The sequence below is a fragment of the Moraxella nasibovis genome (assembly GCF_029581575.1).
Taxonomy (GTDB): Bacteria; Pseudomonadota; Gammaproteobacteria; order Pseudomonadales; family Moraxellaceae; genus Moraxella; species Moraxella nasibovis.
Map to the genome: position 1 here is coordinate 2,130,139 of NZ_CP089975.1, position 56,150 is coordinate 2,186,288.

The window sequence follows — 56,150 nt, forward strand, 5'->3', positions numbered from 1 at the left end:
AAATCAGCAGTTAAAATATCGGCTTTGATTTTTTGTAAAGTTTGGTTAATAACAGGAGCGATGGCTCTTTTGTCAGGCGTTAAATAGCCATTTCTTGATGACAAGGCAAGCCCATCATCGGCTCGGACAATCTCCGCCCCGATAATCTTAATACCAAAATTTAATTCATCATTTAACTGGCGGATAATGGCTAATTGCTGATAATCTTTTTTACCAAAAATAGCAACATCGGGGCGGACAATATTAAACAATTTACCCACCACCAATCCCACGCCGTCAAAATGCGTGGGGCGAGATTTTCCGCATAAAATTTGAGCCATTCCACCACTTAATACCTGCACATTGGGCGGATAAGTCGGATACATTTCATTGACGCTCGGGGCGAACACAATATCGGCACCCGCAGTTTTTAATTGTGCCAAATCATCGTCCAGCGTGCGTGGATAACTGTCAAAATCTTCGCCCACGCCAAATTGAGTAGGATTGACAAAAATACTCACCACCACAATATCGGCGTGCTGTCTGGCGATATTAACAAGGCTAATATGCCCCTTGTGTAAATTACCCATTGTGGGGACTAAACCAACTTTGAGGGCGATTTTTTCATCACGATGTGAGTTTAATTCGGATTGGAGTTCGGCTATGGTGTTAAAAATTTTCATTATTTTTCTCGTTGTAAGTCATAAATAGCTATTTAAAAACTATGCTCCACACTTGGAAAACTTTTATTTTTTACCGCATTGTGATAATTAACAAATGCCCCCAAAATATCGCCTGTTTCATTACCACTGTCTTTTAAAAAGTCTTTGACAAATTTGGCTACCTTTTTGGTATAAACGCCCAGCATATCGTGCATTACCAAGACTTGTCCGTCCGTATCCACGCCCGCCCCAATGCCAATCACAGGCACGGCAAATTTTTCGGTTACTTTTTTGGCAAGCTCGGCAGGCACGCATTCAAGTAGGATAATGCTCGCCCCTGCATTTACCAAAGTTTCGCAATCGTTTAATAATTGCTCGGCTTGGGCATCGGTTTTGCCTTGCACTTTATATCCGCCAAACACATTCACCGATTGCGGGGTTAAGCCCAAATGCACGCAAGTTGGCACACCATTTTTGGCAAGTGTGCTGACAATCTCAGCAAGTTCGCCACCGCCCTCAATTTTCACCACATTCGCCCCTGCCTGCATTACCGCACGGGCGTTAGCAACCGCATCCGCCAAAGTCGCATAACTCATAAACGGCAAATCGGTCATAATTAGGGCGTGGCTATTGGCACGCACGACATTTTGGGTGTGATAGACCATATCGGCAACACTAACAGGCAAAGTAGAAGTCTGCCCCTGCACCACCATTCCAAGACTGTCGCCAATTAAAATGACATCAATCTCGGCAATTGCCATCAAATGGGCAAAACTTGAATCATAACAAGTCAAACAACTAAACTTTTCGCCAGTTTTTTTATATTTGACAAGGGTGGATAGGGTGATGGGATTGTTGGATTTTTCGGATAGGTAGGTCATTAAACTTTTGTCCAAAAACTACATTGTTTTTTTAATTGCAAAGGCGCATATCACGCACCACTCAACAATTTCAATTCAAAACAACACATAATACACCTTGCTTAAAAATAACTGTTAGCCAAATAACTAAATTAGACTTATAAAAGCTCAAGCCCACCCCAATCACTCGCCGCTACCAGTTCTTTTAACGGCTGCCCATTGACGGCTAGGTCATGATCAAGCTCCAACATTGGAATGACGACAAAGTTTCGCAAGGTTAATTCTTTATGCGGGACGGTTAAACGCTCATTTTCAATGTTTTTATCGCCATACAATAGCACATCGACATCAAGACAGCGCTCGCCCCAATGGCGCAGGCGCACTCGCCCTGCATGATTTTCCAGACTTTGGCAAAAATCCAACAATTCAATGGGCGCCAAATCAGTATCGGCTTTTAGCACGGCATTGATGAAGTCTGGCTGATCCGTTACGCCATAAGCCTTTGATGAATAAAAAGAGGACACCGCCACATTCTTAAAATGGGCGCTTTCTTGAAATGCACTCACCGCATTTTGCAAGTGCGCCTTGGGCGTACCATGTTCATTGGCGATGTTGCCGCCCAAGCCGATATAGACCGTCTTCATCTTAGTCCCCTGCTCTTGGCTTGGCGTTGGATTTTTTGCGCCGTCTTGGTTTGGCAGGTGCGCTGCTCTTTTCTTGGCTTGGCGTGGCTGTGTCTTTGACCGCTTTGGTCTTACGGGGCTTGGTGGGCTTTGGCTTGGTGGGCGCATCTGTCACCCCATCATTCTCCGTCAAGCCCTGCTCACGCTCTTTGATGGAGAGCGTCGATGAAGGGCGGCGCTTACGGTAGCGAGACGCTGGAATGTACGGCTCATCATTACCAAGCAGCTTTAAAAAGTCCTCATCGGTGTAATCCACCTGCGCAAAGGTCGGTACGCTCACCGCTCGGGTGCGAGGCACAGGCTTTGATGATTCTTTGGGTGCATGATCGCTTGTCGCTAAAAATTCATCCGCACCTTCAACCACAAACAAAGGCTTAGGCGATGAGCGCACAGGCTCATCATCACGGCTGGACAGCTGTTTTAGCTGCATCAGCTCATCGCTTGCTCTGCTACGGCGACGGCGAGAGGCAAGCCCTGTGGCACTGCCGCCATTGGCAAAACGCTCCACCATCTGCGCCCGAGTGCCTGCGTCTGCATCTTGATACGCCTGCCACCACGCCCCCATGCCATGGGTCGGCTCGGACAGGGCAGAATCATCATGCTGCTCTCGCATGATGAGAAAGTCAAATGCCGCACGGAATCTGGCGTGGCGTTCTAGGTTGGCGATGTCACGCACGCGTGGGCTGGAAAGCTTTGGCTGCATGAGCCAAATACTTGTGATGAACTCTTCGGCAAATTTCGGAATGGCGGTCTTGACACGCTGCATGTCGATGGCTTTGGCAGCGGCTTTGATTTGCGCTTCGTGGAATGGTAAGCCTTTTTTCTTAAATTTGGCAAGCTGATGCAGATAATTTTCCCACAAAAGTGCCGCATAGAAAAACGCAGGATTCACACCTTTATCCAAGCTCACTCGGTGGTCGGTGTTCTTGGCGATGGCGTTCATGAGTGCGGACGGTTCATTGGGCGCATATGCCATCAGATGATCCATCGCCCCATATTTAAACAAAATCGGCAGCAGTGGCGTCAGATAACCACCAGAGAACATTTTTTGGGTTTCGTCATACAGGCGGTGCGCAGAGACCTGTTCAAGCAGCGCCCAGTTGTCCGCATGAAACTGCTTGGCAAGCGCATCATCAAATTCAAAGCCCAATTTCGCCTTAAAGCGTAAGGCACGGAGCAGGCGAACAGGGTCTTCCTCCACACGCACTTTGGCATCGCCTAGGAGTCTGAGCGTGCGATTTTGAATGTCGTCAATCGCCCCACAAAAGTCGAGCACCTCACCTGCAATCGGCTGATAATACAAGGCATTGATGGAAAAATCTCGGCGTGCAAAGTCCTGATTGATGTCGCCCCAGACATTATCACGAGTAATCATGCCCTCATCGGTGGTGTGCGTGTCGTCCTTGGGCGGCGCTCGAAAAGTCGCCACTTCAATCAACTCACGCCCAGAATAGACATGCGCCAGCTGAAAACGCTTGCCAATGATGCGGCAGCGCCCCCCAAAAATCGCCTTAATCTCGTGCGGGCGTGCGCTCGTCACCGCATCAAAATCCTTCGGTGCAAGCCCAAGCAGCCCATCACGCACACCGCCCCCCACGATGTACGCCTCAAAGCCTGCCCGTGACAGCGTGCCGACCACCTCGATGATGCTGTGCGGCAAGTCTGCTCGGCTAAGCCCAAGCGCCTGATCTTGATACACGACAAGCGATTGATTTTTCTTAGATTTTTTTGATCTGTTTGGTTTGTTTGATTTACCAGAGTTCGCAGGCCTATTCGCCATGGCGAAATTCTCCTTGACAGCGATATTAAAATAAAAAGGTTAAATGCTCTATTTTAACCGTTCTTGGCAAAAAAAGCGAACATAACCGCTGTTTTTTACGATTTTTTCAATCCGCCACGCTCAATCGGTGGCGGTTTTTGTTCAAGGTCACCTCGCCTATGCCTTTGACTTGCAACAATTCATCAACACTGGCAAATCGTCCTACCTGCGTGCGATGGCGGACGATACGCTCAGCGGTATTCACACCCACGCCCGACAGACTGGCAAAGTCGCTGGCGGTGGCGGTGTTGATGTTGAGTTTTAGGGCGTGTTTTTTCGCAAGCGTTTGAGCATGGCTCATCGCCCGATAAGCACTCACCGCATCCATGTAGCACTGCTTGGGCGGATCTGCCATCGCCACATTTGACAGAACGCCAAGCCCCAAAACACCTGCCAATACGCCTAATCGGTACAGCTTATTTGCCCAGCTCATCTTTTGCCTGATTCCAGTATTCATCCATCTCTTCTAAGCTACTGTCTGCAAAACTTTTGCCGTCTTTGATGAGCGACTCCTCCACAAAGGCAAAACGGCGTTTGAATTTGGCGTTCGTCCCTTGTAGCACCATCTCGCCATCAAGACCCAAATGCCGTGCCAAATTCGCCAGCACAAACAGCACATCGCCAAGCTCGCCTGCGATTTTGCTTTTTTGGTCATCGCTCAAAGCATCTGTGCGATAGGCAAAGTCATCGCTTGGCAATTCTGCCTTTAATTCGCCCAACTCTTCGGTCAATTTGTCCAAAACACCGCCTAGATTTTGCCAATCAAATCCCACTTTGGCGGCGGCAGATTGCAGATTTTGGGCGGTGTCAAGTGCCGTGCCTGCCTTGACATCGGATAATAAGCGTCTGGGTTTGCCTTGATTTTCAAGGGCTTTGATTTCTTGCCAACGCTGTTTCACCGCCTCGTCCGTGGTGAGCGTTTCTTTTTCAAAAACATGGGGGTGACGGCGAATGAGCTTTTCCATCAGATGATGAATCACCTCACCCATGTCAAATTCACCCTGCTCATCGTACAGCACGGCATGAAAGACCACTTGCAACAGCACATCGCCAAGCTCGCCCTTAATCTCGGTCAAGTCGCCCTCATGAGTCGCCTCAATAAGCTCATGACTTTCTTCAAGCAAATAAGGGAGCAGGCTTAGGTTGGTTTGCTTTTTATCCCACGGACACTCGGTGCGAAGCGTACGCATGAGCGTCATCAAATCATCAAAATTACGGCTGGGGGTCATGATTTTTTCCAAAAAAATAAACCCCATTATACAGGATAACGGGGTTTGTGTTGCTAAAATTTAGCACTGACGGCACGCCTTACTGAGCCAAATCCGCAAACAGTGCCGTTGAAAGATACCGCTCGCCTGATGATGGAATGATGACGACAATGTTTTTGCCAGCATTTTCTGGGCGGTTTGCCACTTGTAGGGCTGACCACACTGCCGCTCCTGCTGAAATGCCCACCAAAATCCCTTCCTCTGACGCCATCAAACGCGCAGTATCAAAGGCGTTTTCAGTGGTAACCGTGATGACCTCATCATAAATGGCAGTGTTTAGAATGCTTGGTACAAACCCAGGGGCAAGACCTTGTAATTTGTGTGGACCTTTCTCGCCACCACTAAACACAGGCGAATCAGCAGGCTCTACCGCCACGATTTTGACATTTGGGTTTTTAGCTTTTAGTACTTCGCCCACGCCAGTAATTGTACCGCCTGTGCCAATGCCTGCCACCACAATATCCACTTGACCGTCCGTATCACGCCAGATTTCCTCTGCGGTGGTTTCACGGTGGATTTTTGGGTTGGCAAGGTTGTCAAATTGGCGTGGCATAAAATAGCCATGTTGCTCGGCAAGCTCTTTTGCCTTGGCAATCGCACCGCCCATGCCCTCACTTGCTGGGGTCAGCACCAATTTTGCCCCATAAGCACGCAGCAAGGCACGGCGTTCTAGACTCATGCTCTCAGGCATGGTGATGATGAGCTGATAGCCACGAGCAGCGGCAACCATCGCAAGACCAATGCCTGTATTGCCCGAAGTTGCCTCAATCAGCGTGTCGCCCGCTTTAAGCTCGCCCGACTTTTCTGCTTCCTGAATCATAGATAAAGCAATGCGGTCTTTGACGGAGCTTGCTGGGTTGAAATATTCCAATTTGGCAAAAAGATTGGCACTGCTGGTGTTTAGGGCGTTGATTTTGACCAGTGGCGTGTTGCCAATGAGATCGGTGATGTTATTTGCAATGTTCATAAAAGCATTTCCATAAAAAAGATAGACATAGCATAACAAAGTTGAGGGCGTTTTTATAGCGATTTCTTATTCGTTTTTGGCATAAAGATGCTAGGATGCGTTATTACACCTACCAAATGTTAAGATTATTGCCAAATGATGTGATGTCGTAGGTTGGGTTGAGTGCAACGAAACCAAACAAAATCAATAAGTTACACTAAAAATGTTGGGTTACGCTCAGCCCCCAACCTACAAAAGTTGTATTACTTTATCAGTTCAGCAGGTATAAGCTGGTAAGCGCCATTTGACAAAAAACAACGACACGAAATGTTCGCAATTTTGGCAATTTTGTATTAAGATAGTCTTTTATGTATTTTTATTAATTAAAAACTATTAGTTATGATTTGAATGACCAGATTTGATGATTAAAATCACCAACGCAACAGTAAATCGAGAACGCCATGAGCCAGATTGCCAATGTAGCCAACACGCCAAACCCTGATGACGAACGCCGTGCCAAAAAAGCCGCCCTAAGCAGTTTTGTGGGGGCGGTCGTGGACTGGTATGATTTTTTATTGTATGGACTGGTGGCGGCACTGGTGTTTAAAAGCCAATTTTTCCCCAATGTCTCGCCACAAATGGGCACGCTTGCCGCCTTTGCCACTTTTGGGGTGGGGTTTTTGTTTCGTCCGCTTGGGGGCTTGGTATTTGGGCATTTTGGCGACAAACTTGGACGCAAAAAAATGCTGTTTTTGACCGTCTTTTTGATGGGTGGTGCGACTGTTTTGATTGGACTTTTGCCAAACTTTGAACAAATCGGCTGGCTTGCCCCTGTCTTGTTGGTGATTTTGCGAGCCATACAAGGCTTTGCGGTCGGTGGCGAATGGGGCGGTGCGACTTTGATGGCGGTAGAAAACGCCCCCAAACACAAAAAAGCCTTTTATAGCAGTGGCGTGCAAGTCGGCTATGGCGTGGGTCTGATGTTGGCGGCAGGGTCGGTGTCGCTGGTAACGCTTATTTTTGGCAAAGACGCATTCACCGAATGGGCATGGCGAATCCCTTTCATCGCAAGCGTCCTGCTGGTGGGCTTGGCAATGTACATTCGCAAAGACCAAGATGAGTCGGTGGAATTTACCGAGAAAGTACAAAAACAAGCCAAAGCCCTAAAAATACCACCCATCATTCATGCCGTCAAAGAAAACCCCAAAGGCTTTTTTTATATCATCGCCCTACGACTTGCCGAACTTTTGACCATGTATTTGGTAACGACTTTTGCACTCAACTATTCTACCGAACATTTGGGCATGGATTCGCAAATCTTTTTAAACATCGCTTTGATGGTTGGGGCGATTAGCTGTATCTCCATTCCGTTTTTTGCGTACATGGCGGATAAATTTGGACGCAAAAGAATGTGCGTCATCGGCGGTATCATCGGTGCGGTGTGTGCGTTTCCATTTTTTATTGCCCTAGAAAACGGCTCGCTGTTTTGGATTGTTGTGTTTTCCATTTTACTTGCCAATTTGGCTCACGACATGGTAGTGAGCGTTCATCAGCCGATATTCACCGAGCTGTTCGGTGCGGAGCATCGCTACAGTGGGGCAGGCGTGGGATATCAGCTGGCGAGCATTGTCGGCGGGGGTTTTACACCATTCATCGCAGCATTTTTGACCACTTTAAATGGCGGTTCTTGGACTTATGTGGCGATTTATCTGACGGTGGGTTGTATTTTGACGGCAGTGGTGGCAAGTGTGATGAAAGGCGGTCAAAATTCACATTAAGTTTTGTAAAATTGGCGGTAAAAGCGGTCTGATTTGCCCAAAACTGTGTTAAAATTTCCCATCATTTTACAAAAAACAGGACATTCGATGAGCGAATTTTCCCCCATCACCATCAGTTGTTTTAAGGCGTACGATGTGCGTGGCGAGCTTGGTGTCAATCTGGACGAGCAAATCGCTTACCGCATTGGGCGTGGCTTTGCCGAATATCTAAACCCAAACAAGGATGCAGGCAAAGCCATCGTCATCGGCTCAGACATTCGCCCCAGTAGCGAAAGTCTAAAAAAATCCGCCATTGACGGAATTTTGGACGCAGGCGTTGATGTCATTGATTTGGGCATGAGCGGCACCGAAGAAGTGTATTTTGCCACAAGCCACTATGGGGCAATCGGTGGCATTGAAGTAACTGCCAGCCACAACCCTATCAACTACAACGGTCTAAAGATGGTGCGTGAAAATTCTCGCCCCATCAGTGCCGATACAGGGCTTGGCGAGATTCGCACCATTGCCGAACAGGGCAATTTTGGCGCGCCAAACGCTCGTGGCAATTACCAATTAAACAGCGATAAAACCGCCTACATTGACAAGCTGATGAGCTTTACCGACACCGCCAAATTTAGCCCCAAAAAAATCGTGGTAAATTCAGGTAACGGTTCGGCAGGCCCTGTGGTTGATGAATTAGAACCACGCTTGGGCGGTGGCATTGAACTCATCAAAGTTCATCACACCCCAGACGGAACATTTCCAAACGGCATTCCCAACCCCATGATCATCGCCAACCAAAAAGCCACTTCGGACGCGGTCATCGCACACAAAGCGGATTTTGGCGTGGCGTTCGATGGCGACTTTGACCGCTGTTTTTTGTTTGATGAAAAAGGCAATTTCATTGAAGGCAGTTATGTGGTCGGTATGCTTGCCGAAGCCTTTTTAAATAAGCACCAAGGCGAATCCATCGTCTATGACCCACGAGTGGTTTATAACACCGAAAATGTCATCGCCCAAAATGGTGGTGTCGCCCAAATCAGCAAATCAGGGCATTCGTTCATCAAGCAAGTCATGCGTGAAACTGGGGCGATTTATGGCGGAGAAATGTCGGCTCATCACTATTTTCGTGATTTTGCCTACTGCGACAGTGGCATGATTCCGTGGCTACTTGTGATTGAGCTTTTGTCGGTAACGGGCAAAACCCTATCCGAACTGGTTGATGGCTACATCAGTGATTTTCCAAGTTCAGGTGAGCTAAATTTTCGCTTGGGCGACTTGACGGCAAGCGAGATTGTCGCCAAACTCGAACAGCGATACAGCGACCTCAACCCAACCAAAAACACGCTTGATGGACTCAGTCTTGATTTTGATGCATGGCGGTTTAATCTGCGTTCAAGCAACACCGAGCCACTCATTCGCCTAAACATTGAAACTCGTGGCGATAAGGCATTGTTACAAGCCAAAACCGATGAAATCTTGGCAATCTTGCGTGAGTGTGGGGCAGTGAGTGCCGATCACTAAACAGCAAAGCCACTCAAAAACAGGGGTGAAAAATCTTTCGCCTCTGTTTTTTCCTATCCGTTTTATAGGGTGTGGGGCGGGCTATACCTACCATTATAAAAAGCGTAACCCCCTAAAATGACAGCTCATAGACTGGGTTAGCGATAGCGTAACCCAGCGTTATGGCGTAACTCATTGATTTTGTTGGGTTTCGTACCTCAACCCAACCTGCGAAGGCTATGCCCACCATTACAAAAAGTATAAATCCCTAAAATGGTAGGCTAAGCCCAAACCACCGAAACCCATTTTTCAACTTCTCGTTTGGCATATCCCCCCAAACGCCCTATACCGCCAAATCCCCTTTGGTTTCTAACCAAATTTTTCGGTCGCCACTGCGTTTTTTGGCAAGAAGCATATCCATGACACCCGTGGGTTGGCGGTTACTGGGTTTTTAGTTTGTCTCCCACCAGACCTTTGACAGTATTTAAAATGTCGGCAGGCAACACCACAGTCTTGGCGTTATTTGACTGCGCCATGTCGTTCATCGCCTTAATGTATTGTTCGCCAAGCAAATAAACCACAGGCATCTCTTTGCCATCCATCGCTGATGAAATCAAGCGAATAGACTCCTCAGAGCCTTTTGCCAAGACGACTTGCGCCTCAGCATCACGGCGAGACGCCTCCAAACGACCATCAGCCTCTAAGATGGCGGCTTGTTTTTGACCATCGGCACGAGTAACCATCGCACGACGCTGACGCTCCGCAGCAGCCTGCTCCTCCATCGCCAGTTGCATGGTCGGCGATGGCTTGATGTCTTGAATTTCTACAGTTTTTAGGGTGATGCCCCAGTCTGAGATATCGTCAGAAATGGCGTGTTTTAACTGTGCCTTAATCTGATCACGACTAGACAGCGCCGCATCCAGATCCATCTCACCGATGATGGAACGCAGCGAAGTCTGTACCAAGTTACGGATGCCGTGCTCATAGTCCTCAATGCCATAGACGGCGTGGGCAGGCTGTACGATATTGATGTACGCCACCGCATTGGCGATGATCACGACATTATCACGAGTGATGACCTCTTGACTGGGGATGTCAAGTACGATGTCCTTGGTGGTCACTTTATAAGCGACTGTATCAACATAGGGGATGATGAAATTAAGCCCCGGCTCAAGCGTCTGATGATACTTACCCAAGCGCTGAACAATCCATTTTTCGCCCTGAGAGACCATGCGAACGCCCTTTAATACGGTCAGCACCACAAAGGCAATCAATATCAGCCCCAGCACTCCCCCATTCAATAAATCAAACGGCATGTCATACTCCTTTTTTTATGTGTTCTTGATATCAATGGCATGACTTTCAACAAACATCTCATTGCCCATGATGCGGCGCACCACCGCACGCTCGCCCACAGCAAGCGGTGCGTCATCATGGGTGCGACAAACCCACTCACTTGCGCCCAACATCGGCACATTAAAGCGGATTTTGCCACGCTTGCCATCGGTGCGCTCAATAATCATGCCCACCTCGCCAATCACCGTCGCACCACCCAAGCCCGCCTTGGTGCGAGTTTTGATTTTGGGTTGAATGAATCGAAACCACAACACGCACAGCAACACCGACAACAACAGCCAGCTAATGACAAGCGCAATCAAACTCATCGGTACAAGCCAAGCCATCAACGCCACCATCAACGCCGCCGCACCAAACCAAAGTAAGAAAAATGACGGCACAAACATCTCAAGCGTCATCAGTACCACGCCCAGCATCATCCAGTGCCAAGGTTGAATTGGCATCATTCCACCCCCTCATTGTCATCAAATTTTGATTGTAGCGGATTTTGTATTTAGTGCTGTATGAATATTGTAAATCACACTCATACCACCAAATCCGCCAAATCCCCTTTGGTTTCTAGCCAAATTTTGCGGTCGCCACTTCGTTTTTTGGCAAGAAGCATATCCATCACACTGCTGGTACTCACAAAATCATCAATGTCAAGCTGTACCAAACGGCGAGTATCAGGATTCATGGTCGTCTCACGCAGATGGTCAGGATTCATCTCACCCAAGCCCTTAAAGCGAGTGATTTGCGGCTTGCCTTTGGTTTTGGTCTTTTTCAAAATGCCTTGCAATTCCTCATCATCAAGGGCATAATGCACTTCTTTGCCAATATCAACACGATACAATGGCGGCATTGCCACGAACAAATGCCCCGCCTCCACCAACGCACGAAAATGCTTAACAAACAACGCACAAATCAAAGTTGCAATGTGCAAACCGTCCGAGTCTGCGTCCGCCAAGATACAAATCTTATCATAGCGAAGTTCGGACAAATCATCGCTGGCAGGATCCACCCCGATGGCAATGGCGATGTCGTGAATCTCTTGGCTGGCAAGCACCGTATCGTGCGAGACTTCCCATGTGTTTAAAATCTTACCACGAAGCGGCAAAATCGCCTGAAAATGCCTATCTCGTGCTTGCTTGGCAGAACCGCCCGCACTGTCGCCTTCCACCAAAAACAGCTCCGCCCCATCTTTAAAATCGCCCTTACAATCCGCCAATTTACCTGGTAGGGCTGGACCCTGCACGATTTTTTTGCGAGCGACTTTTTGAGCAGATTTTAGGCGTTTGCCAGCTTTGGTGATGGCAAGTTCGGCGATGGCTTTGGCGGTGTCTGGATTGGCATTAAGCCACAAGCTAAACGCATCTTTGGCAAGGGTTTGCACGAGTGGGGCAGCTTCTCGGCTTGATAGGCGTTCTTTGGTTTGACCGCTAAACTGTGGCTCGGCAAATTTGAGCGACAAAATAAAATTCACCCCGTCCCACACGTCATCGGCAGTTAGGCGGACATTTCTGGGGAGCAGACTATGAATTTCACAAAACTCACGCAGTGCGTCCGTAATGCCTGTGCGTAGCCCATTGACGTGCGTACCGCCTTGTGCGGTGGGGATTAGGTTTACATAGCTTTCCGTGATGGGCGTGCCTGATTCAGGTAGCCACGCTATGGCAAAAGTCGCCCCACCACGTTCGCCCCCTGTCGGCTCTTGACTAAAATAAAATGGCACCTCAGGGATAATGGCAAGCTCGCCAAGCTGTTCGGTGAGATACTGCACCACGCCGTCTGTGTATTGCCAGCTTTCGCTGTCGGACGGTTCGGGCTCACTCACAAAGTCAATTTTTAGCCCTGCCGATAGCACGGCTTTGGCTTTTAGGTTGTGTTCTAGGGCTTTGATGGCAAATTTGGGGTTGTCAAAATATTTTTCGTCCACCCAAAATCGCACCTGCGTGCCTCGTTTTTTCTTATTTGGCGCAGGCTTGCTATTCAATGCACTCACAGGCGTGCCATATTCAAACGCCATGTCATATTCCACCCCATCACGCCAAACGATGACCTCCACACGCTTGGATAAGGCATTGACCACGCTGATGCCCACGCCATGCAGACCGCCACTAATGGCATAATTGTCCGTGCTAAATTTGCCCCCTGCGTGCAGGCGTGTCAAGATGAGCTCCACGCCCGACTGATTAAATTCAGGGTGAATGTCGGTCGGCATACCTCGCCCATCATCAAGCACCGACAGCGAGCCGTCTGCGTGTAGGGTAACGGTAATGTGCTTGGCGTGTCCTGCCAGTGCTTCGTCCACCGAGTTGTCAATGACTTCTTGGGCAAGATGGTTTGGACGAGCGGTGTCGGTGTACATCCCCGGACGACGGCGGACGGGTTCTAGCCCTTCTAGGACTTCTAGGTTTTGGGTGGTGTAGTTGGTCATTGTGCTTTTATGAATGGTAAAAAGGGGTATTGTAACCGATTTTGGCAGATATTTAAATTTGATGATTAAAATTCTTACCAGTCAGCCAGCCCCAAAACTCTTCCTAAAACTTTGCGGACTGACACCAAAACGCGCCTTAAACTGCATTCGTAAATTGCTTGCCGTGCCAAAACCTGTCTTATCTGCGATGATTTCAATCGGCAAATCCGTGCTTTCCAAATAGTCTTGCACTTTTGCCAAACGCTTGGCGGTCAGCCACTGGCTCAAAGTCATATTGGTGGCGGTTTTAAAATAGCGGTTAAAACTTCTTTTGGACAAATGCACCCTGTTTGCCAAATCGTCCAATTTATGATTATCCGCCAAATTATCGCTTAAAAATTGCAATAACTCATTGATTTTTTCGTCTTTGGCGTGGCTAATCGGGCTGATGGCATTAAACTGGGCTTGACCGCCTTCTCGGTGCGGAGCGGAAACCAAATGTCTGGCAAGCTCATTGGCAACCTTCGCCCCATACAGCGTACGAATAAAATACAAGCAACAATCTAAGCCTGCAAACGCCCCTGCCGATGTCAAAATATTGCCGTCATCAATATAAAGCCGATTGCTATCTAGTTGAATATGCGGGAATTTTTCTTTAAATGCCCGCTCGCCTGCCCAATGCGTAACCACCGTTTTGCCCTGCAAAATATCAGCAAAAGCGAGCACAAAAGTGCCATAACACAGCCCAATGATTTTTTTGCCCTGTGCGTGGGCGGTTTGTAATTTTTGGCAGAGTTTGGCACTTGGTACATCGCCCACAAAGCCACTAATGACAATGATGTCCGCCGTGTCGAGTAGCGACAAATCGCCATTTACCAAAATTTTTGCCCCAAATTCGCTAAAAATCGCCTTGCCATTGTCGCTACATACCGCAAAATCAAACAGCTTTTGCCCTTGATAAGTAGCTTGAAACAGCGAAAAGGGAATGTTAAAAACAAAATCGTTACAGCCATTTTGGGCGTAAAGGGTGAGTTTGGGCGGTTGATTGGTGAAAGTCATTGTTTTTTATTTAAAATTTCAAGAATTTTTTGATGGCGAATGCCTTTATCAAAATTTTGCAATTCTGTATTGTCTTTGATAATATTGCCTTGTTTGTCAATTTTAATCCATTCGCCATTTAATTTGGCGTCCGTTGTTTCACTGTCTTTAAAATCGCTAATAAAATCATAAATCATCGGAATAACCAGTTCGCCTTTGGCATTGATTGCTCCCCATTGATTGCCAATTCTTACACTGGCAATGCCATTAAAAAACTTGGTTGTTTCATCATACTTAAATGGAATCACCAATTTTCCTGTTTTATCAATAAATCCGCTTTTATTATCCATCACAACAACCGCCAAACCTTCTCTAAAATCTGACGCATTATCATATTGAAAATCAATGGCAATTTGACCTGCTTTATCCATAAAGCCAATTTTAGAATTTTTCTTAACAACCACAAATCCTTCTTTGAATTCGCTCATCACTTCTATATTATTAGGAATTTGAATGACAATACCGCCTTGATAATTGATGAAAAAAATTTTTCCATCTTTTTCAACTTTTGCCAAACCATCGCTAAATAAATTCACATCATCATAAATCAACGCAATGACAAGATTGCCAGACAAATCCACAAATCCTGATTTTTCGCCCTTTTCAGCACGCGAAAACCCCTCATAAGGACAAGAAATATAATCAAACTTGTGTTTATTCGGTGGTCGTTTGCAAGTATCAGCGTGGCTATTTTGTGAGAACAACAAAGGCGATACCATTGCCAAAAAATAGGGGATTTTTTTAAGAGATAGAAATTTCATTTTGTTCCTTTGCGAAAAAAAATATGGATTTATTATACCATTTTCACATCAAAATAAAATTGGCAAAATCCTTGCGTTGATTGGCAATATTGCCCATTTTAGCATAACCAAAAAATCATTAAAATACGCCCATTATTTAGCCAAATTAGGAAAACCCTATGAAAACCGCCCTACTCATCATTGATGTGCAAAACGAATATTTTGCGTCCGCAGGCGGCAAATTTGACCAATTTAATGTAGACACCATCGCCCAAAACATCGCCGATTACGCCAAAACTGCCGAGCAAAACGGAGAACTTGTCATTGGTGTGCAGCATTTAATGGCAAAAGATTATCCATTGTTTGCCGAAGGGTCGCACGGTGCAAAACTGCATTCATCGGTTGCGGGCATTTTGGCGGATAAGCCTTTGGTTCAAAAGAGACACGCCGACAGTTTTTTAAACACCACGCTAAACGATATTTTGCAAAAACACAACATAGAGCAAGTGGACATTTGTGGGATTATGACCCAAAACTGCGTCACCCATACCGCACTTTCGCCCCTTGCCAAAGCGTATAAAATCCGTGTGTTATCAAGCCTTTGCACCGCACCGACTGAGCTCATTCATCAAATTGCCTTAGGTGCATTGGTGGATAGAGCGTGGATTGAAGTGGTTTAAATGGATAAAAAAGCACCGTTTAAATTTGATTTTAAACGGTGTTTTTATATTCAGGCTGCCTGAATTTTCCCCAAAACAAACTCCACAAACACCCGCACAATCGCAGACGGATAACGCTGGGACGCATAGAGCATAAACAATTCATAATTGGGCTTGGCAAGTTCTGGCAAAATCTCCACCACACGCTTATCCCGTATCCACTCATTTGCTGTACAATCAGAAATTTGCCCAATCGCCCGCCCCTCTAAAACCATATATTCCACCGCATAGGCATCATTGCTGGCAAACAAAAACGGTAAGGCGATTTTTTCTTTATTCATTTGAATGATAACTTCGTTTTCGCCATTTTTCGCCCAAGTGGCAATGGGGAAATTTTTCAGCTCTTTCAAGGTGCTTGGCGTACCAAAACGAGCCAATAACTCGGGGTGGGCAACCCATTTTGTGCCAAGCGTGGCGACTTTTTTGGCGATAAAATGCTCACCGTGAAGCTCGCCAATGCGAAATGCCACATCAATGCCATCAAGACTCAAATCCAAAATGCGTTCGGTCATCGTGGCGTGAATTTGTACATTGGGGAATTTTTGCCCAAATTCGCTTATCCACGCCAAAACAGGTTCGCATTTTGGCGGAGCGGAAATCCGCAAAATGCCTTTTAAATTTTGTTCATCATCAAACAAAACTTGCTTGGCATTCAACAAATTATCAATGGATAAATGCACTTCGTCATAAAGTTTTTGCCCTGCCATTGTCGGTTTAACGCCTGATTTTTGGCGGTCAAAAAGCTGAATTTGTAAGGATTTTTCCAGCTCGGCAATTTGACGGCTGATGGTGGCAATCGGCACGCCCAATTTTTCAGCCGTTTTGGAGAGACTGCCGTGTTTGATGACGGCAACGAATAGGGATAAGGCGTTTAGGTTCATTGTGGTTTTCTCTATAAACTATAACAAAGCTGTCATTATTTTAGCAGATTTGCATTTAAATTTCCAAAAACGAAAATCAACTTCCCACAAATCGCCATTCCATTCCCAATTCTAAAATTTTATAATACACTCATTCCATTTAACAAAAGAGAAAAATTTATGAAAACCCTTTTAAAATCAACCGCCATTGCGTTGGCATTGTCTTTGTCTTTTGGTTCTGTGGCAACCGCCAAAACACCCGAACAGCCTGTAAAAGTAAGCATTACAAAATCAACCGCACAAAAAATCAAAACCCTTGACGGCTTAAATTTGCACCTACAAAAAGACATTCCAAATGCCCGCCCAAAAGCCGTTGTCGTGATTTCGCACGGTTTGGCGAGCCATTCTGGGGTGTTTGGCGATTTTACCAAAACAATGAACCAAAATGACATTGCCGTGTATCGTTTTGACCATCGTGGACATGGCAAATCGGACGGACGAGACAGCATTCATATAGGCAGCTATTTTGAAATGGTGGAAGATTTACGCCTTGTCGTGGCAAAAGCCAAGCAAGAAAACCCAAACACACCTGTTTTTGTACTCGGGCATTCTATGGGCGGACACATTTCGGCACTTTATGGCACCAAATATCCGCACGATGTGAACGGCTTTATTTTGGCGGCGGGCGTTTTGCGGTATAACACAATGAATTTTGGGCATTTGCCACGCCCCGAGCCTGCGGGCAGTTTTGTGGACGGCTCGGTGTCTTTGACCACGCTTAACATTCCGTTTGAAGGGGCTGGTTTATCGGTGGCTGGCGACCCGTTGATGTTAAGCAAATTTTCGGTATCTTTTCCCAACGGCTTTAAAGAAGGCATCAAATATTTAAAAGACAATGACGACAAATTTGTCGCCCCTGTGATGTTGATTAGTGGCAATAAAGATGTGTTTGTCGCCCCCAAAGATGCCATTGATTTTTATAATGAGACCAATTCGGTGGATAAAAGTTTGATTTTGTATCCAAACTTTGGGCATTTGTTAATGCTGGAAAATGGCGGACAAAAAATCAACGATGATGTGGCAGAGTGGATTAACGAGCGAGTGAAATAAATTGGCTAAAAGAAAACACCGTTTAATTTAAAAATTAGGCGGTGTTTTTTGATTGGAATTTTGTGAAATAAACTTTCAGGCAGCCTGAAAAATATTCCGCTATTATTTTTCTTTAATACCTTGAATAATCTGACACTTATCAACCGTTTTATTTTCACAACCCACAAATTGCATTAAAAAAGTTTTAACTTGTTGTAGTTCTGTGATTTGTTCGTCCAAATATGCCAAATGTTGCTCGGCAAGTGCATTGATTTCATTGCATTGTTTGTTAGGCGTTTGTTGTAATTGCAACAGCGTTTTGATGTTACTTAAAGAAAAACCGATATTACGGCAAGTTTTAATAAAGCGTAATTGTTCTAACTGATTTTCATCAAACACACGATAGCCATTTTGTTGATGTGTGGGGGCGATTAAGCCTTGTTTTTCATAATAACGAATGGTTTCCAAATGTACGCCTGTTTGTTCACTGGCTTGTTTTATTTTAAAAAATTTTGACATTTTGGCTTGACCCTGTAATGACTACGGAGTTTATAGTATAGCAAATTTCATCTTAAAATAGGAGCAAAAAAATGGCGTGCCAAAATGGTTGCAGTGCAAATACCCCCACTCATCAATCGTCCAAGTACAAAAAAGCCTTGTGGATTGTCTTGATATTAAATTTATCAATGTTTTTTGTGGAAATTGTGATGGGGGTTAAATCGGGTTCAACTTCGCTGTTGTCGGACAGTTTGGATTTCTTGGGCGACAGTGCCAATTATTTGATAAGTTTGATTGTTTTGCCAATGGCGTTAAGTTACCGAGCCAAAGCATCTATGGTTAAGGGGCTAACGATGGGCGGTTTTGGTTTATTTATTTTAATGACGACCATTTATCGTGTGTTTTATGGGGAAATGCCCAGTTCTTCTGAAATGAGCATTGTGGGATTTTTGGCGTTATTGGTCAATGTGTCGGCAGTGTTGATATTATTAAAATTTCGTGATGGCGACAGCAATGTCCGCAGTGTGTGGGTGTGTTCCCGAAACGATGCGATTGGTAATGTGGCGGTAATTTTAGCGGGTATGGCAGTTTATTTTTTTCAATCAAAATATCCTGATTTAATTGTGGCGTTTGTTTTGGCATTTTTGGCATTACAAGCCAGTCAAGAAATCATCAAAAGGGCTTGGGCGGAATTAAAAGTCAGTTAATTTAAAACACCATTTAATTTAAAATTAAGCGGTGTTTTTGTTTTTAAAATGGGTAAAATAAACTTTTTAAGGCTGCCTGAAAAAAACCTATCCCCCAAGCCCCTGTAAAATCGGACATTCTGGCATATCATCGCCACGACAGGCATCACTCCACGCCCCAAGAACAGTTTTCATTTCTTCTAATTCCTTGATTTTATTTGATAAAAATTCAATGTGCGTATTTGCCAACGCTTTGACTTCACAGCTTTTGCGATGTGGATTGTCCTGCAGTGCCAAAAGCTCGCCAATTTGGGCAAGCGAAAAGCCCACGCCCCTTGCTTTGGCGATGAATTTTAGGCGGTCAAGCGTATCATTGCCATAAATACGATAGCCTGATGCACTGCGTGAAGTGTTTGATAACAAACCCAACTTTTCATAATCACGGATTTGCTTGATGGACAGCCCTGTGGCTTTGGACGCTTGACCGATGTTCATTGTTGCTCCTTGTTTTGGCGTTTGTAAAAAATTGTCAATCCGCAAAAATAATCCTTGACCCTAACGCAAGGTTAGGTTTTATGATACGCTCATCAAAACAAAAAAGCAATGCTTTTAATCGCTTAAAAGCACTTTGTTTTGATAATCCACTTTAACTTAACATTCGGAGAAACTGTTATGAACGCTGATTTTGTTCAAAACCAACACGCCCACTGCGGCTGCCAATCTTGCACAGGGCAAAATTGCAATCCAAAATGCAACTGCCAAAATGGCGAGCCCTGCATTTGTCAAAACTGCACTTGTGGCGATTGTGATTGCAAGTAATTGATTAACTAAAAACATTGGGCGGGCTTAGGTTTGCCCAATGTAACCCACGACGAGGCAAAACAATGAACAAATCCTTTTTTGGCAAAACCTTGGCCCTATCAGCCGTCTTGGCAAGCGTGGCAGGCGTAGGCTGGATGCTCGCCAACCCCGCCCCCGCAGAGGCCAAACCCGTACTGGAAGTGTACAAAAGCCCAAGTTGCGGCTGCTGCGGCGAATGGGTCAAGCATATGCAGGACAACGGTTTTAGCGTGAAAATCCACGACACCGGCAACAGCCAAATCCGCACACAAATGGGCATATCGCCCAAATACGGCTCCTGCCACACCGCCGTGATTGACGGCTACGCCGTCGAAGGGCACACGCCCGCATCAGAAGTCAAACGCCTGCTTGCCGAACGCCCCGACGCCGTCGGCATCGCCGTGCCCGCAATGCCCATTGGCTCGCCGGGAATGGACGGTGAAGCGTACGGCGGCCGAAAAGACCCCTACGATGTGCTGCTGCTGGGCAAAAACGGCACGCACAGCGTGTACCAAAGTTATCCTTGAACGCTCGGCAAAAAAACCAGCCTGAAAACGCTCATCGGTTTTCAGGCTGAATTTTTCTCATCAAAGCGTCAAAAACCGCTGTTTTTTACCACCGATAAGTGCTTCTTGCGGTAAAAAACAGCGGTAAAACGGCAAATTGTGTTTTTTAAGACGGCCTTCTTAAATTAAACCTGCCTGAATTAACCCTGCCTGAAAAAACCGCCAAAAAACTTTGTCAGCCCTTATCCTCACCGCTCTCCGCCAAGCCTTTTAAAATCGGGCAGTCGGGGGCGTTGTCGCCGGTGCAGGCGTCGCTCCACGCCTGCAAGGTGGCTTTCATCTGTGTCAGTTCTTCGATTTTCTGGGTCAAAAATTCAATGTGCATATTTGCCAACGCTTTGACTTCACAGCTTTTGCGGTGTGGATTGTCCTGCAGTGCCAAAAGCTCGCCAATTTGGGCAAGCGAAAAGCCCACGCCCCTTGCTTTGGCGATGAATTTTAGGCGGTCAAGCGTATCATTGCCATAAATACGATAGCCTGATGCACTGCGTGAAGTGTTTGATAACAAACCCAACTTTTCATAATCACGGATTTGCTTGATGGACAGCCCTGTGGCTTTGGACGCTTGACCGATGTTCATTGTTGCTCCTTGTTTTGGCGTTTGTAAAAAATTGTCAATCCGCAAAAATAATCCTTGACCCTAACGCAAGGTTAGGTTTTATGATACGCTCATCAAAACAAAAAAGCAATGTTTTTAGTGGCTTAAAAACGGTTTTTGTTTTGATAATCAACCTTTAATTTGGAGAATTGTTATGAACGACATCATCAAAAACCCAAACGCCCACTGCGGTTGCCAATCTTGCACAGGGCAAAATTGCAATCCAAAATGCAACTGCCAAAATGGCGAGCCGTGCATTTGTCAAAACTGCACTTGTGGCGATTGTGATTGCAAGTAATTGATTAGCTAAAAACATTGGGCGGACTTATGTTTGCCCAATGTTTGCCAAATCCCATTTTGATAAGGAAAACTGTAATGAAAATGTTTAAAAACCGTGCCGTACAATTATCTGCCCTTGCCCTTATTTTGGCGACTTTAACCGCTTGTGGTAATGCCAAAAACGATATACCAACGCATTCTAATGCAGGCGATAGCAACTACACCCAAAGCACTCACGACACCACAAACAACCACGCCAATATGAACCACTCTGCTATGGCAATGGACACTCAAAATGCTCCGCCCCATACCCAAGCCTATCTTGCAATGATGAACAAGATGGGCGATGAGATGAGCAAAGCGGGCAATCTTGCCGATGCTGATACCGCTTTTGCCAAAGGTATGATTCCGCACCATATCGGAGCAGTTGAGATGGCAAAAGTACAGCTTGAATTTGGCAAAGACGAAACAATGAGAAAACTTGCCCAAGCGATTATTGATGGGCAACAAGCCGAAATTGACTTGATGAATGGCTGGCTGAATGGCAAAGACACGACCACCCAAAACGCCAACGCCCCACACGCCAAAGCCTATGCCTTGGACAATTCACACAGCGAAATGATGACGGCAATTTATGAGACCGACCCTGATGTCGCCTTTGCCAAAGCGATGATTCCCCACCACAAGGGAGCGGTCAATATGGCAAAAGTGCAATTAGAATATGGCAAAGATAAAGCAATGCAAGATTTGGCAAAGCAAATCATCAATGCCCAAGAGCCTGAAATTAAGCTGATGGAAGATTGGCTAAAACAGTAGGGGCAATAAGGCAAAAGCATCGTTTTTAAAATAAAAGCGGTGTTTTTATTTTTAAATTTTGCAAAATATTTTCAGACGGCTTAAACCATCTATCTTTCCATTTTTAAAAATCAGCTTCCCATTTTTCGCCATTTAATCTTTAAAAACAAAATTGTATAATATCCATATTCTTCTCAAAAAATAGGTACAAACAATGAACATCGGCATTATCGGTATCGGACAAATTGGTGGAACAATCGCCCAAAAACTCGCCCAAGCGGGGCATACAGTAAAGGTCGCCAACTCAAAAGGCATTGACAGCGTGGCGGATTTTGCTAAAAGTATCGGAGCAATGCCTGCTGATTTGACGAGCGTGGGACAAGAGGCACAAGTGCTGATTTTAGCCATTCCCACGCCAGTGATTGCCGATTTGCCCCCAAGTTTGTGGGCGAGTTTGTCGCCTGATTGCGTGGTGGTGGACACCGCCAATTATTACCCTGAATTTCGTGATAAAGCCATTAGCGACATTGACAACGGAATGGCGGAGAACCTTTGGGTAAGCCGTGTGGTGGGGCGTGGCGTGGTCAAGGTGTTTAATATGCTCCTTGCCCATTCGCTTGCCAATTTGGGCAAAAACAAAGGCGAACCAAACCGCCTTGCAATGTGGGTGGCAGGCGATGACGAGAGCCAAAAACGGCTTGTGATGAGCTTGGTTGATGAATGCGGATTTGACCCGCTTGATGCGGGCGATTTGGCAAATTCGTGGCAACAACAGCCTAATTCGGCAGGGTATTGCACAGATTTTACCGCCGATGAATTACGCCAAAGCCGTGCAAATTCCGCCCAAACACCAAACAGCGTCCGCCAAAACCGAGCCTATGCGGCGGGCGAATTGCCCAAACTGACAGGGGGCGACTTTTCGCACGATAAAGTCATTGGGGCTAATCGGATTTTGAATGTGTAAAATGGTTTGAATTAAGCACCGTTTTTATGATGAAAACGGTGTTTTTTATTGGAAATAATTTTCAGGCTGGCTGAAAATCCATTTCTTAATTTTTATCTTTCCATTTTTAAAAATCAACTTCCCATTTTTAACCATTCAATTATCAATAATAAAATTCTATAATATCCCCATACTTTTTAATGGGAGAACCCAAAATGACCGACTATCTTGACAATTCAAACAAAAAAATCAAACTCGCCCTGCAACTCGTCTCTGGCTATGCGTCCGAATTTCAATCGTGGCGATTGCCCGAAAGCCACGAGAAAGCCTATACCGACATTGATTTTTATGTGGAAATGGCACAAACGGCCGAACAAGGCAAAATCCACACCCTATTTATCGCCGACACGCCGTCCTTTGGTGGGTCGGGTGGCGGTTCGGACATTGCCACTCGCTCGCCTGCTTTTGTGCTTGAACCAATGGTAATGCTCTCCGCCGTTGCCTACGCCACACAAAAAATCGGAATGGTGGCAACTTTTTCAACCACTTACAATCTGCCTTATAATTTGGCTCGTCAGCTCAAAACACTGGACACCTTATCCAAAGGGCGTTTGGGCTAGAATGCGGTTACCACAGGCACGCCTTTTACCGCTTATAATTTTGGCGACAAGCCCTTGCCCGACACCGCCACACGCTACGAAATGGCATTTGAGATGGTAGAAGCGGTGCAAACTTTGTGGGGGACTTTTGGCGAAAATGCCTACATCACCGACAAAGCCACAGGGCAATTTGCCGATATGAGCCAGATTAAACCCGCCAATTACAAAGGCAAACATTACCAAGTCAAAGGGGCGTTGCCCATTCCTGCCACACCGCAAGGACAACCGCCCATTTTTCAGGCAGGCCCAAGTCCCGAAGGCATTGAGCTGGCAGGACGCTTTGCCAGTGGCGTGTATGCCAATCCGTTTACCATTGATGAAGCCCGTGCCTATCGCAATGTGTTAAAACAAAGTGCAATGGCTCACGGTAGAAATCCAAATGAAATCAATATGTTTAGCGGATTTATGTTTACCATTGGCGACACTTATGAAGAGGCACTCGCTCGCAGAATGCAACTCATTGACTTTATGAGCGATGATGAATTTTATGGGCAAATTCGCTATTTATCGGCGATGATAGGCGTAAATTTGCACGGTTTGGATTTGAATGAACCCTTGCCAATCGCCCTACAAAATCAGGCGACACCGCACCCCAATGACCCCCGTTCGCCCCGTGCGGTGGAGCTGATTAAAAAAGGAATGTCGCCCAAAGAAGTGCTTGCGGGTGGCGTGATTAACTATCACCCTGTGGTGGTGGGGACGGCTCACGATGTCGCGGATTTTATGGAAGAATGGTTTAAGGCGGGGGCGACAGACGGCTTTTCGCTTGCCCCCGACAGCCAAATGGGCGTGCGTGAGTTTGTGGAAAAAGTCGTGCCGATTTTGCAGGAGTGGGGGATTTATCATCTTGATTATGCAGGCGATACGCTAAGGGAGCATTTGGAGGTAAGTTATCAGTATGGGTTGAGAAATTAAGAGGATATTAGGAATAGGACACCGTTTCAAAAAAAGTGGTTTTTTCCATTTTTGGAAATTAACTTTCCAAAAATCGCCATTCCATTGCCAATTCTAAAATTTTATAATACCCCCATTCCATTTATTTTAAAGAGAAAATTTGATGAACCGCATTAGCCAAATCTTAAACATAAAACACCCCATTGTCCAAGCCCCAATGTCGTGGCTGACGAATGCTCATCTTGTGGCAAGCGTTGGCAAGGCAGGCGGCTTGGGCTTTTTAGCCCCACACGCAGGGCAGACGACCAATCCGACTTCAAACGAAGAAGTTTTGGAGCGTATGCGTAACGAAATCCGCAAGGTCAAAGCCTTGACCGATAAGCCTTTTGGCGTGCCATTTATGTTGTCGTACGATTTTTCGCTGATTCCCTTAATGGTGGATTTGTTTATTGAAGAAAGCGTGCCTGTGGTGCTGGACAATGGCTGGCTTGACCCCGAGATTTACGCCAAACTTAAAAATGCTGGCATTAAAATCATCTGTCGTTTGCCCAATCCCAATTTGGCGGACGCACTCAAAGCCCAAGCGTTGGGGGCGGATATTTTGGTGCTGACGGGTTTTGATGAAGGTGGTACATTGCCAATGAAAGAAGTGGGCAGTTTTAATGTCTTGGCGGAATTTGTTGGCAAAGTGGATTTACCGATGATGCTGGCGGGCGGCATTGCCGATAAAAAATCGGTTCAGGCTGCCCGAGCTTTGGGGGCGGAAGGCGTATGGATTGGCACGGCATTTATCGCCACTGTTGAGTGCCGTAGTCATCAAAAGGTGAAAGAATGGATTGTGAGTGCAACGGCGAATGATTTGTTATTGTTCCGTACCGAGCCGTATTATTACCGTTCATTGCCAACCGAACTGGCGAAAAAATGCTTTGAAATGAGCGAAAACGGGGCAACTCGTGCCGACATCGCCGTCGTTATGAACGCTGGTACAGGAATGCGTTTGGGTATGCTGGACGGCGATTTTGACAATGGTTATGTGTCGGTGGGTAACGGCATTTCAGCGATTGATCGGATTAAAACCGTGCAAGAGTTGATTGATGAGTTAATGGGTTAAAGGACTTTTTATATCTTAATATCGGGGAGAGTAATTTTACTCCCCGATATTTTTAAATCAACAAAATGATATTTTTAAGGTTCATCTTAATTAACAAGCTCAACTCATTTTGTACTTGCCAAAATCCCATTCAAATTATTTTCCAGCCAATCCACCAAACCATAAATTTTCTCGCTCGCCTGCCGTCCATATTCGGTCAGCGTATAATCGGTGTGCGGTGGCACGGTGTTATAAGAATGACGAATCAGCATTCCGTCCGCCTCCAACTGTTTTAAAGTCTCGGACAGCATTCGCTCGCTCACGCCTTCAATTTCACGGCGAATCTCACTAAATCGCTTGGTGCCGTCAAGCAGCACAATCATTACCAAAACACCCCAACGGCTGGTCAAATGGTTTAAAATCGCACGGCTTGGGCAGTCTTTGGACAGTACCCGTCCTTTATCAAACACTATCATAAAATACTCTTTAAAAATCAATGGATTAAAATTTATTGTTATACTTACTTTTTTGTAAGTACTTCTAATTTTAAACTAAGGGCGTATAATACATCACATCAATTTAAAAATCAATGTTTAACTTTTTTGGAGTTTTTATGAAAAAATTTGCAGTTATCGGAGCCACAGGTTTGGTCGGCTCTGCGGTGGTCAAAGAATTGGTAAGTCGTGGACATAGCGTTACCGCCTTTGCTCGTAACATTGACAAAGTGGCACAAGCCGACAATGTCAAGGCGGTGGCGATTGATGTCAATGCCCCTGATTTTGCTGATAAATTGACAGGCTTTGATGCGGTGGTCAATGCCTTTAATGCCGGCTGGGAAAATCCCAATATTGTCAATGACTTAAAAACAGGACACGCCAACATTTTAACCGCCAGTAAAACCGCCAATGTGCCGTATTTACTCGTGGTCGGTGGGGCAGGCAGTTTAAATATCGCCCCAAATGTGCAACTGGTGGACACGCCTGAGTTTCCTGCCGATGTCTATCCTGCGGCAAATGTGGTGCGCGAGCTTTTGACCGAGCTTCGCACTCGCACCGATGTTAATTGGGCGTTTTTGTCGCCTGCGATGATGTTTGCGATTAATCCAGTTTCTTTTGAAAAAACAGGGACTTACCGTATCGGTGGCGATGATGTGCTGTTTAATACGGACGGCACGCCTGCCGACATTAGCGTGGCGGATTTGGCGGTGGCGATTGCCGATGATGTAGAAAAACAAGGGCATTTGTTTAAACGCTTTACCGTTGCTAGTAAGTGATTTACCCATTTAAATTAACCAAAATACCCACTTAAAAATTGTTTTGAGTGGGTATTTTTAAATAGCCTTTAAAAAGAGATGATATGAAATTTCTCTATTTATTTGATCCTTTGTGTGGTTGGTGTTATGCGTCATCAAAGGGCATTGCCAATCTTGCCAAAACACACCAAGTTGATGTGTATGCCACAGGATTATTTGCCAATACGGGCAAAATGATGGACGAGCAGTTTGCCAATTATGCGGGGGCAAATGACACTCGCATTAGCCAATTAACGGGCTTACCATTTAGTGAAAACTACCGCCAATTATTATTAAAAGGCGGAGCGTTCGATTCCTTTGCCTTGACGCAGGCGTGTTTTTTGTTAAATCAAGAAACACCAAACGAGCTGTTACCCACTTTTGCCCAATTACAAAAACTGCGTTATGTGGACGGTTTGAACACAAGTGATGTTGATGTGGTTAAAAATGGTTTAATTGCACTTGGTAAAACTCAAATTGCCAAGCGGTTGGGCGATGATGAAGTGATTTCTGGGGCAAATGCGTGGATTAGACAAGGGCGAGTTTTGGCTCATCAGTTCCAAATTAACGGCGTGCCAAGTTTAATCGCCGAAATTGATGGCAAATTTGTCAATGTGCTAAGTCAATTTTTGTATCAAGACACCCAAAATGTGGCGGAAAATATTGAACGGTTTTTGGCTTGATAACATGGAGCAAAAACAAAAACCCTACCCTACAACTCATAGCGGTAAAATCATAACATCGCCACGCTTGTAGGCTCGGTTTCAAGCATTTGAGCATTCAGCTTTTGCATGAGTGGGCTTTGATGAAATTCATGCACGGCTTGCTTGTTGGCATCGCTCAATGCCTCGAACACATGGGGCAGTCGCACGCTAATCCAAATCAAAGCAGCGAGCAGGATTTTATCACCCCAAGCGATACTGGTCGCCGACAAGGTAGGCAGATTTGGCAAAGTCGCCTGCAAAAGCTCAGTGGAGCGTGCCACAAAGGGGTGCAAGTCCTGACCTTCTGGGGCAAACCTTTGGGTAGAAAACGCACGCACGCCCTGTGCCAAAATGCCAAATGCCTTAGAAATGCGTGGCAGCTCGCTGGCGTTGTCAGCATAAAAGTGCGGAGCGATCGCCTGAATGATGAGCGGCGTCTCGGTGACGACCTCGCCTGTATCAAGGCGCAAGGCTGGCACTTGGCTGAACGAATTGACGGCGGTCAGCTCGGCAGGATTATCCCAAGGGGTGACAAATTTAAGCGCCAGATCGACTTGCTCAGCCTTAGCAATCATCAATAAAATACGGGTGTAAGGCGAAGTGGTGCTGATGTATAAAGTGTGCATAAATTCTCCAAAAGTTAATTAGCAAAAGACAGCGCCCACGCCAGAACTTGCCCCACTTGGCTTTCATAGTCGCTCATGCGGTGGTCGCCCCCTGCTTGGGCAAGCACATCTGCCCCTGCGTTTTCATAAAAGGCTTGGGTGGCATGGGCGTCTAGTAGCTCATCACCCATTTTAAGTAGGACTTTGATTTTGCTGGGGTTTTTTATAGTCAAACGATGAGAGTCAAACCACGCCAAATCGCCAAATTTAATATCCCATCCGCCTTCGGTGCGATAAATCACACGCTCATCGCTCAAATTTTGCCCATCAAAATTATCCTGCAAAAAGCGTCTGAACGACAGATCAGGGCGAATGCTTGGGTTTAAAAGTACACAAGGCGCACCTGTCATGTCAGAAAGCAAAGTGGCAAAATACCCACCCAATGATGAGCCAACCAACACAGAGTTTGGATTGTCATCAATCAGCGCCAAGATTTTGGCGACCACTTCATCAGGCGGGCAGTTCAAATCAGGGCGAATGGTCTCGACCCCAAGCGTCTGAGCGTGGCGGGCGGTGATGATGGCTTTGTTGGCATTTGGATCAGCGTCCAAGCCATGCAAATAAATGATGGTCGGCATGAGTTTTCCTTGTTTTGGTAAATGGTACAGACAAAGCATTGCCAAATGTGCAAAAAGTGGTTATAGTAGCTTTCATTTGTCCTTTATCATGTCGCAATTTGAACTGTTTGTCATCGACAGCCCCTGCATCGGCGTCTGCACGCTGAACAAAAAGGGCTACTGCATCGGCTGTCTGCGAAGTCGCAGCGAACGGCAGACTTGGCACACGCTCAGCGACGATGAAAAACACAAAATTCTCACACTCATCGCCAAGCGAGCACGCCGCATACAAGACGCACGCCGCCAAAAACGCCAAGGTGAGCTCGATTTATTTGGCGAAAGCATACAGCTTGACTTGACCGACAGCTTGGGCGGATTGGACAGGTAAGCCAAAGCTTGCAAGAGAACGCAAAGCTTTTTTAAGACTCAGTCCCGAGTCTTGACATCAATGAGCTCAATTTCAAATCTCAAATCACTATTAGGCGGTATCAGCCCCACCGCTCGCTCGCCATACGCCAAAAACGCAGGGACGCTAAGCTGTCTTTTGCCACCCACTTTCATCGGGGGAAAGTCAGGCAAATCGAGGGTTAGACCCCACTTGGCAAGCAGTTTTTCGCCAACATCAGACCCAAGCACACCCAAATCCCAACCCTTGATCACACGCCCTGTGCCAATGACGCATTCAAACGGCACGCCCTTTTGCACCGAGCTGTCAAACACCGTACCGTCCGCCAAATAGCCTGTGTAATGAGCCGTGATGAGCGCCCCACGCTCGGCAGCTTTGCCTGTACCAATGATGGTATCTGTGATGTTAAAATCAGTCATGATAATTCCTTAATAAGCTCAAAGCGTGGCAAAGTTTTGCCATCAACTGCCACCGTTTCACAAAACATCGCAAGCGGTCGCACCCACACCCCATAATCGCCGTACAAAGCACGATACACCACAAGCCATTCCTTCGTTTCAGAATGGCAAGCGGTGTGCAATACTTGATAAAGATTGCCTTTATAATGGCGATAAATGCCTGATTTTACAAGATTTTTTGTCATCACATCATTCATCGCACACTCGCACCTTGGTGACCAGCTCAGCTTGCTCAATGTGGGTCAATAGATACACTTCGCAATTTTTTGGGCGAATGGCAAGCTCGTACTCTCGAAACGCATTCATATCCATCACACGCTCGCCATCTGCGTGCAAAATCTGCCAGATGAGCATACCAATCCACATACCATGAGTAAATACAATGTAATTACCATCTGGCAAATCACGAAATGCCTGCCGCACCTGTTGCACACGGTTCACAAAATTTGCAAAACTGTCTGTCGCTGTGCCGTCTTTATAATTCACATCACCAATACGCCAAAACTCATCAGCAAGCTCAATCAACTCGTCAAATTGCAACTGCTTAATGCGTTCAAAATCCAAATAATCAAATTCGTGCAACGCTTCAATCACGCCTGCCGTCTGCTGTGTCGCCGCCAAATACGGCTCCGCAGTCTGAGCGGTACGCAGATAATGCGAACGAAACACGCCATCTATCGGCTCTGTGATGTTGGCAAGTAGCCAATCGCAAAGCTCATTTGCCTGTGCCACGCCTGCATCGGTCAGACGAATCGCAGGGTTTGGGCGAATGGATAGGCGAGCGTTGGACTCGCTTTGAGCATGACGGATTAGGTAGATTTTTTTCATTTATTGATATTCTTTGGCAAAAGGGTTAAAAGTTACGGTCTGCTTATAATTCACAAAGCGCATATGATCAAAATCATCGGGCTTATCGCCTGTAAAATGCAGCTCAATTGGATAATATTTCGCCCCATTGTTCTTCACTTTAAAATCACTTTCATAACCATAAGCAAGTGGACTGTCTTCGCCATACATAGCCTCTGTGTCAGCACCAGCATCGCCCACAAAATAATTGTTGGTGGATGATGATTCATCAAAATGCCATCGCCAGCCCATCTTTACAAGCATCAAACGAGAATACTTAAAATTATACAAGACGGGCTAAACCCACCATTTTTAAGTTTAACTCATTGAATTTGTTGGATTTTCACTTTGCCAAGCCTACAACACCTATTTTTGCAACGCCTCCACCAATCTGGTGTGAATACTCTCAAAACCGCCATTAGACATGATGATGATGGCGTCATCGGCTTGGGCGTTTGCCACCAGATGAGCGATGATGGCGTCTGTGCTGTCCAGCACCAGCTGATTGTCCGCATTGCCGATGGCGTCCTTCAAGCCCCACGCAAGATTGGCAGGCTCGTACCACAGTACCGCATCAGCAAGGGCGGCAGATGGTGCTAGGCTGTCTTTGTGGCTACCAAGTTTCATCGTGTTTGAGCGTGGCTCGATGACCGCCCAGATTTTGCGACCTTTTAGGCGTTTTTTTGCACCGTCTAGCGTGGTGGTGATGGCGGTTGGGTGGTGGGCAAAGTCATCATACACTTCAATGCCGCCGATGTTGCCGATCAGCTCCATGCGGCGTTTGATCCCTGCAAAGGCGGAAAGGGCAGCACAGGCAGCCTGCACGCTTACGCCGATGTGGTGAGCGGCAGCGATGGCAGCCAGACCGTTATTGACATTATGCAGACCGCTCATGCCCCAATGCACTTCGCCCATCTCATCGCCAAAACGCACTTGCCACGCACCGCCATCGGCTTGCAAAAGTTTGGCTTGCCACTCGGCATCAGCGCCATCATCATTGCCATCGCTGATGTGTGTGCGTGCGACAGGTGTCCACACGCCTTTTTTGAGCGTGTCTTCTAGGCTTTGAGTATTTGATGGCATGATGATTTGCCCGCTCGCTGGAATCATACGAATCATGTGATGAAACTGCGTCTGAATGGCGTCCAAATCCTTAAAAATATCCGCATGGTCAAATTCTAAGTTGTTCAAAATCGCTGTCGTTGGGCGATAATGCACGAACTTTGAACGCTTATCAAAAAATGCCGAATCGTATTCGTCCGCTTCAATGACAAAATATTTTTCGCCCAAATGCGAGCTGTGAGCAAAGGCTTTTTGCAGGCGAGCATCATCGGTATCCACCAGTGGCACACCGCCAATCAAAAATCCAGCGTCAATGCCAGCGTGCTGCAAGACCCAAGCAAGCATCGTCGTCGTGGTCGTTTTGCCGTGCGTGCCAGCGACCGCAAGCACATGACGATTTTTTAGTATTTCTTCATAAAGAAACTGCGGGCCCGAAGTATAAGGCAGGCGCTGATCAAGCATGTATTCAATCGCTTCCATACCACGCTTACAGGCGTTACCCACCACCACCAAATCAGGGGCAGGCTGCAGGTGTTCTGCCTTGTAGCCTTCCCAAATTTCTACGCCAGCGTTTTGTAATTGGGTACTCATCGGCGGATAAATGCCCGTGTCCGAGCCTGTTACCGTATGCCCAAGATCACGAGCCAAAAGAGCCAGCGATCCCATAAAAGTCCCACAAATACCTAAAATATGAATGTGCATAATGTGCCTAATTTGTAAAAAAAATAATGTTGATTAAAAAAGGGGGTTATTTTATAAATTTGCCATAAATCAAATCGCAAATTTTTAATAAAATTTAAAAAATAAATCACGGCTCGTTTTTGATGATTTTGGCAAGCAGTTTAAGCAAAATCCCCACAATCACGATGAACAAAATCATCGTCCAAGCAGGAATGGACAGACCAAGCAGCGTCCAGTCAATCAAAGCGCAGTCGCCATTGCCTGCCAAAACCACCGTCAACACTTCCGACATCGGCAAAGTTTCCACCCAGTAGCCAAGCCCCGGACCGCAGCTTGGTACGGCACTTGGCGAGTAGTGCAGCCAAGTATGGCGAGTCGCCACGCCAAGCCCCCACAACGCCCCTGCCATACTGCCAAGCCACAACAGCAGTCTGACGGCTTTGGATTTTGGGTTAAAAACGAGCGATAACAGAGCAAACGTTCCCATTACCCACAGCCCAATCCGCTGAAAAATGCACAGCGGACAAGGGTCAAGTCCGACCGTCAGCTGCAAATAGCCAATGGCAATCGCTGTCGCTGTCGTGGCAAGCAGCACCAGTAGGGCGTTAATAGCGCGATAAGTGAGCATAATACAACCTGCTTATTAAAATGGATCATGGTTAAAAGTATCATGATAAAATTTTTTCCGTTCGTCCTAAGCTTGTCTAAGGAAGTAGGAAAAACAATTTCTCAATACATTTTAAGCCAAAATAAAATACAATAATATCAATCAGTTAGCGATATGCTTGCACATAATCATAAAAACTGATGGTGTCTGATGATTCAAGCTTGGCTTGCTCTTGTAGCGACTGCTTGGCGATGTCATCAAAATGCTGCTCTTGCGATGGGCTAAGTGCGTGCGTCAAAAGCGCTTTTTGGTGCTTTTGAGCAAGGATTTTGCCCAATGCCCAAGTGCCACCAACACGGCGACTGTCTTCTTCAATTTGAGCGGACAAGGTAAAGGCAGGATTGCTCGCCTTGCCTTGCATCATCGCCAGTGCCGAGCGGTAATCGTTGCCACCGTGATGAGCATCAAACGCATCGGCGATGGCTTGCATTTGTGTGAGATGATGAACAAGCCATGCACGAAAATCCACTTTTTCGCCATTGTCATCAAAAATCTGCACGCCATCAGCACGACCGTGATTGACGATGGTGTCGATGTTATCGGCTAGGCGTTTTTCTTCATCTTTATGCAGCTCTTTTGAGTCGGTCAATAGGCAGTACAACGCCAAAATCTCCAAAAAGCACGCCGTCGCCATCGTGATGCCGATGTCCGAGTACGGATCTAGGTCAATGGCACGAAATTCCACATAAGCAATACCGCGCGCTGCCAGAGCTGCGGTCGGTGTTTCGCCTGATTTGGTGACTTGTTTTGGGCGAATTGGGCTATAAAATTCGTTTTCAATTTGCAAAATGTGGCTGTTGATTTGGATCGGATTGCCATTATCATCATCGACGCCAATCTTGGCAAAATCGGCAAATGGCGTGCCGATCGCTCGGCGAAGTCCTGTGATGTATTCATTCAAATCATTATAGCGAATGTCCAAATCTTCTTGGACGCTGTTGGTGTAGCCAAGTTTGCCCATACGCAGGCTGGTGCCGTTCGGCTGATAAAAACTGCAACTTTCGCCCAGCGGAATCAGACCATGCTCACGACCACTTAAAAAAGTACCGCACACCGCAGGACTTGCCCCAAGCAGATACAGCACAAGTGGCGTTAGGCGTTTAAAATTGCGAATTAAGGCAAGATATTTGGCGTTTTTAAATTGGACAAAATCATCGTCCGTGCCGTTTGTTTCGCTCTGATTAAACCATTTGCCAAACAAATCATCGCCCACTGATAGGTTATAATGCAGGCCTGCAATCGTCTGCATTTTGCGACCGTATCGCACGCCAAGCCCCGAGCGGTAGAGCGTTTTTAGTTTGCCGATATTGGATGAGCCATAATCCGCCAGTGGAATGTCGCTGTCGGTGTCCGAACTCATGCACGGCATAGACATCGGCCACATCAGCTCGTCATTTTCTAGCGAGCGATGCACCAGCAGGTGCAAATCCTTGAGCATGTCAAGGGCTACCTTGATGGTCGGTTTTGGCTCGGTAATCAGCTCAAGCAGATTTTCTGAATAATCGGTCGTGATATAAGGGTGGGTCAGCTTTGAGCCGAGTTTGGCAGGGTGAAAAGTCTTGGCGGCATAGCCATCAGGCTGCATACGAAGCCCTTCTTTTTCGATGCCGCGCTGCATACCTGCGACCAAATTCGGTTCAAACCAATCTGGCAAAGTAAAGGTGTGAGTGGTCATAAATGATCCTAAAATTGTGCCTAATTTTGTCTTATTATAAGGCGTTTTTATGGGGTTTGGATGTGCTGTTTTTTCATAAAGCATGGGAAAATCTCGCCACCGACGCCAAAAGACAACAAAAAGTGGCGACAATCTGCCTATTATAGTCCCAAGCGGTCATAATGGCAAAGAAAATCCATCGTTTGCCGTTTTTTCATGACAAAAATTTTGCTATACTAAGGCGATTTTAGACAATTTTCATTTTAAAAAGGTGTATTATGGCAGATTTTTTACCGCCCCAAGAACAACTTGAACTTTTAAAGCGTGGCGTGGTTGAGATTTATTCTGAAGAAGATTTGTTAAAAAAACTCGCTTTGGGTCGTCCTTTGCGTATCAAGCTCGGTATGGACCCTACCGCCCCTGATTTGCATTTTGGGCATACGGTGGTGCTAAATAAACTGCGTGCCTTTCAAGAGCTTGGGCATGAAGTGCTGTTTTTGATTGGCGATTATACCGCGCGCATTGGCGACCCGTCTGGCAAAAACGCCACTCGTCCGCCACTGTCCGAAGAAGATGTCAAACGAAACGCCGAGACCTACGCCAAGCAAGTCTTTAAAATCCTAGACAAAGACAAAACCAAAATCGTCTTTAACTCTGAGTGGTTTTCTAAGATGTCGGCAGGTGGTATGATTGGGCTGGCAAGCCAGCTGACCGTCTCTCGTATGCTAGAGCGGGACGATTTTTCTAAGCGTTATAACAGCCAAACACCGATCGCCATTCACGAATTTTTGTACCCACTGGTGCAAGGCTATGACAGCATTGCCCTTGATGCGGATGTGGAGATTGGCGGTACGGATCAGACCTTTAATGTGCTGATGGGTCGCACCCTACAATCTCGCTACGGCAAAGAGCCACAAGTGTGCCTGACGATGCCCCTTTTGGAAGGCTTGGACGGTGTGAATAAGATGAGTAAATCTTTGGGTAATTACATCGGCATTGACGAACCTGCTGGCGTGATGTACCAAAAGATTTTGTCTATGCCAGACACTTTGATTGCTCGCTACTTTGAGCTGTTAAGCTTTAAGCCGATGAGCGAAGTCAATGCCCTACTTGACGAGATGGCAAATGGTCGCAACCCACAAGAGCTAAAACGCATTCTTGCTCACGAGCTGATTGAGCGATTCCATGGCTTGGAAGCTGCCGAAAACGCCCATAAATCGGCAGGCAACCGCTTGGCTGATGGCGAGCTACCGATTGATTTGCCAGAAGTTACGCTAAATTTGGCAGACGGTCAGGACAAGCTGTTCATCGCTCAAATCCTAAACCAAGCAGGCTTGGTCAAAAACTCCGCACAGGCAAAAGACGCCCTAAAAAACGGCTCGGTCAAAGTGGATAATGAAGTGGTCGGGGCGGATTTTGCCCTATCAAGCGGTCAAACGGTCGTGATTCAAGCAGGCAAAAAAGCTTATGCTCGGGTGAGTGTGGCATAACATTTCACAGCACCAAAAAAATCCGAAAACATACCATTTTCGGATTTTTTATTGGATAGAATTTACAAAGAACGATTTTCAAACCGCTCAAAAAACGCTCGTTCCTCTGCCGTCCAAGCCGTTTTTTGTCCCTTGTCGTCAGCTCGTACCATCACCGATTCACCTGTTGCGACAATGGCGTTTTGGGCGACACTATAAAACGCCTTTTCAAAGACCACGCTGGTATTACCAAGACTTTTGACTCGCACGCCGATTAACAGCGTATCAGGAAAAGTCACGGGGCGTTTGTATTGACAGCTGTTCGCCGCCAAAATTGTCATGATGTCGGTGCGTGTCTCGACCATATCAGACGCACGCAAATAGCTGATACGAGCCGACTCAGCATAGCGATAAAACACGACATTGTTCAGATGATGAAAGCCATCCATCTCGCCCCACGCCACAGGCTGTACATGCACGCTGGGAAAGTCGTTTAGCACTTCTGGACGCTGATCGCCTGTCAAAATCGGCTCAAAAACACCCTGCACTGCAATCATTACACATCCGCCTTTGGTTTAAAGCCTGCTGGGCGTTCGTAGTCGCCATTGTCTAGGAATAATTCTCGCTGCTGAGCGATGAATTTTTTGGCGTCTTTGTCCGCCATACTCAGGTGTTTTTCGTTAATCAGCATGGTTTGTAGCTCAATCCACTCGTCCCACGCTTTTTTTGAGACGGTGTTTTGGATTTCTTCGCCTTTGGCATTGGGAAACGGTGGATTTGGTAATTTTGGCAATTCTTGTCCGTATTTACGACACATGACAAGATTGGCTTTTGGGTTAAAAATTTCGGTCATTTGGGTTGCCTTTTTTGATTAAGATTAAATATGTCTTCGTTGTCTAAATTTAAATACCACTCTTTCCAACTGTCTGATGTGTCAAACATGTCAAGTGTGAGATTTTGCGTGCTAAGTCCTTTTAAGTTTGTAGAAATCTGGCGTTTAGGCAAACCTTGATTGGGCTTAGTAGTTGTCCAATCAAGGTTGATGTTATTTTTAGGATTAGGCAATCCTTTCTCTGCCCCGCTCAATCGCCCCCTTTACCGCCTGTGGAGCAGTTCCACCAATATGGTTACGAGCATTAAGCGAGCCTTCTAAGGTTAAACACTCAAACACATCATCGCCAATCAAGTCGCTAAATTGTCTTAATTCATCAAGAGACAATTCTGCCAAATCCACACCCTTGGTTACGCCCAACGCCACTGCACTGCCCACCACTTCGTGAGCATCACGGAACGGCAAGCCTTTTTTGACCAAATAATCCGCCAAATCAGTCGCAGTGGCGTAGCCCTTCAAAGTCGCTGCACGCATATTTTCGCTATTTGGCACGATGTTCGGTAGCATATCAGCAAAGGCAAGTAGCGAACCTGTCAGCGTATCCACGCAGTCAAATAGTGGCTCTTTGTCTTCTTGGTTATCTTTGTTGTACGCCAATGGCTGATTTTTCATAAGTGTAAGCAGGGTCGTCAGCTGACCGAACACACGAGCCGCCTTGCCACGCACAAGCTCTGGCACATCAGGGTTTTTCTTTTGGGGCATGATGGAGCTGCCTGTACAAAAACGGTCTGGAATGTGAATAAAGCCAAACTGTGCGCTCATCCACAAAATCAGCTCTTCGCTCATGCGAGACAGGTGCATCATTAGGATTGACGCATTGGCGGTAAATTCAATGGCAAAATCACGGTCGCTCACCGCATCTAGCGAGTTTTGGCAAATGCCTTCAAAGCCAAGCAAGCGAGCGGTAATCGTACGGTCAATCGGATAAGTCGTACCAGCCAGAGCCGCCGAACCCAGTGGCATTTGGTTAATGCGTTTACGAGTTTCGCTAAAGCGTTCACTATCACGGCAAAGCATCTCAAACCATGCCATCACATGATGGGCAAAGCTGACAGGCTGAGCGGTTTGTAGATGGGTAAAGCCTGGCATGATCGTTTCGGTGTGCTGTTCGGCAAGGTCAAGCAGTCCGCCTTGCAGACGCTTTAATAGCGCCAAAATATTGTCAGTCTCGTCTCGTAGCCACAGACGAATGTCGGTCGCCACTTGGTCGTTGCGACTTCTGCCTGTGTGCAATTTTTTGCCGACATCGCCAATCAGGGCGGTAAGCCTACTCTCCACATTCATATGCACATCTTCAAGCTCTACCTTCCAGACAAACTCACCCTTTTCAATCTCGGCTTTGACTTGGTTTAGCCCATCAATGATTTTTTGGCTTTCATCTTTGGTGATAATCCCACACTCGCCAAGCATGGTGGCGTGGGCGATAGAGCCTTGTATGTCTTGGTTTGCCATGCGTTTATCGAAGTTTACCGATGCGGTAAATTCTGCGACAAATTTGTCGGTGGCCTCGCTAAAACGACCGCCCCACATAGATGATGTTTGTGTCATCGCTGCACCTTTTATATATGAAAATTTAAAAAATTACTGGCAATTATAGCACAGCCCACCAATAATAAAACACGCCAAATCCCCATTCTAAGTAGATTGCGGTAATTTTTCGGCAAGTTGGTTGCTTTTTTGGCACAAAATGCTATGATAAGCCAACTTATTGGGAATAATTCTCATGAAAATCCTATTATTTAGCACGACAGGCACACTCATTGAGCAAATCACCGCCACGCTTTGCCCCCTGCCATACTTGCTGACCATCGCCAGCACACCAAGCGATGCCATCAAGACGGTCAAATTTGGCTCGCCACAGATCATCATGCTAGATTTGGCGGCGGCAGAATTATCCCAACTTATATCACAGCTTGCCGACCATCATCACAGCCAGCACCGCCACGCTCGCCCTGCCATCGTACTGCTCGCCCCACGCCTGTCAGCAGATGCCAAGCCACCGCTCGTCTGTTTGCCCGCCCCATTATTATCACTGGGCGTGCATGGCTTTGGGGAGTATGACGAATGCAGTTTGCCACCGATTTTGGACATTTTGGCACAATTACAAAGACCCACGCTTGCCGAACAATCCCAAAAACCCACGCTCATCGCACGCACGCACAGGGGCGATGAATGTATTGTCATTGACGACATTCTGTTTTGCCAAGCCGAACAAAAATACACCAAAATCCACCACAAATACGGCACCACGCTCGTTGATGACACGCTCAAATCCCTTGAACTTGCCCACCCTGACGCCCTGATTCGCATTCATCGGCACACACTGGCAGGCATACGGCACATTCAAGCCATCAGCCACGCCCATGTCAGCGTGTGCGGTGTGCCAACGCCCCTTGTCATTTCTCGGCGGTGCCAAGCCAAAGTTCGCCGACAGCTTGCTCATTTTTATCAAAAATCGCCCAAGGCAGTCTAACGCAGATAAATTTGCCCAAAGTCAATTATTATGGTTAAATAGCGGTTATTTTATTGTCAATTTGCGAAATCATCATGAAAACCACCCTAACCATCGCCACTCGCCAAAGCCCGCTGGCACTGTGGCAAGCCAATTTTATTAAAGATACTTTGCAATCTTTGTACCCAAACTTACACATATCACTGCTAGAAATGGTAACCAAAGGCGACAAAATCCTAGACACGCCCCTTGCCAAAATCGGCGGCAAAGGCTTATTTGTCAAGGAGCTTGAAAATGCCTTATACGAAAAGCAAGCCGACATCGCTGTGCATTCTTTAAAAGATGTGCCGATGGTGCTGCCAGAAGGTTTGACTTTGGGGGCGTACTGCCAACGACACGCACCGACAGACGCTTTTGTTTCCAATCATTTTGAGCGTTTGGACGACTTGCCTGTTGGTGCGGTGCTTGGCACATCAAGCCTACGCCGTGAATGCCAAGTCGCCCACGCTTATCCGCATTTGACCATCAAATCCTTGCGTGGCAATGTCGGCACTCGCTTATCTAAGCTGGATAATGGTGAGTACGATGCGATTATTTTGGCGACCAGTGGCTTACAAAGACTGGGGCTTGATGAGCGTATCCGCCACGAGCTTGATGAGGCACTCAGTCTGCCTGCGGTCGGTCAAGGGGCGTTGGCGATTGAATGCCGAGCGGACGATGACGAGATTTTAAGCCTGCTTGCACCACTAAACCACCTGCCAACTCGCCTATGCGTGCTTGCCGAGCGAGCGATGAATCACGCCCTAGAAGGCGGCTGTCAAGTGCCGATTGCAGGCTTTGCCACCATTGACGGCGACACCTTGACCCTGCGTGGGCGAGTGGGTAGCGTTGATGGCAAAACTTTGCTAAAAGCCGAACATCATCTGACACTAAGCCATACCGCCGATGACGAGCAAGCAGTACACGCATTGGGCGTGGCAGTCGCTCAGGACTTGCTCAATCAAGGGGCGGACAAAATCCTACAAGAAGTCTATGGCAACTGACCCCATCTTGATCAACACTCGCCCCACGCACCGTAGCGATGCCATTCGTGCGATGCGTGGCGTGGCGGTCGTGGATTTGCCGTTGCTAGAAATTAACGATTTGCCCATAGATACCTGTGATGCGGAAAAACTTCGTGCTTGGCAAGCGGGCAATTATCACGCACTCATCATCACAAGTGTCGAATCCGCCAAGCGAGCGTTGGCATATTTGGCACATTTAAATGGCAAAAAAACCCACACAAAGCCTGACACACCAATGATCGCTGTGGGCGATGCCACCGCCAAATGCCTAATCAATGCTGGCTTTACGCCCATTTTGCCTGATACCGCCAATAACGAAGGCATGCTAAAACTCCCACAAATCCGCTCACTTGGCACAGGCAGTCGAGTGCTGATTTGGCGTGGGGTGGGCGGTCGCAAACTGCTCCACGATACGCTGAACGCTCGTGGCGTGCAGATTGATGTCATTCGCTGGTATGAGCGAGTTTGCCCTGCCGATTTGCCTGCCGATTATGCCCAAATTTTGCCCATATTAAACAGCCAAGCAGACACGCCCATCTATGTGCTGGTCAGTAGCCAGATGGCGTTTGAGCATTGGCAAAGCCTGCCAAACTCTGCCGAACTTTTGGCTCGCTGTCGTTATTTGACGCTTGGCGAGCGACTATACAGCATTGTCAAGGACAGCAAACAGCACGCCACATTGATTGATGATTTGCACCCAAATACCATACATTCTGCCATCAGCCGACCATAAACACCGAGCAAACACCGCTCATTCCATCTTTTTTTGTGTTCATGCCTTGAAAATCTCCCCCTTAACCTTTATCAAGTTAGGGATTTTTGCAAAAAACCACTTGGGGATTTTTATGACAAACGAAACCATCAACACCGAAGACACCATCAATCAAGAAACCACCGAAACCGTGGACGAAACCGCCGCTTTGACCGCACAAATCGAGTCGCTACAAACCGAGCTCGCCGCCGCCAAAGAGACAGCCGCCCGTGCCAATGCCGAGAGCTACAACGCCCAGCGCCGCATGGAGCAAGAAACTGATAAGGCGAAAAAATTTGCCCTGCAAAAGTTCGCCAAAGAGCTTCTGGATGTCGTAGACAACTTAGAGCGTGGACTTGAAGCGTCCGAGAAAGCAGGCGCGGACGACAGCGTGCTTGAAGGGCTGCGTTTGACACACAAATCCCTACTTGCCGTCCTAGAAAAAAACGGCGTGGTGGCGGTAGGCGAAGTGGGTGAGGCGTTCAACCCTGAGCTGCACGAGGCGGTGGGCATTTTCCCAGACGCCGACAAAGACACCGTCGGTCAGGTCCTGCAAAAAGGCTACACTCTACACGACCGCTCGATTCGCCCTGCGATGGTGTTGGTGGGGGCGTAAGTTTGTGCGATGGGTAAATTGTCATCTGCCCACCAGCAAGCACTATGGATTTTGTTTTAAATTTCAAGGACTTAAATGAAATTTTTTACAAAAAAAATTTAAAAAATTTGTCAAATTTTCCCTTGAAAACCAAAATTTGACACAAATATAAACGGCAAGATTGGCAAAAACCATGACAACAACATGAGCCTTTGCCACAAAGCAACTTTAAAAAATCAACTTAAAATCATCGGAGAAAAAATATGAGTAAAGTCATCGGTATTGACTTAGGTACTACCAACTCTTGTGTTGCCGTGCTAGAAGGCGACAAAGTCAAAGTCATCGAAAACAGTGAGGGCGCACGCACCACACCATCGATCGTGGCTTTTAAAGATGGTGAAACTTTGGTCGGTCAAGCCGCCAAGCGTCAAGCCGTCACCAACCCAACCAACACCCTATTTGGCGTCAAGCGTCTGATCGGTCGCCGCTTTGATGAAAAAGTGGTACAAAAAGACATCTCACTTGTGCCATTTAAAATCGTCAAAGCTGACAATGGCGATGCGTGGGTAGAAGTGAACGGCAAAAAACAAGCGCCACCCCAAATCTCGGCAGAAGTCCTACGCAAAATGAAAAAAACCGCCGAAGACTATCTGGGCGAGACCGTCACCGAAGCGGTCGTGACCGTCCCTGCCTACTTTAACGACGCTCAGCGTCAAGCCACCAAAGATGCAGGCAAAATCGCAGGTCTGGATGTCAAGCGCATCATCAACGAGCCTACCGCAGCTGCCCTAGCTTATGGTATGGACAAAAAAGGCGGCGACAAAACTGTGGCTGTCTATGACCTAGGCGGTGGTACTTTTGATGTGTCAATCATCGAGATCGCTGATGTCGATGGCGAACAGCAATTTGAAGTATTGGCGACCAACGGCGACACGCACCTAGGCGGCGAAGACTTTGACCTTGCGTTGATCGACTATCTAGTAGAAGAGTTCAAAAAAGAGCAAGATGTCAATCTAAAAGGCGACCCTTTGGCAATGCAGCGCCTAAAAGAAGCCGCCGAAAAAGCCAAAATCGAGCTGTCAAGCTCAACTTCTACCGAAGTGAACTTGCCATACATCACCGCAGACGCCACAGGTCCTAAGCACTTGGTGATCAGCATCAGCCGTGCTAAGCTTGAAAGCCTGACCGAAGAGATGGTTGCACGCACCATCATTCCATGCAAAACTGCCCTAGAAGATGCAGGTCTGTCAGCCTCTGACATTGACGATGTGATTTTGGTCGGTGGTCAAACTCGTATGCCACTGGTTCAACAAAAAGTGCAAGAGTTCTTTGGCAAAGAGCCAAGAAAAGATGTGAACCCTGACGAAGCGGTGGCAATGGGTGCTGCGATCCAAGGTGCGGTACTCTCTGGCGACAAAAAAGATGTATTGCTGCTGGATGTGACGCCATTGACCCTAGGCATTGAGACCATGGGTGGCGTGATGACGGCAATCATCGAGAAGAACACCATGATTCCTACCAAAAAATCACAAGTGTTCTCAACCGCTGCCGACAACCAGCCTGCCGTGAGCATTCAGGTGTATCAAGGCGAGCGTAAGATTGCCAACCAAAACAAACTTTTGGGCAACTTTGACCTAACTGACATTCCACCAGCACCGCGTGGCGTGCCGCAGATTGAAGTGACCTTTGACATCAACGCAGACGGCATCATGAACATCTCTGCTAAGGACAAAGGCACAGGCAAATCTCAATCTATCCAAATCAAAGCAGACTCAGGTCTGTCCGATGCCGAGATTGAAGAGATGATCCGCACCGCCGAAGCCAATGCTGCTGAAGATGAGAAATTTGCCGCACTTGCCAACATCCGTAACGAAGCGGACGGTCGTATCCACGGCGTACAAAAAGCGCTAAAAGACGCCGCCGACAAAGTAACGGACGAAGAAAAAGCAAGCGTTGAAGCTGCCATCAGCGAGCTAGAAACTGCCGTGCGTGGCGATGACGCTGACGACATCAAGGCAAAACTAGAAGCCCTTGACAATGCGTTCTTGCCAATCGGTCAAAAAATCTACGCTGACGCAGGCGCGCAAGCGGACGCTCAGCCAGAGCAAGCCAAGCCCGCCGATGACGGTGTGGTCGATGCTGAATACACCGAAGTTAAAGATGATAAGTAATCTTTGATTGGCAACTGCCAAAAAACAAAAGAACACCGCTCAATTTGATTGGGCGGTGTTTTTGGTTTATAATGATGATAATTTATTTAAATTTATAAACCATTTTATACTAGGAAAAAGTTATGATAGGCACTCGTCTGCACATGGCACGCAAAGCTCAAGACCTATCCATGCAAGCATTGGCAAGCAAAGTTGGGCTAAGTGCCAATATGATAAAGAAGTACGAACACAACCAAAGTATGCCGTCATCTGATGTGCTGCTTCGCCTTGTTCATGCACTAGATGTGGATATGGCTTTTTTGTTTCGCCCTGTGCAAGCAGAATTAAAGCAGGTGGAGTATCGCAAAAAAGCCAACACCCCTGCACTATTACTCAAAAAAATTACCATTGATGTTACCAACCAAGCTGAACGCTGGTTGCACCTAAAAGAGCTTTGGCTTAATTTCCCCATAACTACTTATCAGTTAGATTATGACTTTTCCAAGCCCATAACAACCATGGACGACATAGAGATAATCGCCAATGAACTTCGAGATTATTGGAAACTTGGTATCAATCCCATTCCTAACATGATTGATTTTTTGGAATCATTGGGCATTATTGTCATTATTAGTGATGTTGATAACCATGATAATAAATTTGACGGTTTGCAAGCGATGATTAATGACATTCCTATTATTGTTATCTCATCTCATTGGACAGGCGACCGACAACGTTTTACTTTGGCTCATGAATTAGGTCATTTGGTGCTAGATAAACGCTTACCCAAAGATATGGACATAGAAAAAGCTTGCAATCGCTTTGCAGGGGCATTTCTATTGCCCAAAGAAAGTTTAATTCAAGAATGGGGAGAAAAACGCACCAAAATTACCCCCAACGAATTGAGTTTTTTAAAACATGAATATGGTATTTCAATGTCAGCCATTTTGTATCGTGTGAAAGATTTGCATATTATTACAGATAGTTACCACAAAAACCAAAGTATTCGTTTTCGTCAAAAAGGCTGGCACAAACAAGAGCCTGATAAGCCTTATCCTAATGAAAAAACACATCTTTTTGAACAGCTTGTTTATCGAGCAATTGCCGAAGATATTATTAGTGAGTCAAAAGGGGCGGAATTATTAGGAATATCCGTTCATAAACTGGTGCAACATCAGTATTTTGATGCATGCGGAGACTAATAATGCAACAAATGCTTATTAGTGATGCCAATATTTTGATTGATTTGGAATGCTGTCAATTGATAGAGTCAATGTTTGAATTACCCTATCGATTTTGTACACCTGATATATTATTTGACAGAGAACTCAAAAACCAACATTCTCACTTACTTATAATGGGACTGCAAGTATTGAGTCTAAATTCTGATTCTATGACCTATGTGTTTGGATTGCAAGCCACTTACCAAAAACCAGTTTGCATGATTTAATGGCACTATCTTTGGCAAAACAAGAGAGCTGTCCCTTATTAACAGGTGATAAAGCATTGCGTGAAGCGTCTCAAAAAGAAGCAATCGTAATTCATGGCACTATTTGGGTGCTAGAACAACTTGTTATTCATCAAAAGGTAACATTACAGTCCGCCTTAAATGCTCTTACAACAATGCAAACCCATGGTAGGCGACTGCCTTTTGATATGGCAAAAGAAAGATTATTGTCATTACCAGTTTGGGATAATCATGAATCACCAAACCACCCCAAGTAATTTAACTTAGAAAAGTTCACGCACTAGCGCATCCTGTCATCCACAACACTTTTATGAAAAATCCATGAAAAACCTCCATACCCCACAAAAACCCACAATTTTGGCGTATAATGATGGCAACTCAACATCCATGCCACACCATGCACATTCTCATTATCGAAGACGACCCTGCCATTGCCACAACCTTGCGTTTTGCCTTAGAGCGTGAAGGCTATACCGTGTCATGGGCGGACACGGTTGCCAAAGGTTTTGAGCTATTAAACCAAGCCAATGAACTCTCCGCCCTTGTGCTAGATGTGGGTTTGCCCGATGGTACGGGCTTTGAGTTTTGTCAAAAAGTGCGAGCAGGCGACAAACATGCCTTTGTGCCAATCCTATTTTTGACCGCCAAAAGTGATGAAATTGACCGCATTTTGGGTTTGGAGCTGGGGGCGGACGACTACATCGCCAAGCCATTTAGCCCCCGAGAGCTGATAGCACGGCTAAAAGCGATATGGCGTAGAGAAAACATCTTTACCCAAAAATCGGATAAAGCCGATAAATCAGACCCTGCCCACACCGACTTTACCAAAACCACAGGCAGACACACTTGGCATTATCAAGCCTGTGATTATTCACTTTTTCTAAATAATCACGCCTTGACCTTATCAAAAACCGAGCTTGGTATCATGCTCACCCTACTTGCCAACCCCACGCACATTTTGTCCCGTGAGCAGATTTTGGCAAGTATCTCCGACCACCCCGAACACCGCCTATCACGCACTATTGACAGTCATATCAAGACCCTACGCCAAAAGCTGTCGACAGTGTGTGATGATGAGCTGATTGTAACCCATCGGGGCTTGGGATACAGCCTGTGCTAAATTTTCATCATCTACTTGACCGCATTTTTAAAAAACGCCTAAGTTTTAGTATTTTTGTGCGGATATGGCTGACCTTTGCCTTGATTACCCTGTTGTCATCGTCCCTTGCCCTATATTATGTCCAAAAAACAGTGCGACCGTCCGCCAAACGGGTGGTAGAAGACAGCCTTGTGGATACATCAGTGCTACTGTCGCATTTTGTGGCAGATGACGTGGCAGATTTATCAAAAGATGAATTAAATCAAACGCTTAACGCCAAATTATCCCGCGCCTTTACCAACCCTGATGAACCGCTTTGGTATCATCAAAAATCCAAAAGCACCTACCACATCTACATCACGGACAGCACAGGCGTGGTCATCTATGACAGTCGTGGGGCGAGCGTGGGGGCGGATTTTAGCCGTTGGAATGACGTGTATCTGACCTTGCATGGCAAATACGGGGCAAGAAGCACTGACATCGGCGGGCATTCGGTCATGTATGTGGCAAGCCCGATTGTCTCGGACGGGCGGATAATCGGTGTGGCATCCGTTGGCAAGCCCACCCAAACGCTCATTCCTTATATCAACAAAAGCACCGATGAAATTATTAAGATTATCTTATCAATTATGGCAATCACGCTTGCCACCGCCACGCTCATGGCATGGTGGTTAAGACGTAGCATAGACAGCGTAAACCGCTACACCAAAGGGCTTGCCAGTACCGCTCCGCCCCATTTTTATCTAGGGCGAGAGCTGAACGAACTCATGGCAAGCATTCACGCCATGAAAGACACCATAGAAAACAAAGCGTACGTGAGCGAGTACGTCCACACGCTCACGCATGAGCTAAAATCGCCCCTAACCGCCATTCGTGCCAGTAGCGAGATTTTGACGGACGAGCTGAGTCTTGCCGAGCGTGAGCAGTTTACGGGCATTATCCTATCGCAAACGGACAAATTGACCGCCTTGGTGGACAAACTTTTGACCCTTGCCAAGATTGAACAGCCCACCTTTAAACTTACCATGAGCGATGTTGATTTGGATGCACTCATTCAAACCTGCCTAAATCAGCAGTCGGCAACCCTAAAACAGCTTGGCAGAACCGTGCAATTTGACAAAAGCGGTATTCATATCCGTGCCGATGAATTTTGGCTGACCCAAGCGGTGCAAAATGTCATTGACAACGCCATTTATTATGGCAAAAACACAATAGCCATTCATATAACCCAAACCGAGACGGATACGTTTATCCATATCAAAAATGACAGCGACACGCTGGACGACTTTATCATCAAGCGAGCCTTTGAGCGGTATTTTAGCATAGGCAAATCCGCCCAGCAAAAAAGCACGGGGCTTGGGCTGACGCTGGTCAGACAAGTGGTGGAATTGCACGGTGGGACGGTAAGTCTTACCCAAGATAATGAAGGGGTGGTGAGTGTGGTGATGAGATTGCCGAAATTTTTATAAGATGGCTTTGGGCTGTTTTTATTAACAAGATATTTTTGATATATCAACCGAACTCAAAGTTTACCACAGGCGTGTAGGGGCAAATTACTATTTGCCCTATTGATTTCATTGGGCGAAAAATGTTTCATCCCTACATGATATGGCAAATTTTGTATCATTTTTAAAGCTTTGCGTGTATAAACCCCATTTTTCACAAACTTTCCATAATTTTGCCCCATTTTTCCATCATTTTTGCACAGACGATTTTTATAATGACTTCATGTTTTTAGGAGTTCATTATGCAAAAAATCGGTACAAAATTATCACTCATCGGGGCGGTGTGCCTTGTGTTTTTTGTCGGACTGATGTTCGTGAGCGGACTTGTGAGCGAGCGACAGTCTTATCACGATGAGGTAATCAGCGAGATTAAGTCGTCCCATGTGTCATCGCAAATCCTAGCCACGCCCTTTTTGGTCGCAGGACATGGCGATGAGACGCACTACATTTTCCCCACCAAAAGCGACATTAAGGCGACAAGCAATGTGCGAGATGACGAGTACAAACGGGGCATTTATCGGGCGATAAGCTATGGCACAAAAGTTGTCGTTCAGCAGAGTTTTGATGCCCATGCCACCGCCCACAGCTTACACATTGATAAGCCTGCCCAAACGGTATCTCCCGACACCCAAACGCAAAACGAACAGGCTCAAAATCAGCAAACCCAAAACGAGCAAGCCCAATCCACCCCAAGCGAGCAAGTCGCCACCCAAAACCCCCAAACCACCCAAGCGACACCCACGCCTACCACACCTACCGAATCCGTCCACATTCCCCAACCGCTAAGACTTATCATTGCCCTAAGTGATTTACGGGGTGTCATGCCAACGAATGTAACCGTCAATGGCAAAAGCTATCCTGCCACCTTTGGCACAGACAACGCCCTACCGCATTTGGAAGTGGCTTTGCCCATGACCTTGGATGACTTTATGAAAGACGACTTTATGAAAGATGATTTTACGGGCAGTGGGGAGCTTAATGTGCAGTTTGAGCTTGATGTGTCGGGCATTGGCAGTTTTGGCGTGTTACCGCTTGGCGAGATGAACACCGTTACCCTAAACAGCAACTGGCAAAATCCCAAATTCCACGGGCAAGCTCTACCCACGCACAAATCGCTCACCGACAACGGCTTTGGGGCGACATGGCAAGCCCATGTGCTAGGCGTGCAAAATCAAAAACTTATCATGGAGCTATCACGGGGCATCATGGGCGATTTTGACCAACACACGCACCACGCTCTGATGACCGATTTTATCCACACCAACGACACCTACACCAAGACCGACCGCAGCATCAAATACGCCCTGCTCATTATTATGGTGTCGTTTGGGACGTTCTTTTTATTTGAAGTCATCAAAGGGCGTGCGATACACCCCATACAATACCTGCTCGTTGGCAGTGCTTTACTGGTGTTTTATTTCCTTTTATTATCGCTTGCCGAGCAGATCGCCTTTGGCCATGCTTATGCCATTGCCAGCATCGCTTGCGTGGGCTTGATTGGTTATTATGCCTGTTATATGCTCGGCTCGGTGCTAGGCGGCGTTGGCTTTTCTTTGGTGCTTGGGCTGCTGTACGGGACATTTTATATCCTGTTGTCAGCCAGTGGGCTAAACCTGCTCTTAGGCTCGGCGTTTTGCTTTGTCTGTATCGCCATTGCGATGGTCGCCACTCGCCACATTGATTGGTATGCGCTTGCAGAAAGCCATAAAACAGCACGACCAGCACAAGGAGATAATGATGTTTAATCCAGCCATCTTATTAGGCAAGCCTAAATCTGCCATACTGGCGTTATTTGATGACTGTATTGAGTTTGGTTATTGGCTGTATGTGCCGACCTTGGGCGTGGTGCTAAGTTTTGATAAGCAAATATGTGCTAGCATCGGTCGGTTATAGTCTGCAAATCTTAATATACCTAACGAACCTAAAATTTGATACGGCATTGTAGGGGCAAATTACCATTTGCCCTATTGATTTTATTGGGCGAAAAATGTTTCACCCCTACAATTCGTAGCAACAATGAAGTTTATTGGTTATAAATCACGCATCAGCCCCTTACAAAAAAGGGACTGATTTTTTTGTCAAAATTTTTTATAATAACTCATGTCTTTTTATTTTGGAAAAAACAATGAGCGATTTTGCAGCACAGTTTCTCCCCATCTTTTTTGTAACACTTGGCGTATTCATCCTATTTTTCTTATTCATGGGCGTGGGCTACATGGTAAAAAAACAACCACTCAAAGGCTCATGTGGCGGCGTTGCCAATCTGATGGGCGATGAGTTTTGCCAATTTTGTGGCAATGACCCCAATAAATGCGAAACCCTAACCGAAGACGACAAAAAAGCCATGCTCGCTAACAAAGCAACATTGGATAAAATTGCCAAAAAAGCTTGATGGTAATGCTTTTCATGTTTCACATGGAACACTTAATCAAAATTTTAATCAAAAATTTTAATCAAAAGCCCCGCCAAAAAAAGCGGGGTTTGATATTTGGTGGGGCTTAAATGGGTTTTATCAGGCGGAAAGCGATGTTAATGGCGGCAAGTCTAGCCCTTAGCTCGCTGTCTTGCCACTTCGTACAATGCCATGCCTGTGGCGACGCTGACATTGAGGCTTTGTGGGCGGTCTGGATTATTTGCCATCGGAATATACACCAAAGTATCGCAATGCTCTTGGGTAAGCCTACGCATGCCATCGCCTTCTGACCCCATGATGATGGCGACTTTTCCACCAAAATCGCAGTCGTACAAGGGCTTTGCCGTCTCGTCCAATGCCGTCCCAAAGACGAACACGCCTGCTTTTTTGAGCTTTTCAAGACTGCGTGCCAAATTAGTAACCGCAATCACAGGAATCACTTCTGCCGCACCGACCGAGACTTTGGCGACCGTTGGCGTGATGGACACGCTTTGGTGCTTAGGAATGATGACCGCATCCACGCCCATCGCACTTGCCGAACGCAGACACGCCCCCAGATTGTGTGCGTCTGTGATTTGATCCAGCACCAAAAACAGTACATCCGCCTTGTCCGACAGACGCTCAAGCTCGCCATCATCGTACATCTGCGGTAAGCGTGCCGCCACGACCACGCCTTGATGTTGATGGCTGTCGCACAGCTCAGCCAGCCTGTCTTTATGAGTCATTTGCACGCTCACGCCATGATTTTTGGCAAGGGCGATGATCTCATCGTGCGTGTGGCTGACACCGCCATCATCTCTGATCTGCACAAACAAAGTCAGTGCATCTTGTGGACGGTGCTTTAATAAAGCCATCACCGCATGAACGCCATAAAAATGTGGCGTGCGTGGCTTGGTAGGCTTGGCAGAGTGAGCTTTGGCGGGTTTGCCTTTTTTGTCCGAAAATTTATCGCTTGGGCGGTGTTTTTGTGGTTTTGACATGGCATGAAGTTCATAAAAAAATTTTCGCTATTGTGGCAAATTTACGCACAATTGTCAAAAACTTGCGATGCGACGGCTGTTTTTAAGTTGAGTTGGTGCAGAATTTCATCCAGACACTTTTTATCAAAAATTTTGCCCCCATAAAGGCAGAGAAATTGCCAAATTGATATAAATTGATTATCATAGTCTGTTGCCTTTTTATGGAAAAAACCCGTCATGCTGGTCTCGTTAAGCCTAACTAACCTTGCCCTTGTTGAAGAAAAAGAAGTGAATTTTGATGCCAGATTTAATGTCATCACAGGGGAAACTGGTGCAGGTAAGTCATTGATTTTAGACGCATTATCCCTATGTGCTGGCGAGCGTGCCGACAGCGGTATCGTGCGTCATGGCTGTGATGAGGCCACGGTTTTTGGCGAGTTTGACATCACAGGCAATGACGAAATCACTGCATGGTTTGCCGAGCATGAGCGAGAATTGGAAGAAGACACTTTGCTCATTCGCCGAAAAATCAGCTCACAAGGTCGCTCAAAGTCATGGATCAACGGCGTGCCAGCGAGCATCAGCGAGTTAAAATCACTCGGGCAAATTTTGGTCAATATCCACTCACAGCACGCAGGGCTTGAGCTGTTAAAGCCACAATTTGTGGTGGATTGGCTGGACAAAATTGGCAAACTTACCCCCCTAAAAGTTGCCACCAAAGACGCTTATCACGCTTGGCAAACCATCAAAAAACAAGCCGATGAAGCCAAAAGTCAGTCGGTGCAGCGAGCCGACCGCATGGCACTGTTGTCCGCCAAGCTTGCCGACATTGAGCCGTTGTTGTCGGTGAATTTTGAAGAAATTGAAAGTGAATATGACGAATTGTCCAACCTAGAAGAGCTGATGGGACAAGCGGTAACGGCGGTGAATTTTTTGGACAGTGATGGCGATGAGCCAAGCGCAGCCAGCCTTTTGGGGCGTGCCATGCGTATTTGCGATCATAATGCCGACAAGAGCAAAGTGTTTGGCGAATGCAGTCAGCTACTGGCACTCGCCCAAGAACAAATCATGGACGCCACCGCCAAACTTGCCGACTATGCCGAGCAGTCTTTGCCAGATGAAGAGCGTCTGCACGAGCTTAATAGCCTGCTGAGTCTGGCTCATCGCTTGTCTAGCAAATATCACACGCCGACCAGCGAGCTGATTGGCGATGCTGACGACTGGCAAAAAGAGCTGGACAGACTGGGGGCGCTGCCCGATAATGACACGCTAGACGCCAAAGTCCAAGAAGCCTACGAGCAGTATCTGGCGGCAGCGGACGCACTGGATCAGGCTCGTATCAGCATCGCTCCAGACATCTGCGAGCAATTAGAAGCACGCCTACTACCCCTTGCATTGCCAAATGCTCGCTGTGAATTTGCCTTTAATGCCAAAGAAGTCAGTCAGTACAACGCTCACGGCAAGTACGACATCGCCCTGCTGTTTAGTGCCAATGTCGGCATGCCCCTACAACAGCTACACAAAGTAGCGTCAGGTGGTGAGCTGTCTAGGATTGCTCTGGTCATGCAAGTCATGGCGGCAGGCGATGGCAAAGGCAGTCGTCCGACATTGGTATTTGACGAAGTGGATGTCGGCATCAGTGGCGGCACAGCGCAAGTAGTGGGCGAGCTACTTCGCAGTCTGGGCAAGCACCAGCAGCTGCTCGCCATCACGCACCAAGCCCAAGTCGCCGCCGCTGCCCATCGCCACATTTTGGTGCATAAAGATCATGGCGAGCAGACCACCAGTGACATCAGCACCATCACAGGCGAGGCGCAGATCAATGAGCTTGCCAGAATGTCAGGCGGGGTCAATATCACAGAAGCAACCCGAGCCCATGTCAAAAGCCTGCTTGCCGACATCGCCCACGCCGACCAAATCGGCGCCAGCCCTGATGCTCTGGCGCACTTAGACAGCATGGATGCGCCCGCCATCGACTGATGATGGGCAAATAAGACCTTCGTCAGCTTGGCGGATGATTTGGCAAATCAAGCATCACAAAACAGCCAAAAACCAATTAACATCAAACTAAAATCAAACAAACAATGACCAAAACCAAATTTAAAAACCTTGCCCATCATTTTTTATTATCAAGCCCAAGTCTTGATGACGAGATTTTCTCTGGGGCGCTCATTTATGTCTGCCGCCATACTCGTGACGGTGCGTGGGGCTTTATTGTCAATCGCCCTTTGCCCGCCTCTGTCGGTGGGCTATTAAGCGAGCTTGATCTACCAAGCTCACAGCTCGCCATGAACACGCCCGCCCTAGACGGGGGACCGATGCGCCCCGAAGCAGGCTTTGTGCTACATACTGGTCTGCCTGATTATGCCTCATCCTTTGCGGTGGGTGAAAATGTCTGCCTAACGACCAGCAAGGACATCCTAGAAAACCTGTCAGCCGACAGCCTTGAACACTATCTGGTGTGCATGGGCTTTTGTAGCTGGGGCAAAGGGCAGCTTGAAGACGAAGTGACAGCTGGCGACTGGCTGGTCAGCCCTTGCGATTTGCAGATATTATTTGGCACACCTTATGACGAGCGCCTTGACAAAGCTTATGATAAAATAGGCGTCAACCCAAACGCCTTCGTCAGCATCACAGGATATGCCTAATGACCGACAAACCCACACTCATTCTCGCCCTAGATTTTGGTGTCAAAAAAATGGGCATGGCACTGGGCAACAGCCTAACCCAAGACGCACGAGCTTTTGACATCTTGGCAATGAACAACGGACAGCCAGACTGGGATAATCTGCTTGGCATCATTGATACTTGGCAAATTGACGAAGTGCTGGTGGGCTTACCCCTCAACATGGACGGCAGTGATTCTATGCTTTCAAAGCGTGCCGCCAAATTCGCCCGTCGTCTGTCGCACCGCTTGGGCGAGCGGCACTCTGCCACCAAAGTCTTTATGTATGATGAACGACTGTCGTCTAAGGAAGCTCGGCAGCTGGCGTGGGAGCGTGGCTGGATTGACAATGAGCGAGATCCGATTGACGACATTTCGGCGTGCATTTTGCTTGATGGCTATTTTTATGCCCCAGACCTTGCCTGCTATGTCGGCAGTTATCACGACAACGAACACAAAGGCAAGGCATGAACGCCATCTGCCCACCCAATGACAACAACATAAAAAACACCATGAACCATCACGACACACTCATCGCACGCACCAAAGAGACCCTACGCCTAGCCAACATCAGCGTCTGTCTGGGCATGGCGGCGATCGTCTGCTTTGCACTGTTTGGCACTTTGGCAAGCATGAGCGCCTTTAAAGACAGCGCCGTTATTTATTACGCTTTTCATTATCTGCCTTATGCACTGGTGGGGCTGAGCATTCCCGTCAGCCTGTTTCATGTGTTTTTTTTGGGTCGCTACCGCATCATGCAAGGTGGCATTTTGCTGCTGGTGCTCTTGACGGCACTGAGCTTGACGCTGTTTGCTTTGGGGAATTATGCCATCTACGGTCCGACTAAGACTTTTTTTATGGCGGTGTTTTTGGCGATGGTGGCGTGGTTTGCCATGCCGTATGTGTTTCGGGTAAATTTAAGAAAATTTTTAAACTTTTTGCAAGACCGCACCCCAAGCGATGAACCATCATCAGACCATCAAATCAACCAATAAAGAGACCACCATGAACCACACCCTAGATACCAAAGGACTCATCTGCCCTGAGCCTGTCATGCTCCTACACAAAACCATGCGACAGGCGACAGGTGGCGAGCGGATTGAAATTCTTGCCACCGACCCTGCGACCACCCGAGACATTCCCAACTTTTGTCGCCATCTGGGACATACGCTTGAAAGTCAAGAGACGCTAGATGACGGCAGTTATCGCTATGTCGTGATGAAAAAATCGGCATAATCATGAGCAAAACCCGAGCCCGCACGCCACGCACGCCCAGCGTCAATCACGATGCCAAAGACCCCATTTATCTGAGCGAATTTCGCACAGCGATGCTGGCTCGTGGGCTGTCGGTGCATACCAGAAACGCCTACATTCAAGACCTGCGCCTGTGCATGAATACCAGCACCAAGCCTTTGACCACATGGGGTCAGGATGATGTCATCAACTGCCTACACATCGCCCAAGCCCAAGGCAAAAATCCCCGCACCATCGCACGCCTGCTTGCCAGCTTGCGTCAGTTTTTTTTGTGGCAAATTGGCAACGACGCCCGCAAAGACAATCCTTGCGAAGACATCAAAAACCCAAAAGTCGCCAAGCCTTTACCAAAAACACTCTCCGAAGATGCGGTTACTCGCCTGCTTGATGCACCAGACGGCAGTTTGCTTGGCATTCGTGATAAAGCCATGTTTGAGCTCATGTACGCCTGCGGTCTGCGTGTCAGCGAGCTTGTGAACTTGTCCTTTGAGCAGGTCAATATGAATGCAGGCTGGCTACAAATCACTGGTAAAGGCAACAAAACTCGGCTCATTCCGATGGGCGAATACGCCAAAGACGCCCTAGAACGCTATCTAAGCCTACGCCATCAGCTACTGGCGGGCAAATCCGACTGCCAAGCGGTGTTTTTGACCGAGCAAGGTGGCTACATGACACGGCATAATTTTTGGCACATGATTAAAAAATACGCCCTACTGGCAGACATCGCCATTGACATCAGCCCACACACCCTTCGCCACGCATTTGCCACGCATTTGGTTAATCATGGGGCGGATTTACGCAGTGTTCAGCTTTTGCTTGGGCATAGCGACCTATCCACCAC

The 56,150-nt window shown here is 46.8% G+C and carries 63 protein-coding genes and 1 pseudogene (2 of these 64 only partly in view); 33 read left to right on the forward strand and 31 right to left on the reverse strand.

Going from position 1 to position 56,150, the window contains the following annotated elements:
* The 7 genes from panC to cysK form a co-directional block, all read right to left on the reverse strand.
* A protein-coding gene (gene panC, locus LU290_RS10140; protein WP_277808457.1) for a pantoate--beta-alanine ligase crosses the window boundary here: on the reverse strand, positions 1–662 show its 5' portion. 190 nt of this gene lie to the left of the window's left edge; 662 of the gene's 852 nt are visible here — the first part of the coding sequence; it begins with the start codon at positions 660–662; its stop codon lies beyond the left edge, outside the window.
* A gap of 32 nt (positions 663–694) precedes the next feature.
* Positions 695–1,522 carry a 3-methyl-2-oxobutanoate hydroxymethyltransferase gene (panB, locus tag LU290_RS10145; protein ID WP_277808458.1) on the reverse strand — a complete coding sequence of 276 codons (828 nt, stop codon included), beginning with the start codon at positions 1,520–1,522 and terminating at the stop codon, positions 695–697.
* A gap of 137 nt (positions 1,523–1,659) precedes the next feature.
* Complete coding sequence (gene folK, locus LU290_RS10150; RefSeq protein WP_277808459.1) at positions 1,660–2,145, reverse strand: 2-amino-4-hydroxy-6-hydroxymethyldihydropteridine diphosphokinase; 486 nt, start codon at positions 2,143–2,145, stop codon at positions 1,660–1,662.
* A 1-nt stretch (position 2,146) separates the two neighbouring features.
* Positions 2,147–3,964, reverse strand: a complete 1,818-nt coding sequence (gene pcnB / locus LU290_RS10155; protein ID WP_277808460.1) for a polynucleotide adenylyltransferase PcnB — start codon at positions 3,962–3,964, stop codon at positions 2,147–2,149.
* Positions 3,965–4,070: 106 nt separating this feature from the next.
* The gene (locus LU290_RS10160) at positions 4,071–4,436 is read right to left on the reverse strand and encodes a ComEA family DNA-binding protein (RefSeq protein ID WP_277808461.1); all 366 of its coding nucleotides are present in this window, start codon (positions 4,434–4,436) and stop codon (positions 4,071–4,073) included.
* A complete protein-coding gene (mazG, locus tag LU290_RS10165) occupies positions 4,420–5,232 on the reverse strand; it encodes a nucleoside triphosphate pyrophosphohydrolase (protein ID WP_277808462.1) in 813 nt (270 codons plus the stop codon). The genes LU290_RS10160 and mazG overlap by 17 nt, the downstream gene beginning before the upstream one ends.
* Positions 5,233–5,311: 79 nt before the next feature.
* Positions 5,312–6,238, reverse strand: coding sequence for a cysteine synthase A (gene cysK, locus LU290_RS10170; RefSeq protein ID WP_277808463.1), 927 nt, complete (start codon positions 6,236–6,238; stop codon positions 5,312–5,314).
* Between the two features lie 440 nt (positions 6,239–6,678).
* Between cysK and shiA the strand changes: the two genes are divergently transcribed.
* Positions 6,679–7,995, forward strand: a complete 1,317-nt coding sequence (gene shiA / locus LU290_RS10175; RefSeq protein ID WP_277808464.1) for a shikimate transporter — start codon at positions 6,679–6,681, stop codon at positions 7,993–7,995.
* An 87-nt stretch (positions 7,996–8,082) separates the two neighbouring features.
* Positions 8,083–9,498 (forward strand): phosphohexomutase domain-containing protein, encoded by a 1,416-nt coding sequence (locus LU290_RS10180; protein WP_277808465.1) that lies wholly within the window; start codon positions 8,083–8,085, stop codon positions 9,496–9,498.
* 419 nt (positions 9,499–9,917) lie between these two features.
* Here LU290_RS10180 and LU290_RS10185 read toward each other — a convergent pair whose 3' ends face one another.
* The 5 genes from LU290_RS10185 to LU290_RS10205 form a co-directional block, all read right to left on the reverse strand.
* Positions 9,918–10,793: an SPFH domain-containing protein gene (locus LU290_RS10185; RefSeq protein WP_277808466.1), complete on the reverse strand. Its 876-nt coding sequence runs from the start codon at positions 10,791–10,793 to the stop codon at positions 9,918–9,920.
* A gap of 15 nt (positions 10,794–10,808) precedes the next feature.
* On the reverse strand, positions 10,809–11,276 hold the full coding sequence (locus tag LU290_RS10190) for an NfeD family protein (protein ID WP_277809606.1): 468 nt from the start codon (positions 11,274–11,276) through the stop codon (positions 10,809–10,811).
* Between the two features lie 80 nt (positions 11,277–11,356).
* Complete coding sequence (parE, locus tag LU290_RS10195; RefSeq protein ID WP_277808467.1) at positions 11,357–13,249, reverse strand: DNA topoisomerase IV subunit B; 1,893 nt, start codon at positions 13,247–13,249, stop codon at positions 11,357–11,359.
* 81 nt (positions 13,250–13,330) lie between these two features.
* On the reverse strand, positions 13,331–14,287 hold the full coding sequence (locus LU290_RS10200) for a GlxA family transcriptional regulator (protein ID WP_277808468.1): 957 nt from the start codon (positions 14,285–14,287) through the stop codon (positions 13,331–13,333).
* Entirely contained in the window at positions 14,284–15,087 is an 804-nt protein-coding gene (locus LU290_RS10205; RefSeq protein WP_277808469.1) for a WG repeat-containing protein, read from the reverse strand. Before LU290_RS10205 ends, LU290_RS10200 begins: the two co-directional genes overlap by 4 nt.
* A 158-nt stretch (positions 15,088–15,245) precedes the next feature.
* Here LU290_RS10205 and LU290_RS10210 point away from each other — a divergent pair, with 158 nt between their 5' ends.
* Positions 15,246–15,746: an isochorismatase family protein gene (locus LU290_RS10210; RefSeq protein ID WP_277808470.1), complete on the forward strand. Its 501-nt coding sequence runs from the start codon at positions 15,246–15,248 to the stop codon at positions 15,744–15,746.
* A 50-nt stretch (positions 15,747–15,796) separates the two neighbouring features.
* Here the strand turns inward: LU290_RS10210 and LU290_RS10215 are convergent, their stop codons facing one another.
* The gene (locus tag LU290_RS10215) at positions 15,797–16,666 is read right to left on the reverse strand and encodes a LysR family transcriptional regulator (RefSeq protein ID WP_277808471.1); all 870 of its coding nucleotides are present in this window, start codon (positions 16,664–16,666) and stop codon (positions 15,797–15,799) included.
* A 159-nt stretch (positions 16,667–16,825) separates the two neighbouring features.
* On the opposite strand from LU290_RS10215, the gene LU290_RS10220 reads away from it, so the two are divergent.
* Complete coding sequence (locus LU290_RS10220; RefSeq protein ID WP_277808472.1) at positions 16,826–17,755, forward strand: alpha/beta hydrolase; 930 nt, start codon at positions 16,826–16,828, stop codon at positions 17,753–17,755.
* Positions 17,756–17,857: 102 nt separating this feature from the next.
* Here LU290_RS10220 and LU290_RS10225 read toward each other — a convergent pair whose 3' ends face one another.
* On the reverse strand, positions 17,858–18,253 hold the full coding sequence (locus LU290_RS10225; RefSeq protein WP_277808473.1) for a Cd(II)/Pb(II)-responsive transcriptional regulator: 396 nt from the start codon (positions 18,251–18,253) through the stop codon (positions 17,858–17,860).
* Between the two features lie 71 nt (positions 18,254–18,324).
* Here LU290_RS10225 and LU290_RS10230 point away from each other — a divergent pair, with 71 nt between their 5' ends.
* Complete coding sequence (locus tag LU290_RS10230; RefSeq protein WP_277808474.1) at positions 18,325–18,939, forward strand: cation diffusion facilitator family transporter; 615 nt, start codon at positions 18,325–18,327, stop codon at positions 18,937–18,939.
* 87 nt (positions 18,940–19,026) lie between these two features.
* Here LU290_RS10230 and LU290_RS10235 read toward each other — a convergent pair whose 3' ends face one another.
* Positions 19,027–19,413: a Cu(I)-responsive transcriptional regulator gene (locus LU290_RS10235; protein ID WP_277808475.1), complete on the reverse strand. Its 387-nt coding sequence runs from the start codon at positions 19,411–19,413 to the stop codon at positions 19,027–19,029.
* A gap of 389 nt (positions 19,414–19,802) precedes the next feature.
* Between LU290_RS10235 and LU290_RS10240 the strand changes: the two genes are divergently transcribed.
* Positions 19,803–20,285 (forward strand): DUF411 domain-containing protein, encoded by a 483-nt coding sequence (locus LU290_RS10240; RefSeq protein WP_025235803.1) that lies wholly within the window; start codon positions 19,803–19,805, stop codon positions 20,283–20,285.
* Between the two features lie 214 nt (positions 20,286–20,499).
* On the opposite strand, the gene cueR is transcribed toward LU290_RS10240, so the two are convergent.
* Positions 20,500–20,904 (reverse strand): Cu(I)-responsive transcriptional regulator, encoded by a 405-nt coding sequence (gene cueR, locus LU290_RS10245; protein ID WP_277808476.1) that lies wholly within the window; start codon positions 20,902–20,904, stop codon positions 20,500–20,502.
* Positions 20,905–21,076: 172 nt separating this feature from the next.
* Between cueR and LU290_RS10250 the strand changes: the two genes are divergently transcribed.
* The 5 genes and pseudogenes from LU290_RS10250 (at position 21,077) to LU290_RS10270 (ending at position 25,603) form a co-directional block, all read left to right on the forward strand.
* Entirely contained in the window at positions 21,077–21,220 is a 144-nt protein-coding gene (locus tag LU290_RS10250; RefSeq protein WP_174521842.1) for a hypothetical protein, read from the forward strand.
* Between the two features lie 77 nt (positions 21,221–21,297).
* Positions 21,298–22,017 carry a CopM family metallochaperone gene (copM, locus tag LU290_RS10255; protein ID WP_277808477.1) on the forward strand — a complete coding sequence of 240 codons (720 nt, stop codon included), beginning with the start codon at positions 21,298–21,300 and terminating at the stop codon, positions 22,015–22,017.
* A gap of 193 nt (positions 22,018–22,210) precedes the next feature.
* Entirely contained in the window at positions 22,211–22,960 is a 750-nt protein-coding gene (locus LU290_RS10260) for an NADPH-dependent F420 reductase (protein ID WP_277808478.1), read from the forward strand.
* Between the two features lie 194 nt (positions 22,961–23,154).
* Positions 23,155–24,513: pseudogene (locus LU290_RS10265) on the forward strand (NtaA/DmoA family FMN-dependent monooxygenase).
* A gap of 142 nt (positions 24,514–24,655) precedes the next feature.
* A complete protein-coding gene (locus tag LU290_RS10270) occupies positions 24,656–25,603 on the forward strand; it encodes an NAD(P)H-dependent flavin oxidoreductase (RefSeq protein WP_277808479.1) in 948 nt (315 codons plus the stop codon).
* Positions 25,604–25,707: 104 nt separating this feature from the next.
* Here LU290_RS10270 and LU290_RS10275 read toward each other — a convergent pair whose 3' ends face one another.
* The gene (locus tag LU290_RS10275) at positions 25,708–26,058 is read right to left on the reverse strand and encodes a winged helix-turn-helix transcriptional regulator (protein ID WP_277808480.1); all 351 of its coding nucleotides are present in this window, start codon (positions 26,056–26,058) and stop codon (positions 25,708–25,710) included.
* Positions 26,059–26,195: 137 nt separating this feature from the next.
* Between LU290_RS10275 and LU290_RS10280 the strand changes: the two genes are divergently transcribed.
* Together LU290_RS10280 and LU290_RS10285 are read left to right on the forward strand one after the other, a co-directional pair.
* A complete protein-coding gene (locus tag LU290_RS10280) occupies positions 26,196–26,855 on the forward strand; it encodes an NAD(P)-dependent oxidoreductase (RefSeq protein WP_277808481.1) in 660 nt (219 codons plus the stop codon).
* Positions 26,856–26,938: 83 nt separating this feature from the next.
* Positions 26,939–27,556 carry a DsbA family protein gene (locus LU290_RS10285; protein ID WP_277808482.1) on the forward strand — a complete coding sequence of 206 codons (618 nt, stop codon included), beginning with the start codon at positions 26,939–26,941 and terminating at the stop codon, positions 27,554–27,556.
* Between the two features lie 50 nt (positions 27,557–27,606).
* Here LU290_RS10285 and LU290_RS10290 read toward each other — a convergent pair whose 3' ends face one another.
* Complete coding sequence (locus tag LU290_RS10290; protein ID WP_277808483.1) at positions 27,607–28,203, reverse strand: glutathione S-transferase N-terminal domain-containing protein; 597 nt, start codon at positions 28,201–28,203, stop codon at positions 27,607–27,609.
* A gap of 14 nt (positions 28,204–28,217) precedes the next feature.
* The gene (locus LU290_RS10295; protein ID WP_277808484.1) at positions 28,218–28,820 is read right to left on the reverse strand and encodes a YqiA/YcfP family alpha/beta fold hydrolase; all 603 of its coding nucleotides are present in this window, start codon (positions 28,818–28,820) and stop codon (positions 28,218–28,220) included.
* Between LU290_RS10295 and LU290_RS10300 the strand changes: the two genes are divergently transcribed.
* Positions 28,819–29,187 carry a DUF1289 domain-containing protein gene (locus LU290_RS10300; RefSeq protein WP_277808485.1) on the forward strand — a complete coding sequence of 123 codons (369 nt, stop codon included), beginning with the start codon at positions 28,819–28,821 and terminating at the stop codon, positions 29,185–29,187. The two genes, LU290_RS10295 and LU290_RS10300, sit on opposite strands and share 2 nt — an antisense overlap.
* A 38-nt stretch (positions 29,188–29,225) precedes the next feature.
* On the opposite strand, the gene LU290_RS10305 is transcribed toward LU290_RS10300, so the two are convergent.
* From LU290_RS10305 to gshA, 7 genes are all read right to left on the reverse strand, one after another.
* Positions 29,226–29,627: an FKBP-type peptidyl-prolyl cis-trans isomerase gene (locus LU290_RS10305; protein WP_277809607.1), complete on the reverse strand. Its 402-nt coding sequence runs from the start codon at positions 29,625–29,627 to the stop codon at positions 29,226–29,228.
* The gene (locus LU290_RS10310; RefSeq protein WP_277808486.1) at positions 29,621–29,848 is read right to left on the reverse strand and encodes a DUF1653 domain-containing protein; all 228 of its coding nucleotides are present in this window, start codon (positions 29,846–29,848) and stop codon (positions 29,621–29,623) included. The genes LU290_RS10305 and LU290_RS10310 overlap by 7 nt, the downstream gene beginning before the upstream one ends.
* Before the next feature lie 4 nt (positions 29,849–29,852).
* Positions 29,853–30,491: a histidine phosphatase family protein gene (locus LU290_RS10315; protein ID WP_277808487.1), complete on the reverse strand. Its 639-nt coding sequence runs from the start codon at positions 30,489–30,491 to the stop codon at positions 29,853–29,855.
* Positions 30,492–30,761: a hypothetical protein gene (locus LU290_RS10320; RefSeq protein ID WP_277808488.1), complete on the reverse strand. Its 270-nt coding sequence runs from the start codon at positions 30,759–30,761 to the stop codon at positions 30,492–30,494.
* Between the two features lie 114 nt (positions 30,762–30,875).
* Positions 30,876–32,273 (reverse strand): UDP-N-acetylmuramate:L-alanyl-gamma-D-glutamyl-meso-diaminopimelate ligase, encoded by a 1,398-nt coding sequence (gene mpl / locus LU290_RS10325; RefSeq protein WP_277808489.1) that lies wholly within the window; start codon positions 32,271–32,273, stop codon positions 30,876–30,878.
* A 106-nt stretch (positions 32,274–32,379) separates the two neighbouring features.
* Entirely contained in the window at positions 32,380–32,880 is a 501-nt protein-coding gene (locus LU290_RS10330) for a disulfide bond formation protein B (RefSeq protein WP_277808490.1), read from the reverse strand.
* A gap of 145 nt (positions 32,881–33,025) precedes the next feature.
* Complete coding sequence (gshA, locus tag LU290_RS10335) at positions 33,026–34,594, reverse strand: glutamate--cysteine ligase (protein ID WP_277808491.1); 1,569 nt, start codon at positions 34,592–34,594, stop codon at positions 33,026–33,028.
* Between the two features lie 257 nt (positions 34,595–34,851).
* On the opposite strand from gshA, the gene tyrS reads away from it, so the two are divergent.
* Positions 34,852–36,063: a tyrosine--tRNA ligase gene (gene tyrS / locus LU290_RS10340; protein WP_277808492.1), complete on the forward strand. Its 1,212-nt coding sequence runs from the start codon at positions 34,852–34,854 to the stop codon at positions 36,061–36,063.
* 62 nt (positions 36,064–36,125) lie between these two features.
* Here the strand turns inward: tyrS and LU290_RS10345 are convergent, their stop codons facing one another.
* The 4 genes from LU290_RS10345 to argH are packed head-to-tail and all read right to left on the reverse strand — an operon-like array spanning position 36,126 to position 38,464.
* Positions 36,126–36,599 (reverse strand): acyl-CoA thioesterase, encoded by a 474-nt coding sequence (locus LU290_RS10345; protein ID WP_277808493.1) that lies wholly within the window; start codon positions 36,597–36,599, stop codon positions 36,126–36,128.
* Positions 36,599–36,895: an oxidative damage protection protein gene (locus tag LU290_RS10350; protein ID WP_277808494.1), complete on the reverse strand. Its 297-nt coding sequence runs from the start codon at positions 36,893–36,895 to the stop codon at positions 36,599–36,601. The genes LU290_RS10345 and LU290_RS10350 overlap by 1 nt, the downstream gene beginning before the upstream one ends.
* Entirely contained in the window at positions 36,892–37,128 is a 237-nt protein-coding gene (locus LU290_RS10355; protein WP_277808495.1) for a hypothetical protein, read from the reverse strand. The genes LU290_RS10350 and LU290_RS10355 overlap by 4 nt, the downstream gene beginning before the upstream one ends.
* Positions 37,100–38,464, reverse strand: coding sequence for an argininosuccinate lyase (gene argH / locus LU290_RS10360; RefSeq protein ID WP_277809608.1), 1,365 nt, complete (start codon positions 38,462–38,464; stop codon positions 37,100–37,102). Before argH ends, LU290_RS10355 begins: the two co-directional genes overlap by 29 nt.
* A gap of 193 nt (positions 38,465–38,657) precedes the next feature.
* On the opposite strand from argH, the gene LU290_RS10365 reads away from it, so the two are divergent.
* The 12 genes from LU290_RS10365 to nqrM all read left to right on the forward strand — a co-directional run bounded on the left by LU290_RS10365 (position 38,658) and on the right by nqrM (position 50,410).
* Entirely contained in the window at positions 38,658–39,407 is a 750-nt protein-coding gene (locus LU290_RS10365; protein ID WP_277808496.1) for a LytR/AlgR family response regulator transcription factor, read from the forward strand.
* A gap of 74 nt (positions 39,408–39,481) precedes the next feature.
* Positions 39,482–40,429 (forward strand): hydroxymethylbilane synthase, encoded by a 948-nt coding sequence (gene hemC, locus LU290_RS10370; RefSeq protein WP_370688532.1) that lies wholly within the window; start codon positions 39,482–39,484, stop codon positions 40,427–40,429.
* Positions 40,419–41,183: a uroporphyrinogen-III synthase gene (locus LU290_RS10375; RefSeq protein WP_277808497.1), complete on the forward strand. Its 765-nt coding sequence runs from the start codon at positions 40,419–40,421 to the stop codon at positions 41,181–41,183. Before hemC ends, LU290_RS10375 begins: the two co-directional genes overlap by 11 nt.
* Before the next feature lie 112 nt (positions 41,184–41,295).
* The gene (gene grpE / locus LU290_RS10380) at positions 41,296–41,817 is read left to right on the forward strand and encodes a nucleotide exchange factor GrpE (RefSeq protein WP_277808498.1); all 522 of its coding nucleotides are present in this window, start codon (positions 41,296–41,298) and stop codon (positions 41,815–41,817) included.
* Between the two features lie 242 nt (positions 41,818–42,059).
* Positions 42,060–43,967, forward strand: coding sequence for a molecular chaperone DnaK (gene dnaK / locus LU290_RS10385; RefSeq protein ID WP_277808499.1), 1,908 nt, complete (start codon positions 42,060–42,062; stop codon positions 43,965–43,967).
* 122 nt (positions 43,968–44,089) lie between these two features.
* Positions 44,090–45,148, forward strand: a complete 1,059-nt coding sequence (locus LU290_RS10390; protein WP_277808500.1) for a helix-turn-helix domain-containing protein — start codon at positions 44,090–44,092, stop codon at positions 45,146–45,148.
* A gap of 247 nt (positions 45,149–45,395) precedes the next feature.
* Positions 45,396–45,671, forward strand: a complete 276-nt coding sequence (locus tag LU290_RS10395; RefSeq protein ID WP_502888546.1) for a PIN domain-containing protein — start codon at positions 45,396–45,398, stop codon at positions 45,669–45,671.
* A gap of 113 nt (positions 45,672–45,784) precedes the next feature.
* Positions 45,785–46,534, forward strand: coding sequence for a response regulator (locus LU290_RS10400; RefSeq protein WP_277808502.1), 750 nt, complete (start codon positions 45,785–45,787; stop codon positions 46,532–46,534).
* The gene (creC, locus tag LU290_RS10405; RefSeq protein WP_277808503.1) at positions 46,528–47,982 is read left to right on the forward strand and encodes a two-component system sensor histidine kinase CreC; all 1,455 of its coding nucleotides are present in this window, start codon (positions 46,528–46,530) and stop codon (positions 47,980–47,982) included. The genes LU290_RS10400 and creC overlap by 7 nt, the downstream gene beginning before the upstream one ends.
* A gap of 278 nt (positions 47,983–48,260) precedes the next feature.
* Positions 48,261–49,763, forward strand: coding sequence for a cell envelope integrity protein CreD (gene creD, locus LU290_RS10410; RefSeq protein ID WP_277808504.1), 1,503 nt, complete (start codon positions 48,261–48,263; stop codon positions 49,761–49,763).
* Positions 49,756–49,911, forward strand: coding sequence for a hypothetical protein (locus LU290_RS10415; protein WP_277808505.1), 156 nt, complete (start codon positions 49,756–49,758; stop codon positions 49,909–49,911). Before creD ends, LU290_RS10415 begins: the two co-directional genes overlap by 8 nt.
* 232 nt (positions 49,912–50,143) lie before the next feature.
* Entirely contained in the window at positions 50,144–50,410 is a 267-nt protein-coding gene (gene nqrM / locus LU290_RS10420; RefSeq protein WP_277808506.1) for a (Na+)-NQR maturation NqrM, read from the forward strand.
* Between the two features lie 152 nt (positions 50,411–50,562).
* Here the strand turns inward: nqrM and rlmB are convergent, their stop codons facing one another.
* Positions 50,563–51,411: a 23S rRNA (guanosine(2251)-2'-O)-methyltransferase RlmB gene (rlmB, locus tag LU290_RS10425; protein WP_277808507.1), complete on the reverse strand. Its 849-nt coding sequence runs from the start codon at positions 51,409–51,411 to the stop codon at positions 50,563–50,565.
* A gap of 216 nt (positions 51,412–51,627) precedes the next feature.
* On the opposite strand from rlmB, the gene recN reads away from it, so the two are divergent.
* The 6 genes from recN to xerD all read left to right on the forward strand — a co-directional run.
* Complete coding sequence (gene recN, locus LU290_RS10430; protein ID WP_277808508.1) at positions 51,628–53,370, forward strand: DNA repair protein RecN; 1,743 nt, start codon at positions 51,628–51,630, stop codon at positions 53,368–53,370.
* A 104-nt stretch (positions 53,371–53,474) separates the two neighbouring features.
* Positions 53,475–54,038 (forward strand): YqgE/AlgH family protein, encoded by a 564-nt coding sequence (locus LU290_RS10435; protein ID WP_277808509.1) that lies wholly within the window; start codon positions 53,475–53,477, stop codon positions 54,036–54,038.
* The gene (gene ruvX, locus LU290_RS10440) at positions 54,038–54,526 is read left to right on the forward strand and encodes a Holliday junction resolvase RuvX (RefSeq protein WP_277808510.1); all 489 of its coding nucleotides are present in this window, start codon (positions 54,038–54,040) and stop codon (positions 54,524–54,526) included. Before LU290_RS10435 ends, ruvX begins: the two co-directional genes overlap by 1 nt.
* The gene (locus LU290_RS10445) at positions 54,523–55,050 is read left to right on the forward strand and encodes a hypothetical protein (RefSeq protein WP_277808511.1); all 528 of its coding nucleotides are present in this window, start codon (positions 54,523–54,525) and stop codon (positions 55,048–55,050) included. The genes ruvX and LU290_RS10445 overlap by 4 nt, the downstream gene beginning before the upstream one ends.
* A 10-nt stretch (positions 55,051–55,060) precedes the next feature.
* Entirely contained in the window at positions 55,061–55,291 is a 231-nt protein-coding gene (gene tusA, locus LU290_RS10450; protein ID WP_277808512.1) for a sulfurtransferase TusA, read from the forward strand.
* Between the two features lie 2 nt (positions 55,292–55,293).
* On the forward strand, positions 55,294–56,150 hold the 5' portion of the coding sequence (gene xerD / locus LU290_RS10455; protein ID WP_277808513.1) for a site-specific tyrosine recombinase XerD. 97 nt of this gene lie beyond the right edge of the window; the window shows 857 of its 954 coding nt (coding positions 1–857); the start codon lies at positions 55,294–55,296; its stop codon lies beyond the right edge, outside the window.

Excerpts from the sequence above, each read along its gene's own strand:
- panB (WP_277808458.1), bottom strand. The coding sequence starts at position 1,522 with ATGACCTACCTATCCGAAAAATCCAACAATCCCATCACCCTATCCACC.
- folK (WP_277808459.1), bottom strand. The coding sequence starts at position 2,145 with ATGAAGACGGTCTATATCGGCTTGGGCGGCAACATCGCCAATGAACAT.
- pcnB (WP_277808460.1), bottom strand. The coding sequence starts at position 3,964 with ATGGCGAATAGGCCTGCGAACTCTGGTAAATCAAACAAACCAAACAGA.
- LU290_RS10160 (WP_277808461.1), bottom strand. The coding sequence starts at position 4,436 with ATGAGCTGGGCAAATAAGCTGTACCGATTAGGCGTATTGGCAGGTGTT.
- mazG (WP_277808462.1), bottom strand. The coding sequence starts at position 5,232 with ATGACCCCCAGCCGTAATTTTGATGATTTGATGACGCTCATGCGTACG.
- cysK (WP_277808463.1), bottom strand. The coding sequence starts at position 6,238 with ATGAACATTGCAAATAACATCACCGATCTCATTGGCAACACGCCACTG.
- shiA (WP_277808464.1), top strand. The coding sequence starts at position 6,679 with ATGAGCCAGATTGCCAATGTAGCCAACACGCCAAACCCTGATGACGAA.
- LU290_RS10180 (WP_277808465.1), top strand. The coding sequence starts at position 8,083 with ATGAGCGAATTTTCCCCCATCACCATCAGTTGTTTTAAGGCGTACGAT.
- LU290_RS10185 (WP_277808466.1), bottom strand. The coding sequence starts at position 10,793 with ATGCCGTTTGATTTATTGAATGGGGGAGTGCTGGGGCTGATATTGATT.
- LU290_RS10190 (WP_277809606.1), bottom strand. The coding sequence starts at position 11,276 with ATGCCAATTCAACCTTGGCACTGGATGATGCTGGGCGTGGTACTGATG.
- parE (WP_277808467.1), bottom strand. The coding sequence starts at position 13,249 with ATGACCAACTACACCACCCAAAACCTAGAAGTCCTAGAAGGGCTAGAA.
- LU290_RS10200 (WP_277808468.1), bottom strand. The coding sequence starts at position 14,287 with ATGACTTTCACCAATCAACCGCCCAAACTCACCCTTTACGCCCAAAAT.
- LU290_RS10205 (WP_277808469.1), bottom strand. The coding sequence starts at position 15,087 with ATGAAATTTCTATCTCTTAAAAAAATCCCCTATTTTTTGGCAATGGTA.
- LU290_RS10210 (WP_277808470.1), top strand. The coding sequence starts at position 15,246 with ATGAAAACCGCCCTACTCATCATTGATGTGCAAAACGAATATTTTGCG.
- LU290_RS10215 (WP_277808471.1), bottom strand. The coding sequence starts at position 16,666 with ATGAACCTAAACGCCTTATCCCTATTCGTTGCCGTCATCAAACACGGC.
- LU290_RS10220 (WP_277808472.1), top strand. The coding sequence starts at position 16,826 with ATGAAAACCCTTTTAAAATCAACCGCCATTGCGTTGGCATTGTCTTTG.
- LU290_RS10225 (WP_277808473.1), bottom strand. The coding sequence starts at position 18,253 with ATGTCAAAATTTTTTAAAATAAAACAAGCCAGTGAACAAACAGGCGTA.
- LU290_RS10230 (WP_277808474.1), top strand. The coding sequence starts at position 18,325 with ATGGCGTGCCAAAATGGTTGCAGTGCAAATACCCCCACTCATCAATCG.
- LU290_RS10235 (WP_277808475.1), bottom strand. The coding sequence starts at position 19,413 with ATGAACATCGGTCAAGCGTCCAAAGCCACAGGGCTGTCCATCAAGCAA.
- LU290_RS10240 (WP_025235803.1), top strand. The coding sequence starts at position 19,803 with ATGAACAAATCCTTTTTTGGCAAAACCTTGGCCCTATCAGCCGTCTTG.
- cueR (WP_277808476.1), bottom strand. The coding sequence starts at position 20,904 with ATGAACATCGGTCAAGCGTCCAAAGCCACAGGGCTGTCCATCAAGCAA.
- LU290_RS10250 (WP_174521842.1), top strand. The coding sequence starts at position 21,077 with ATGAACGACATCATCAAAAACCCAAACGCCCACTGCGGTTGCCAATCT.
- copM (WP_277808477.1), top strand. The coding sequence starts at position 21,298 with ATGAAAATGTTTAAAAACCGTGCCGTACAATTATCTGCCCTTGCCCTT.
- LU290_RS10260 (WP_277808478.1), top strand. The coding sequence starts at position 22,211 with ATGAACATCGGCATTATCGGTATCGGACAAATTGGTGGAACAATCGCC.
- LU290_RS10270 (WP_277808479.1), top strand. The coding sequence starts at position 24,656 with ATGAACCGCATTAGCCAAATCTTAAACATAAAACACCCCATTGTCCAA.
- LU290_RS10275 (WP_277808480.1), bottom strand. The coding sequence starts at position 26,058 with ATGATAGTGTTTGATAAAGGACGGGTACTGTCCAAAGACTGCCCAAGC.
- LU290_RS10280 (WP_277808481.1), top strand. The coding sequence starts at position 26,196 with ATGAAAAAATTTGCAGTTATCGGAGCCACAGGTTTGGTCGGCTCTGCG.
- LU290_RS10285 (WP_277808482.1), top strand. The coding sequence starts at position 26,939 with ATGAAATTTCTCTATTTATTTGATCCTTTGTGTGGTTGGTGTTATGCG.
- LU290_RS10290 (WP_277808483.1), bottom strand. The coding sequence starts at position 28,203 with ATGCACACTTTATACATCAGCACCACTTCGCCTTACACCCGTATTTTA.
- LU290_RS10300 (WP_277808485.1), top strand. The coding sequence starts at position 28,819 with ATGAGTTTTCCTTGTTTTGGTAAATGGTACAGACAAAGCATTGCCAAA.
- LU290_RS10295 (WP_277808484.1), bottom strand. The coding sequence starts at position 28,820 with ATGCCGACCATCATTTATTTGCATGGCTTGGACGCTGATCCAAATGCC.
- LU290_RS10310 (WP_277808486.1), bottom strand. The coding sequence starts at position 29,848 with ATGACAAAAAATCTTGTAAAATCAGGCATTTATCGCCATTATAAAGGC.
- LU290_RS10315 (WP_277808487.1), bottom strand. The coding sequence starts at position 30,491 with ATGAAAAAAATCTACCTAATCCGTCATGCTCAAAGCGAGTCCAACGCT.
- LU290_RS10320 (WP_277808488.1), bottom strand. The coding sequence starts at position 30,761 with ATGGGCTGGCGATGGCATTTTGATGAATCATCATCCACCAACAATTAT.
- mpl (WP_277808489.1), bottom strand. The coding sequence starts at position 32,273 with ATGCACATTCATATTTTAGGTATTTGTGGGACTTTTATGGGATCGCTG.
- LU290_RS10330 (WP_277808490.1), bottom strand. The coding sequence starts at position 32,880 with ATGCTCACTTATCGCGCTATTAACGCCCTACTGGTGCTGCTTGCCACG.
- gshA (WP_277808491.1), bottom strand. The coding sequence starts at position 34,594 with ATGACCACTCACACCTTTACTTTGCCAGATTGGTTTGAACCGAATTTG.
- tyrS (WP_277808492.1), top strand. The coding sequence starts at position 34,852 with ATGGCAGATTTTTTACCGCCCCAAGAACAACTTGAACTTTTAAAGCGT.
- LU290_RS10345 (WP_277808493.1), bottom strand. The coding sequence starts at position 36,599 with ATGATTGCAGTGCAGGGTGTTTTTGAGCCGATTTTGACAGGCGATCAG.
- LU290_RS10350 (WP_277808494.1), bottom strand. The coding sequence starts at position 36,895 with ATGACCGAAATTTTTAACCCAAAAGCCAATCTTGTCATGTGTCGTAAA.
- argH (WP_277809608.1), bottom strand. The coding sequence starts at position 38,464 with ATGTGGGGCGGTCGTTTTAGCGAGGCCACCGACAAATTTGTCGCAGAA.
- LU290_RS10365 (WP_277808496.1), top strand. The coding sequence starts at position 38,658 with ATGAAAATCCTATTATTTAGCACGACAGGCACACTCATTGAGCAAATC.
- hemC (WP_370688532.1), top strand. The coding sequence starts at position 39,482 with ATGAAAACCACCCTAACCATCGCCACTCGCCAAAGCCCGCTGGCACTG.
- LU290_RS10375 (WP_277808497.1), top strand. The coding sequence starts at position 40,419 with ATGGCAACTGACCCCATCTTGATCAACACTCGCCCCACGCACCGTAGC.
- grpE (WP_277808498.1), top strand. The coding sequence starts at position 41,296 with ATGACAAACGAAACCATCAACACCGAAGACACCATCAATCAAGAAACC.
- dnaK (WP_277808499.1), top strand. The coding sequence starts at position 42,060 with ATGAGTAAAGTCATCGGTATTGACTTAGGTACTACCAACTCTTGTGTT.
- LU290_RS10390 (WP_277808500.1), top strand. The coding sequence starts at position 44,090 with ATGATAGGCACTCGTCTGCACATGGCACGCAAAGCTCAAGACCTATCC.
- LU290_RS10395 (WP_502888546.1), top strand. The coding sequence starts at position 45,396 with ATGGCACTATCTTTGGCAAAACAAGAGAGCTGTCCCTTATTAACAGGT.
- LU290_RS10400 (WP_277808502.1), top strand. The coding sequence starts at position 45,785 with ATGGCAACTCAACATCCATGCCACACCATGCACATTCTCATTATCGAA.
- creD (WP_277808504.1), top strand. The coding sequence starts at position 48,261 with ATGCAAAAAATCGGTACAAAATTATCACTCATCGGGGCGGTGTGCCTT.
- LU290_RS10415 (WP_277808505.1), top strand. The coding sequence starts at position 49,756 with ATGTTTAATCCAGCCATCTTATTAGGCAAGCCTAAATCTGCCATACTG.
- nqrM (WP_277808506.1), top strand. The coding sequence starts at position 50,144 with ATGAGCGATTTTGCAGCACAGTTTCTCCCCATCTTTTTTGTAACACTT.
- rlmB (WP_277808507.1), bottom strand. The coding sequence starts at position 51,411 with ATGTCAAAACCACAAAAACACCGCCCAAGCGATAAATTTTCGGACAAA.
- recN (WP_277808508.1), top strand. The coding sequence starts at position 51,628 with ATGCTGGTCTCGTTAAGCCTAACTAACCTTGCCCTTGTTGAAGAAAAA.
- LU290_RS10435 (WP_277808509.1), top strand. The coding sequence starts at position 53,475 with ATGACCAAAACCAAATTTAAAAACCTTGCCCATCATTTTTTATTATCA.
- ruvX (WP_277808510.1), top strand. The coding sequence starts at position 54,038 with ATGACCGACAAACCCACACTCATTCTCGCCCTAGATTTTGGTGTCAAA.
- LU290_RS10445 (WP_277808511.1), top strand. The coding sequence starts at position 54,523 with ATGAACGCCATCTGCCCACCCAATGACAACAACATAAAAAACACCATG.
- tusA (WP_277808512.1), top strand. The coding sequence starts at position 55,061 with ATGAACCACACCCTAGATACCAAAGGACTCATCTGCCCTGAGCCTGTC.